We start from the raw sequence: 57,671 nt of genomic DNA on the forward strand, positions 1-57,671 counted from the left end.
CAAGCTCGAAGGCAAGGTGCTGGCCAGCCCCGCCGACATCGTGCAGGCCATCCCCAACACCTTCCTGCTGGTCCTGGCCTCGCTCTCGCTGATCGTGCTGACCGTCGCGGTCAACCTGATGGCGAACTTCGTCGCCCCGGTCTACACCCTGGTCAACCTCTTCCCGCAGAGGCTCGACTTCCGCAAGGCGGGCGTGCTCAGCGCCGTACTCGGCCTGGTCATCCTCCCCTGGAACCTCTACAACAGCCCGGCCGTCGTCGAGTACTTCCTCGGCGGGCTCGGCGCGCTGCTCGGCCCGGTCTTCGGCATCGTGATGGCCGACTACTGGCTGGTCCGCCGCACCCGGGTCAACGTCCCGCACCTCTACACCGAGGACCCGCAGGCCGGCTACGCCTACCGGGGCGGCGTCAACCCGCGCGCCGTGCTCGCGCTGGTGCCGACCGCGGCCGTCGCGGTGGTGGTCGCCTTCGTGCCGTACTTCTCGGCGATCTCCGGCTTCTCGTGGTTCATCGGCACCCTGCTCGCCGGCCTGCTGTACGTCGCCCTGACCGGCCGGGGACGGGGCGCGCCGGTGGCCGAGGACGTCGACGGGGAGGCCATCGCCGTACCCAGCGTGTGACCCGCCCGCTCCTCCGCCTCCCCTCTCCACCTCGTAAGGACCCCTCATGCGTCTGCTGGTCGTCAACGTCAACACCACCGAGTCGATGACGAAGAGCATCGGAGAGCAGGCGGCGGCCGTCGCCTCCCCGGGAACCGAGATCGTGCCGCTCACCCCCGCCTTCGGAGCCGAGTCCGTCGAGGGCAACTACGAGAGCCACCTGGCCGCCATCGCCGTGATGGAGACCGTCCGCGCCCACTCCGGCGACTTCGACGCGGTGATCCAGGCCGGGTACGGCGAGCACGGGCGCGAGGGGCTCCAGGAGCTCCTGGACGTCCCCGTCGTGGACATCACCGAGGCCGCGGCCTCCACCGCCCAGTACCTGGGCCGCAGCTATTCGGTCGTCACCACGCTCGACCGGGCCGTCCCCCTGATCGAGGACCGCCTCGCCCTGGCCGGCCTCTCCGCCCGCTGCGCTTCGGTCCGCGCCGCCGGAATGGCGGTCCTGGACCTCGAACGCGATCCCGAGGCGGCTGTCGAGGCGATCGTCGACGAGGCGGTGAAGGCGGTCACCGTCGACCGCGCTGAGGTCATCTGCCTCGGCTGCGGAGGCATGTCCGGCCTCACCGAACGCGTGGTGGCCCGCACCGGGGTCCCCGTGGTGGACGGGGTCACGGCGGCGGTGGCGGTCGCTGAGTCGCTGGTCCGGCTCGGCCTGCGGACATCGAAGGTACGGACGTACGCCACCCCCCGCGCCAAGCACTTCCGGGCCTGGCCGCCGGTCCTCGCCACCCCGTAGTCCGCGGGCTCCCCGAGCCGCCTCGCCACCGAGTGGTCCGCGGGCGCTGCGACGCGCCTCACCACCGCGTAGTCCGCCGGGTCCCGACGCGCCTAGCCACCCCGTAACCCGCCGGACCCCGACGCGGCCGGGCCCCACCCACCATCCCGGCACACCCTCCACCCCCAACACTCCACGCTGGACAAACGACGCCTCCCGCCCCGGCCCCTACGGTGGAACCGAAGACCCACACCCGTACACCCCACCTCGGAAGGGCCGGAACCCACCTATGACTTCCACCCACGCTTTCTGGCTCGCCGGCCGCCAGGCCACCGGCGACGACACCTTCGACGTCACCTCGCCGTGGGACGGCCGCCTCGTCGGCCAGGTCAGCGTGCCGACCGACGCCCAGGTCGAAGAGGCCGTGGCCGCCGCGTACGCCGTGAAGGACGAGTTCGCGGCGACCCCCGCGCACGCCCGCGCCACCGCGCTGAACCACGTCGCCGACCGCCTCGTGGAGCGCACCGAGGAGATCGCCCAGCTGATCTCCGCCGAGAACGGCAAGCCCATCAAGTGGGCGCGCGGCGAGCTCGGCCGTGCGATCTCCGTGTTCCGGTTCGCGGCCGAGGAGGCGCGTCGCTTCAACGGCGGCGAGGCCCAGCGCCTCGACACCGACGCCGGCGGTGTCGGCCGCCTGGCCCTGACCCGCCGCTTCAACCGCGGTGTGGTCCTCGGCATCGCGCCGTTCAACTTCCCGCTGAACCTCTGCGCCCACAAGGTCGCCCCGGCGATCGCCGTCGGTGCGCCGATCATCCTCAAGCCGGCCCCGGCCACCCCGCTCTCCGGGCTGATCCTGGGCGAGCTGCTCGCCGAGACCGACCTCCCGGCCGGTTCGTGGTCCGTGCTGCCGGTGGCCAACGAGAAGATGCCCGCGCTGGTCCAGGACGAGCGGCTGCCGGTCATCTCCTTCACCGGCTCCGACAAGGTCGGTTACGCGATCATGGACTCGGTGCCGCGCAAGCACTGCACCCTGGAGCTGGGCGGCAACGGTGCGGCCGTCGTCCTCCCCGACTTCTCCTCCGAGAAGGACCTGGACTGGGCCGCGACCCGCATCGCCACCTTCTCCAACTACCAGGGCGGCCAGTCCTGCATCTCGGTGCAGCGGGTCATCGCCGACGCGTCGGTCTACGACCGGCTCGTCCCGAAGATCGTCGCGGCAGTCGAGGCGCAGGTGACCGGCGACCCGTCCGACGCCACCACCGACGTCGGCCCGCTGGTCAGCGAGGACGCCGCCAAGCGCGTCGAGTCCTGGGTCGACGAGGCCGTCAAGGGCGGCGCCCAGCTGCTCACCGGCGGCAAGCGCGACGGGGCCGCCTACGCCCCCACGGTTCTCGCCGACCTGCCCGCCGACACCACCCTCTCCTGCGAGGAGGTCTTCGGGCCGGTCCTCTCGATCCAGAAGGTGGAGGGGGAGGCGGAGGCCTTCGCCGCCGTCAACTCCTCCAAGTACGGACTCCAGGCGGGCCTGTTCACCCACGACATCCAGGCGGCCTTCCGCGGCCACCGCGCCCTGGAGGTCGGCGGCGTGATCGTCGGCGACGTCCCGTCCTACCGCGCCGACCAGATGCCTTACGGCGGAGTGAAGCAGTCCGGCGTCGGCCGCGAGGGCGTCCGTTACGCCATGGACGACTACACGTACGAGCGGGTCATGGTCCTCACCGGCATCGACCTGTAACCACCTGCGGCAACCACCCGTCCGAGGGGAGGCCAGTAGGCTCGTCGTCATCATGACGATCAGCTCACCGGCCTCCCCTCCGGCGTCCCCGAACCCCGCCCCGACCCCGCTGGGCGCCAAGGCCGACAAGGACACCGTGCGCCGGCACAACCTCAGCCTGGTGCTGCGGGCCGTGCACGACGAGGGGGAGATCACCCGGGCCCAGGTCGCCGCCCGTGTCGGGCTGACCAGGGCGGCGGTTTCGTCACTGGTGGAGCAACTGCTGGAGGGCGGGTTCCTGGCCGAGTCCGGCAAGACCTTCAGCGGACAGGCCGGGCGTCCCGGAACCGTCCTCAAGGTGGCCCGTACCGGGGCCGCCGGGCTCGGCATCGAGATCAACATCGACTACGTCACCGTGTGCGTCGTCGACCTCGGCGGCACCGACCGGGTCCGGCTCACCGAGCACCTGGACAATCGCGGCACCCCGCCCGCCGACGTCTTCCGCCGGGTGGCCCGGATCGCGGTGCGCGCCGTCGAATCGGCCGCCGAGCAGCAACTCCAGCTGGTGGGGGTCCAGTTGGGGCTGCCGGGCCTGGTCTCCGGCGGCACCGTACGGCAGGCGCCCAACCTGGGGTGGAGCCGGGTTGCCGTCGAAGGGCTCTTCGCGCAGGCACTCGCCGCACTGCTCCCCGGCCGTCCGGCGCTCCCCGTCAGTGCCGACAACGAGGCCAACCTCGCCGCACTCGCCGAGCTGTGGTTCGGCGCCGACCGGACCGTCAGGTCGTTCCTCCACCTCAGCGGTGAGGTGGGCATCGGCGGTGCGCTGGTCATCGACGGCCAACTGCTGCGCGGTGCACACGGGTTCGCGGGGGAGATCGGGCATGTGGTGGCACAGGCGGACGGCCCGCTGTGCCGGTGCGGGGCGCGCGGCTGCCTGGAGCAGTACGCCGGTCAGCCCGCCCTGCTCCGCAGCGCGGGAATCGACGAGAACGCCGGAGTCCCCGGTGTCGCCGACCTGGAGCGGCGGGCCGAGGCGGGGGACCGGGCCGCGCTCGGGGCGCTGCGCACGGCGGGCGAGAAGCTGGGGCTCGTGCTGTCCGGGGCGGTGAACCTGATCGACCCCGAGGCCGTCGTGCTCGGCGGGATCTACCGCGGGCTCGCCCGCTGGCTGATGCCGGTGATCGAGGCCGAGCTGGACGAGCGGGTGGTCTCCGGGCTCTGGCCCGCCGGCTCGCGACGGCTGCGGCCCTCATCGCTGTCGGGAGACGCGGCACGGGGGGCGGCCGCCCTGGTCGTACGCGATGTGCTGGCAGACCCGGCCGCTTACGCGCAAAGGCTCAGCTCACGGCAGGGGTAGGGGCCCGTGTCCGTTCCCCGCGCCCCTGAACGGCCCCGAAGGGGGCAGTTCAGGGGCGCGGGGAACCGCGCGACCGGCCACGACGAAACAGCACCCCGCGACCGACCTGCTCTCGCCCCCGCCTACCGCACGGCGAGCAGGTGCTCCATCGCCAGCTGATCCAGCCGCTCGAAGGCCATCGAGCGCTCCGCCGCCGCCGTCACGTCGAAGTCCTCGAACGCGCTGCGGTCGCCCAGCAGCCCGGCAAGACCGTCGGGTGCCGTCGGCTGCGCCAGTTCGTCCAGCCGTGAGTCCAGCAGCGCCTGCCGCACCTTCGGGTCGGCCCGGAAAGCGGCCGCCCGCTCCTTGAGGATCAGGTAGTTGCGCATGCACCCGGCCGCCGACTCCCACACCCCGTCGAACCCGTCGGTCCGCACCGGCTTGAAGTCGAAGTGCCGCGGCCCCTCGTATCCGGCCGTCTCCAGCAGGTCCACCAGCCAGAACGCCTGCCGCAGATCGCCCGCGCCGAACCGGAAGTCCTGGTCGTACTTGATGCCGGTCTGGCCGTTGAGGTCGATGTGGAAGAGCTTGCCCGCCCACAGCGCCTGCGCGATGCCGTGCGGGAAGTTCAGCCCGGCCATCTGCTCGTGCCCGGTCTCCGGGTTCACGCCCACCAGTTCGGGCCGCTCCAGCCGCTCGATGAACGCCAGCGCATGGCCGATCGTCGGCAGCAGGATGTCGCCGCGGGGCTCGTTCGGCTTCGGCTCGATGGCGAAGCGCAGGTCGTAGCCCTGCTCGACGACATAGTCCCCGAGCAGGTCGAAGGCCTCCTTCATCCGGTCCAGTGCGACGCGCACGTCCTTGGCGCCGCCGGACTCGGCACCCTCCCGGCCGCCCCAGGCGACATAGGTGGTGGCGCCCAGCTCCACCGCCAGGTCGATGTTGCGAATCGTCTTGCGGAGTGCGAACCGCCGTACGTCGCGGTCGTTCGCCGTGAAGCCGCCGTCCTTGAAGACGGGGTGGGTGAAGAGGTTGGTCGTCGCCATCGGCACCTTCATGCCGGTCGCGTCCAGCGCCTGCCGGAACCGCTTGACGAGGGCGTCCCGCTCGGAGTCGTCCGCCCCGAACGGAATCAGGTCGTCATCGTGGAAGGTCACCCCGTGCGCCCCCAGATCCGCGAGCCGGCGCACCGACTCCACCGGGTCCAGCGCGGGCCGGGTGGCGTCCCCGAAGGGGTCACGGCCCTGCCAGCCCACGGTCCACAGACCGAAGGTGAACTTGTCCTCGGGGGTGGGGGAGTAGCGATCCGTCATGGTCGGCACCTCATTGTCCGTCGGGTTCGCGCGGGCTTCGCGCTGCTGGTCAGCGGTATTTGTTTGATGGCATGGCAAATACTGTACGACGTTACCCGACTTGGCCAGCCCCTCAGTGAAACGCGGTGAATCCGCGGGCATTGAGCCGTCCTGCGGCCGGTGGGCCCCGAGTGGCCGGTGACCGAACGGCTCCGGCCCCTTCGCATTTGTTCTGTGTACGATCAAACCCGCCCTGCGGCCCGCCGCCCCCTGCTCCCGAGAGGCCCACCGCGATGCCCCTCCCCGTCGCCCAGCCGCACACCCCCGTAGTTCTCGGTGTGGACAGCTCCACCCAGTCCACCAAGGTGGCGGTGGTCGACCGGGAGGCCGGCCGGATCCTCGGCACCGGCCGCGCCCCGCACACCGTCACCGGTGAGTCGGGCGCCCGCGAGAGCGACCCCGAACGGTGGTGGCAGGCGCTGACCGCGGCCGTCGCCGAAGGTCTCGCGGAGTCGGGGGTACGCCCCACCGCCGTCACCGGCATCGCGGTCGCCGGCCAGCAGCACGGCCTCGTCGCCCTCGGCGCGAACGGCCGCCCGCTGCGCCCCGCCATCCTCTGGAACGACACCCGCTCCGCCCCGCAGGCCGCCGCCCTCACCGAGGAACAGGGCGCCAACTGGTGGCTGGAGCGCACCGGTTCGGTGCCCGTCGCCTCGCTCACCGCCACCACCTGGCAGTGGCTCCGCGAGCACGAACCCCGCACCGTCGCCGCCACCACCGCGCTCCGCCTCCCGCACGACCACCTCACCGCACGCCTCTCCGGCGTCGCCGCCACCGACCCCGGTGACGCCTCGGGCACCGGCTGGTTCCACACCGGCACCGGCGCCTACGACCCCGAGATCCTCCAACTCCTCGGCATCGACCGCGACCTGCTCCCCGAGGTCGCCCCCACCGGCGCCACCCGCATCGGCACCCTCACCCCCGAAGCCGCCACCGCCCTCGGCCTCCCCGCCGGCATCCCGGTGGCCGCCGGCACCGGCGACAACATGGCCGCCGCCATCGGCCTGGGCCTGGGCAGGGCCGGCCTCCTCGACCACCCCGTGCTCTCCCTCGGCACCTCCGGCACCGTCTTCGCCGCCACCCGCTCCCGCCCCACCAGCCCCGGCGTCAACGGCTTCGCCGCCGCCGACGGCAGCTACCTCCCCCTCGGCTGCACCCTCAACTGCACCCTCGCCGTGGACAAGGTGGCAGCTCTCCTGCGCCTCGACCGCGAGGACGCCACCCCCGGCGGCCGCGCCGTCCTCCTCCCGTACCTCGACGGCGAACGCACCCCCGACCTGCCGCACGCCTCCGGCCTCCTGACCGGCCTGCGACATGCCACCACCCCTCAGCAACTCCTCGGCGCCGCCTACGAAGGCGCCGCCTTCACCGTCCTGAACGCCCTGGACGAACTCGTCACCGCCTGCGGCGAGGACCCCACCGACGCCGCCGTCGCGGCCCGGCCCCTCCGCCTCATCGGCGGCGGCGCCCAGGGCCGCACCTGGGTGGACACGGTCCGCCGCCTCTCCGGCCGCCCCGTCGTCCTGCCCGCCGCCACCGAACTCGTCGCCCTCGGTGCGGCCGCCCTCGCGGCGGGAGCGGCCACCGGCGCCGACCCGGTCGAGATCGCCACCTCCTGGAAGTCCGGCAGCGACATCGAACTCCCGCCGCTGGAAAGGGACATGGGGACCTGGGCGCGCATCGACGGCGTACTCCAGCAGGCGTCCCCCGGCTGGGCCGCCCAGGCGTCCCCCGGCTGGGCCGCCCAGGCGTCCCCCGGCTGGGCGGCCGGTGGTCCCGCCTGACGCCGCCCTGCTTGTTCGGGAGGGGGCGGCGGAGGTCCGGTGACGAGAGGTCTGGTGGCGATGGGAGGAATGGGGTACATACGATCGGGTAGCACCGGTCGGTAGCCGTAACGGATGATCACGGCCGATTCGCGGTCGTACGTCGACGTAAGGCACTGCCCGGCCCCTTGATCCCGACTCGCGGCGAGGTGAGCCTCATGTCCGCACCACACGCCCACAATCAGCCCGGCCCGCAGCATTCCGGCCCGCAGCAGCCCGGGGCCGGCCGGCCCAAGGTCACCGAGCGCGAGGCCCGCCGGGTCGCCGAGGACGCGCGCGAGCAGGACTGGCGCAAGCCCAGCTTCGCCAAGGAACTCTTCCTCGGCCGCTTCCGCCTGGACCTCATCCACCCGCACCCGATGCCCCCGGCCGAGGACGCCGAACGCGGCGAGGCGTTCCTCGCCAAGCTGCGCGCCTTCTGCGAGAGCGAGATCGACAGCGCGCGGATCGAACGGGAGGCCCGCATCCCGGACGAGACGATCAACGGGCTCAAGCAACTCGGCGCGCTCGGGATGAAGATCGACCGGAAGTACGGCGGCCTGGGTCTCACCCAGGTCTACTACAACAAAGCGCTCGCGCTGGTCGGTTCCGCCAGCCCCGCCATCGGCGCACTGCTCTCCGCCCACCAGTCCATCGGCGTACCCCAGCCGCTGAAGCTCTTCGGCACCCAGGAGCAGCGGGACGCCTTCCTGCCGCGCCTCGCCCGCACCGACATCTCCGCCTTCCTGCTCACCGAACCGGACGTCGGCTCCGACCCGGCGCGGCTGGCCACCACCGCCATTGCGGACGGCGAGGGCTCGTACCTGCTGGACGGGGTGAAGCTCTGGACGACCAACGGCGTCGTCGCCGATCTGCTGGTGGTGATGGCCCGCGTCCCCAGGACCGACAGCAGCAAGGGCGGCATCACCGCCTTCGTCGTCGAGGCCGACTCCCCGGGCGTCACCGTCGAGAACCGCAACGTCTTCATGGGGCTGCGCGGCCTGGAGAACGGCGTCACCCGCTTCCACCAGGTCAGGGTCCCGGTCGCGAACCGCATCGGCCCCGAGGGCGCGGGTCTCAAGATCGCGCTCACCACCCTCAATACCGGCCGTCTCTCACTGCCCGCCAACTGCGTCGGGGCGGGCAAGTGGTGTCTGAAGATCGCCCGCGAGTGGTCCTCGGTCCGCGAGCAGTGGGGCAAGCCGGTCGCGAACCACGAGGCCGTCGGCGCCAAGATCTCCTTCATCGCCGCCACCACCTTCGCCCTGGAGGCGGTCCTCGACCTGTCCTCGCAGATGGCCGACGAGGACCGCAACGACATCCGCATCGAGGCGGCCCTCGCCAAGCTGTACGGCTCGGAGATGGCCTGGCTGATGGCCGACGAACTGGTCCAGATCCGGGGCGGACGGGGCTTCGAGACCGCCGCGTCGCTCGCCGCGCGCGGCGAACGGGCCGTTCCCGCCGAGCAGGTCCTGCGAGATCTGCGCATCAACCGGATCTTCGAGGGCTCGACGGAGATCATGCATCTGCTGATCGCACGCGAGGCGGTCGACGCGCATCTGAAGGTGGCGGGGGACCTCATCGACCCCGACAAGACCCTCTCCGACAAGGCGAAGGCGGGCGCGCAGGCCGCCGGCTTCTACGCCCGCTGGCTGCCCAAGCTGGTCACCGGTTCCGGTCAACTCCCGCGCACCTTCGGCGATTTCCACCCGGACGGCCACCCCGACCTGTCCGGCCACCTCCGCTACGTCGAGCGCACCTCCCGCAAACTGGCGCGCTCCACCTTCTACGCGATGTCCCGCTGGCAGGGCCGCATGGAGACCAAACAGGGCTTCCTCGGGCGGATCGTCGACATCGGCGCGGAGCTCTTCGCGATGAGTGCCGCCTGTGTACGGGCGGAACTCCTGCGCACCACCGAGGAGTACGGCCGCGAGGCCTACCAGCTCGCCGACATCTTCTGCCGCCAGTCCCGCATCCGCACCGAAGAACTCCTCGACCGGCTCTGGACCAACACCGACGACCTCGACCGCACCGTGGTCCAGGGAGTCCTGAGCGGCACCTACACCTGGCTGGAGGAAGGAATCGTCGACCCCAGCGGCGACGGCCCCTGGATCGCCGACGCGACCCCGGGACCTGCGAAGAACGACAACGTGCACCGCCCCATCCGCTGAATCCAACCAACCGGAATGGATGACACCGCCTCTTCCCGTGCCCGACGATGTGCAGATGAACCAGGGTTACGGGAAGAACGCGGCGGTACGGACGAGGCGCATACGAGCCGCACTGGGAGCAGCGGCGGGGGCGGTCAGCTGCGCGGCGGCACTGGCGGGCTGCGCCGGACCCGACACCCCGGCCCGCGCCCGGCCCGCCGCCGCCCCGCCCAAGCCCTTGGCCCAGACCGCCCTCAACGCCCGTGCCTTCGCCGTCGGGGAGCGGGTCGGCCCGTACCGTACGGCCGAATTCACCGTCTCCGGCGGCCCGATGAGCGACGACTACACCGCCGAGCCCGCCCTCTGCCAGCCGCTCGTCGGCCTCAGATCCGCCGAGGGCGGCCCGCTCGCCCAGGTGCACCGGAGACTGGGCGACCCTGCCAGGCCGAAGGGCGCCGATGTCGCCGTCCAGCTCCGTTCGTACGGAGAGGGGCGTGCGGCCGGGGTGATGCGGGCGCTGCGGGTGGCGGGGGAGAAGTGCAAGGGGGGCTTCACCGAGAAGCGGGGCACTGTTCGGGCCACGTACCTGGGCGTGGAGAAGGTCCCCGCCCCGGCCGGCGTCGGGGACGAGGCGCAGGCGTTCCGGCTGGTGGTGCGGGAGGTGAAGGGCGGGGCGAAGGAGGTCGAGTACCTGACCGTGGTGCGGGCCGGGGCGACCACGCTCTCCTTCCGGGCCGAGGCGCTGGACGCGGCGGACCTCGGCGGCGTACCGAAGGAAATCGTTGACGCGCAGTGGGAGAAGTGGGGAAAGAAATGACACCCCAAGAGCCCCACCGACATCAATAAGTATCTCCGGCTGTAAATGACCCCACCCGCCCTGACGCTCCTTGCGGCGGCGAAACTTCGCGCCGACAATGAGCAATCCGGTGTGCGGCAGGTGGGGGACACGTGATGCCAAAGCTCGGTCTGGGGAAAGTCACCAACAGGATAATGCGCGCCGGTGAGGGCCGGATGCTGCGCAAACTGGAGGGAATTTCCCGCCAGGTCGCGATGATCGAGGAGGACTACGCCGAGCTGTCGGACACGGAACTCCAGGAGCTGACGGCAGAGTTCAAGGAACGCCACGCGAACGGTGAATCCCTGGACGATCTCCTCCCCGAAGCCTTCGCCACCATGCGGGAAGCCGCCCGGCGCGTCCTGGGAATGCGCCACTTCGACGTACAGATCATGGGAGGGGCGGCACTTCACCTCCAGTGCATCGCCGAAATGCGGACCGGCGAGGGAAAGACCCTGGTCGCCACCCTCCCGCTCTACCTCAACGCCCTTTCCGGCGAGGGCGCCCACCTGGTCACCGTCAACGACTACCTCGCCGAGCGCGACGCCGCCTGGATGGGCAGGGCGTACCGCTTCCTGGGACTCACCGTCGGCGTGATCAAGTCCGAGATGACTCCCGCCGACCGCCGCGCCGCCTACGCCTGCGACATCACCTACGGCACCAACACCGAATTCGGCTTCGACTACCTCCGCGACAACATGGCCTGGTCGCACGGTGAACTCGTCCAGCGCGGCCACCATTTCGCCGTCGTCGACGAAGCGGACTCCATCCTCATCGACGAGGCCCGCACCCCGCTCATCATTTCCGGCCCCGCCGACCAGCCCACCCACTGGTACGGCGCCTTCGTGCGGTTCGTCGAGAAGATGGAGGGCGTGCTGATCCAGGAGGAGCGTTACGTCACCCAGGCGGAAAAGGACGAACTCGCCGGAATCCGGACCGCCTACCACTACGAGTACGACCCCAAGAAACGCACCGTCGCCATTCTCGACCGAGGAATCGAACTCCTGGAGGACCAGCTGGGTATCGACAATTTCTACGACTCCGTACACACCCCCCTCATAGGCCACCTCAACAACGCGATAAAAGCGAAGGAACTCTTCCGCAAGGACAAGGACTATGTCGTCCTGGACGGCGAAGTCCTCATCGTCGACGAACACACCGGCCGGCTGCTCCCGGGACGCCGCTACAACGAAGGACTCCACCAGGCCATCGAGGCCAGGGAACACGTCGAGATCAAGGACGAGAACCAGACCCTCGCCACCGTCACCCTGCAGAACTTCTTCCGCCTCTACGGCAAGGGCCTGTCCGGAATGACCGGCACCGCCATGACCGAGGCCGCCGAGTTCCACCAGATCTACAAGCTCCAGGTCGTGCCCATCCCCACCAACCGGCCGATGATCCGCCGCGACGAGGCGGACCTCATCTACCGCACCGAGGACGCCAAGTACGCCGCCGTCGTCGACGACATCGCCGAACGGCACGACACCGGCCAGCCCGTCCTGGTCGGCACCGTCTCCGTCGAGAAGTCCGAGTACCTCTCCGCCCTGCTGCGCCACCGGGGGATCCCGCACGAGGTCCTCAACGCCCGCAACCACCAGCGCGAGGCCGAGATCGTTGCCCGGGCCGGCCGCCCCGGAGCGGTCACCGTCGCCACCAACATGGCGGGCCGGGGCACCGACATCATGCTGGGCGGCAGCCCGGAACCCGCCGACGCCCCGGAACCCGCCGACGCCCCGGAACCGGCCGTTGCCCCGGAACCGGTCGTCGGCGCCGGACCGGAAGGAAGCCGCCCGAGCCTGCGCAAAGAGCCAGAGCCAGAGCCAGAGCCAGAGCCCGAGCCAGAGCCCGACCGCACCGCCGCCCACGACGAGGTCAAGGCTCTCGGCGGCCTCTACGTCCTGGGCACCGAACGCCACGAGTCCCGCCGCATCGACAACCAGCTCCGCGGCCGCTCGGGCCGCCAGGGCGACCCCGGCCTCTCCCGCTTCTACCTCTCCCTCGAAGACAGCCTGATGCGCCTCTTCCGCGCCCAGGCCGTCGACCGGGTGATGACCATGGCCAACCTCCCCGACGCCGTACCCATCGAGAACAAGCTGGTCACCCGCGCCGTCGCGTCCGCCCAGTCGCAGATCGAGCGGCAGAACTTCGAGGCCCGCAAGGACCTCCTGAAGTACGACGAGGTCATGGACCGCCAGCGCAAGCTCGTCTACGGAGAGCGCCGCCGGGTCCTGGACGGCGAGGACCTCACCGGCCAGATCGGCCACTTCATGGACGACACCGTCGACGCCTACGTCCGCGCCGAGACCGCCGAGGGTTTCGCCGAGGAGTGGAACCTCGACCGGCTCTGGCGGGCACTGCGCGACCTCTACCCCCTCACCCTCACCGTCGAGGAGATGCGCGAGCACCCCGACCTCACCCCGGACGTCCTCCACGAAGCCGTACGCGCGGACATGCACGCGCGGTACGAGGAGCGCGAGGCCGGGCTGGGAGCCGAGGTGACGCGCGAGCTGGAACGGCGGGTCCTGCTCGCCGTGCTCGACCGCAAGTGGCGCGAACACCTCTACGAAATGGACTACCTGAGGGACGGCATCGGCCTGCGCTACATGCTCGGCCGGGAGCCCGTCTTCGAGTACCAGCGCGAGGGCTTCGAACTGTTCACCGCCATGATGGAAGCCATCAAGGAGGAGACCGTCGGCTATCTCTTCAACCTCAAGGTCGAAACCGAACAGGGCGCCGCCGACCTGGCCCCCCGCCAGGACGACGGGCTCCTCTTCACCGCCCCCAGCATGGACACCGAGGACGGCGTGGTGACCCACGACGGCCCCGACCACACCCCGAAGGACCCCGACCACACCCCGAAGAGCCCGGGCCGCAAGCCGGACCGCCCGCCCGGGCGCCGTAAGAAATGACCAAGGCACCGTAAGGAAAGACCCAAGAGAGCCGATCCCGGGGCCCGATGCGGGGGCGCGCTGTCCACAGTGCCTCCCGCCCGGGACACAATGGGGGGATGACCGACAGCCCCGCCCCGCTCGCCGATCCGCACCTCCGCTACGGAGCCGCCACCGAGGGGCCGCGCGACCTCGTCGTCCTCGGCTCCACCGGATCCATCGGCACCCAGGCCATCGACCTGGTCCTGCGCAACCCCGACCGCTTCCGGATCACCGCGCTCTCCGCCGCCGGCTCCCAGGTCGAGCTGCTCGCCGACCAGGCGCACCAGCTTCGGGTACGTCAGGTGGCGGTGGCCCGCGAGGAGGCGGCCGGCGCACTGCGCGAGGCACTGAGGACGCGGTACGGCAGCGAGCCGCTCCCCGAGATCCTGGCAGGCCCCGAGGCCGCCACCCACCTCGCCGCCTCCGACTGCCACACGGTCCTCAACGGCATCACGGGCTCCATCGGTCTCGCCCCCACCCTCGCCGCCCTCGAAGCGGGCCGCACCCTGGCCCTCGCCAACAAGGAGTCGCTGATCGTCGGCGGCCCCCTGGTGAAGGCCCTCGCGAAGCCCGGCCAGATCATCCCGGTCGACTCCGAGCACGCGGCGCTCTTCCAGGCCCTGGCGAGCGGCAAGCGCAGCGACGTACGCAAGCTGGTCGTCACCGCCTCCGGCGGGCCCTTCCGCGGACGCACCAAGGCGGAGCTGGCCGGGGTCACCCGCGAGGACGCGCTCGCCCACCCCACCTGGGCGATGGGCCCGGTCATCACCGTCAACTCGGCCACCCTGGTCAACAAGGGCCTGGAGGTGATCGAGGCGCACCTCCTCTACGACATCCCCTTCGACCGCATCGAGGTCGTCGTCCACCCTCAGTCCTACGTCCACTCGATGGTGGAGTTCACCGACGGCTCCACCCTCGCCCAGGCCACCCCGCCCGACATGGGCGGCCCGATCGCCATCGGCATCGGCTGGCCGGAGCGGGTCCCGGACGCGGCCCCGGCATTCGACTGGACCAAGGCGTCCACCTGGGAGTTCTTCCCGCTGGACACCGAGGCGTTCCCGGCCGTGGGACTCGCCCGTCAGGTCGGGGAGCTCGCGGGCACGGCCCCGGCGGTGTTCAATGCCGCGAACGAGGAATGCGTCGACGCGTTCCTCGCGGGACGGCTGCCCTTCACAGGAATCGTGGATACGGTCGCCGAGGTCGTGGCCGAACACGGAACCCCCAGCCGGGGAACTTCCCTCACGGTCACGGACGTCCTGGAAGCAGAGAAGTGGGCGCGCACCCGCGCCCGCGAACTGGCGACGAAGAACGTATCGGCGGCGAACGTGACGGCAACAGCGGAGGCCCGCGCATGAGCGACATCCTCTTGATGGTCCTCGGGATAGTGATCTTCGCAGTCGGGCTGCTCGTCTCGATCGCCCTTCACGAACTCGGTCACCTGTCCTTCGCCAAGCTCTTCGGCATCCGGGTGCCCCAGTACATGGTCGGCTTCGGCCCCACCATCTGGTCCAAGCGCAAGGGTGACACCGAGTACGGCATCAAGGGCATCCCGCTCGGCGGCTACATCCGCATGATCGGCATGTTCCCGCCCGGCGCCGACGGCCGCGTCGAGGCCCGCTCCACCTCGCCCTGGCGCGGCATGATCGAGGACGCCCGCTCGGCGGCGTACGAGGAACTGCAGCCCGGCGACGAGAAGCGGATGTTCTACACCCGCAAGCCGTGGAAGCGCGTCGTGGTGATGTTCGCCGGACCGTTCATGAACCTGATCATCGCGGTGGTGATGTTCCTCGGCGTCTTCACCTTCATCGGTCTCAACAAGGCCACCACCACCGTCGAATCGGTGGTCCCCTGTGTGATCTCGCAGAGCGAGAACCGCGAGGCCTGCAAGCCGACCGACCCCGCCTCGCCCGCCAAGGCCGCCGGCCTCCAGAAGGGCGACAAGGTGGTCGCCTTCCAGGGGCAGCCGGTTGCCACCTGGGCCGAACTCTCCGACCGGATCCGCGCGGCCCGCGGCGAAGTGAAGATCACCGTCGACCGCGGCGGCGAGCAGCAGGTCCTCACCACCACGGTGCGGACCAACCTGGTCGCCAAGCGGGACGCCGACGGGAACCCGGTCAAGGACGAGTACGTCCAGGCCGGCTACCTCGGCTTCGGGCCCGCGTCCGCCACCACACCGCTCACCCTCTCGGAGTCCGTCGACCAGATGGGCACCATGATCCAGTCGGGTGTGGACTCGCTGATCGCACTGCCCTCCAAGGTCCCCGACCTGTGGAACGCCGCGTTCAACGGCGAGGAGCGCAAGGCGGACTCCCCGATGGGCGTCGTCGGCGCGGCCAGGGTCAGCGGCGAGATCCTCGGCCTGGGGCTGCCGCTGGAGAACACCGTGGCGATGGTGCTCTTCCTGATCGCCGGCTTCAACCTCTCGCTGTTCCTGTTCAACATGCTGCCGCTGCTCCCGCTCGACGGCGGGCACATCGCGGGAGCGCTCTGGGAGTCGCTGCGGCGGGGTCTCGCCAAGCTCTTCAGGAAGCCCGACCCCGGCCCCTTCGACGTGGCCAAGCTGATGCCGGTCGCCTACGTGGTGGCAGGTCTCTTCATCTGCTTCACGGTGCTGGTGCTGATCGCGGACGTGGTCAACCCCGTCCGTATCTCCTGACCCCGACGGGGTCTCCCGGCACCCCCGTAACGCTCCATTGAGTGGATTTGTCGACGTGGTGTACTCCGGTCATTCCAGGTGACGTACGCTCGAATACCTGAAGACCGGAGCCCGCCGATCGGTCACCGGGACCTAGATCCACACTTGGGGTTGCACAGCAGATGACTGCAATTTCTCTCGGAATGCCCGCTGTTCCGACGAAGCTCGCCGACCGGAGGATCAGCCGCAAGATCCAGGTCGGCACCGTAGCCGTCGGCGGGGACGCACCCGTATCGGTGCAGTCGATGACGACCACCCGTACGTCCGACATCGGCGCCACGCTCCAGCAGATCGCGGAACTCACCGCGTCCGGCTGTCAGATCGTCCGCGTCGCCTGCCCCACCCAGGACGACGCCGACGCGCTCGCGACCATCGCGAAGAAGTCGCAGATCCCGGTGATCGCCGATATCCACTTCCAGCCGAAGTACGTCTTCGCCGCGATCGACGCGGGCTGCGCGGCGGTCCGCGTCAACCCGGGCAACATCAAGCAGTTCGACGACAAGGTGAAGGAGATCGCGCACGCGGCGCGCGACTCCGGCACCCCGATCCGCATCGGCGTCAACGCGGGCTCGCTGGACGCCCGCCTGCTCAAGAAGTACGGCAAGGCCACCCCCGAGGCACTCGTCGAGTCCGCCCTCTGGGAAGCCTCCCTCTTCGAGGAGCACGGCTTCGGCGACATCAAGATCTCGGTCAAGCACAACGACCCGGTCGTGATGGTCAACGCCTACCGCCAGCTCGCCGCCCAGTGCGACTACCCGCTGCACCTCGGTGTCACCGAGGCCGGCCCCGCCTTCCAGGGCACCATCAAGTCCGCCGTCGCCTTCGGCGCACTGCTCTCCGAGGGCATCGGCGACACCATCCGCGTCTCTCTGTCGGCCCCGCCGGTGGAGGAGATCAAGGTCGGCATCCAGATCCTGGAGTCCCTCAACCTCAAGCCGCGCCGCCTGGAGATCGTCTCCTGCCCGTCCTGCGGCCGCGCCCAGGTCGACGTCTACAAGCTCGCGGAAGAAGTCACCGCCGGCCTCGAAGGCATGGAGGTCCCGCTCCGCGTCGCCGTCATGGGCTGCGTCGTCAACGGCCCCGGCGAGGCCCGCGAGGCCGACCTCGGCGTCGCCTCCGGCAACGGCAAGGGCCAGATCTTCGTCAAGGGCGAGGTCATCAAGACCGTCCCCGAGTCGAAGATCGTCGAGACCCTGATCGAAGAGGCCATGAAGATCGCCGAACAAATGGAGAAGGACGGCGTCGCCTCCGGCGAACCGACGGTAGCCATCGGAAAGTAGCCCGAACGCCCCACTCCATCTCCCCCCTGGAAGGGGAGGGTCGGCCCTCGGCTGCTCCCTCCCCCTCCAGGGGCGCGAGGAATTGCGCGAGCACCACAACACTCCCGCACGCCCCCCAGCCCTGCGGCCAGTGGTCCAGGGAAGGGGCGGGGAGGGGCCCCCGCAGCGGGGCGGACGGCCCCCGGGCCCGCCCCGGGCGCCCACCCCACCGCGCCGGACGCCCCTCCCCACGCCTCCATGAACCCACCCCCCACCACGCCTTTTCGGTCCGGGTGGGTGCTTTCGAACCCGCCGGGTAGAGTGCGGAGATCAGCGAACCGTCCCGGTGAGGCCTCCACGTGTTGACGACGACCACCACCCGCGTCCTCGCACCCGGCGAACTCGGCGAGGCTCTCGCCCTGCTGGAGAGCGAGCCCGTCAACAACGCCTTCGTGACCTCCCGCGTCCAGGTCGCCGGCCTCGACCCCTGGCGTCTCGGCGGCGAGATGTGGGGCTGGTACGAGGGTGGAAAGCTCCGCAGCCTCTGCTATTCAGGCGCCAACCTGGTCCCCATCTGCGCCACCCCCGAAGCCGTCCGCGCCTTCGCCGAACGGGCCCGCCGCACCGGCCGCCGCTGCTCCTCCATCGTCGGGCCCCTGGAACCCACCTCCCAGCTGTGGAGCCTCCTCGAACCCAGCTGGGGCCCCGCCCGCGAGGTCCGCTCCCAACAGCCCCTGATGGTCACCGAGCAGATGCCGGACGACATCACCCCCGACCCGCTCGTCCGGCGTATCCGCAAGGACGAAATGGAAACGATCATGCCCGCCTGCGTGGCCATGTTCACCGAGGAGGTCGGGGTCTCCCCGACGGCGGGCGACGGCGGGCTGCTCTACCAGGCGAGGGTGGCCGAACTCGTCGGCGCGGGACGCTCGTTCGCCCGTATCGAGGACGGCAAGGTCGTCTTCAAGGCGGAGATCGGCGCCGCCACCCCCGCCGCCTGCCAGATCCAGGGCGTCTGGGTCGCCCCGGAACACCGCGGCCGCGGACTCTCCGTCACCGGCATGGCCGCCGTCCTGCGGTACGCCCTCGCCGACGTCGCTCCGGTCGTCAGCCTGTACGTGAACGACTTCAACGCCCCTGCCAGGGCGTCCTACCGGCGGGTCGGCTTCCGCGAGGTGGGGGCCTTCACGAGCGTCCTCTTCTGAAGCGCTGCGGCCGTTTCCGGAGCGTCCGGTTCCCGAGTGCCGACCGCGGATTCCGGAGCGTCCGGTTCCCGAGTGCCGACCGCCGTTTCCGGAGCGTCCGGTTCTAGATCCTTCCCGCCTGCCGCGGTGCGCGGGAGACGGCTAGGGTTCGCCCATGACGCCCCTGACGGACGACGCCGTGACCATCGGCCCCCTCGACCTCGCCGCGCGCGTGGACGAGGCACTCGCCGTACAGGCCCTCGCCTTCGGCCTCGGTGCGGACGAGGTGGGGGTACGCCGTCACATCGTGCTCCGGCACATGACCAACCCGGGCGCCCGCGCGCTGGGGGCCACCACCCCCGAAGGGCGCCTCGTCGGCTTCGTCTACGGCCAGCCCAACGACCGCGCCCACTGGTGGTCCACCGTCGTCGAGCCGTACCTCCGCCCCACCGGCCTGGACCCCTGGCTCGACCACTCCTTCGTGATCACCGAACTCCACGTCCACCCGGACTTCCAGGCCCGCGGCATCGGCCGCACCCTGATCACCACCCTCACGGACAGCGCGAGCCAGCCCCGCTCGATCCTCTCCGCCATCGACATCGAGAGCCCGGCCCGCGCCCTCTACCGCTCGCTCGGCTACACCGACCTCGCCCGTCAGGTCCTCTTCCCGAGCGCCCCGCGCCCGTACGCCGTCATGGGCGCACCTCTCCCACTCCTGCGTCCACCCGCGCCCTAACCGATTTCCACCCGCCCCCACCCCCCGGCTAACCTCCTGACATCACCCTTCCGAGCAGGAGTTCACCATGGCCCAGGTCCAACGCATGTCCCGTTTGATGGTCAAGACATTGCGTGACGACCCGGCGGACGCCGAGACCCTCAGCCACAAGCTGCTGGTCCGCGCCGGCTACGTCCGTCGCAACGCCGCCGGGATCTGGACCTGGCTGCCGCTGGGCAAGAAGGTCCTGGACAACATCTCCCGTGTCGTACGCGAGGAAATGGACGCCATCGGCGCCCAGGAGGTCCTCCTCCCCGCCCTCCTGCCCAAGGAGGCGTACGAGGCGTCCGGGCGCTGGGAGGAGTACGGCGACCTGCTCTTCCGCCTCAAGGACCGCAAGGGTGCCGACTACCTCCTGGGCCCCACCCACGAGGAGATCTTCACCCAGACGGTCAAGGACCAGTGCACGTCCTACAAGGACCTGCCGGTGATGCTCTACCAGATCCAGACCAAGTACCGCGACGAGGCCCGCCCCCGCTCCGGCGTGCTGCGCGGCCGCGAGTTCCAGATGAAGGACTCGTACTCCTTCGACACCACGGACGAGGGCCTCGCCGAGTCGTACCGCCTGCACCGCGAGGCGTACATCAAGATCTTCAACCGTCTCGGCCTGGACCACCGCATCGTCTCCGCCGTCTCCGGCGCCATGGGCGGCTCCGCCTCCGAGGAGTTCCTGGCCCCGGCCGCCGCCGGTGAGGACACCTTCGCCGACTGCCCGAACTGCGACTACGCCGCGAACACCGAGGCCGTCACCTTCGAACTGAAGACCGTCGACGGCTCCGCGCACCCGGCCGCCGAGGACATCGCCACCCCCGACACCCCCACCATCGAGACCCTCGCCGCCCAGCTCGGCGTCGCGGCCTCCGCCACCCTCAAGAACCTCCTGGTCAAGGTCGACGGCGAGATCGTCGCCGTCGGCGTCCCCGGCGACCGTGAGGTCGACCTCGGCAAGCTGGGCGAGCACCTCGCCCCCGCCGTCGTCGAGCTGGTCACCGCCGAGGACTTCGAGGGCCGCGACGATCTCGTACGCGGCTACGTCGGCCCGCAGGGCCTCGCCAAGGTCCGCTACATCGCCGACCCCCGCGTCGCCCCCGGCACCTCCTGGATCACCGGCGCCAACAAGCCCGACACCCACGCCAAGAACGTCGTCGCGGGCCGCGACTTCGAGGTCGACGACTACCTCGACGTCGTCGTGGTCAACGAGGGCGACCCGTGCCCCAAGTGCGGCACCGGCCTCAAGCTGGACCGCGCCATCGAGATCGGCCACATCTTCCAGCTCGGCCGCAAGTACGCCGACACCTTCTCGCTGGACGTGCTCGGCCAGCAGGGCAAGCCGGTCCGCGTGACCATGGGCTCCTACGGCATCGGCGTCTCCCGCGCGGTCGCCGCCCTCGCCGAGCAGTCCGCCGACGACAAGGGCCTGTGCTGGACGCCCGAGATCGCCCCGGCCGACGTCCACGTCGTCGCGGCGGGCAAGGCGCTCCAGACCGAACTGGCCGTCGACGTCGCCGAGAAGCTGGGCCAGGCCGGCCTGCGCGTGCTGGTGGACGAGCGTCCCGGCGTCTCGCCCGGCGTGAAGTTCACCGACTCCGAGCTCATCGGCTGCCCGAAGATCCTGGTCGCCGGCCGCCGCGCCGCCGACGGCGTCCTGGAGCTCAAGGACCGCCGCACCGGCGAGCGCGAGGAGCTGACGGTCGACGAGGCGATCGCCCGCCTGACCGCCTGATCCGCCCTTTTCGCACGCAGCGGGGGGGGGGGGGGGGGGGGGGGGGGGGGGGGGGGGGGGGGGGGGGGGGGGGGGGGGGGGGGGCGGGGGGGGGGGGGGGGGGGGGGGGGGGGGGGACGCGCGCCCGCCCCCCCCCCCCCCCCCCCCCCCCCCCCCCCCCGCCCCCCCCCCCCCCCCCCCCCCCCCCCGCCCCCCCCCCCCCCCCCCCCCCCGCCGCGTGGCTTCGGAAACCTGATAGGCCCTGGTAGTGCGGTGGCGGGCCACTGTGCCCGGCCCGCGGGCGCTACAGCCAGCTCGCGAACTCCAGCAGCATCTCGCCGTCCTGCCGGCGTCCCGCCGCCATCGCCCGCACCCCCGACTCGACCGCCCGGAACAGCGTCCAGCCGTGCAGCCGCTCCCGGTCCACATCCAGGGAGTCGGCCAGCCGGTTGATCCGGCGACGGGTCGCGGGGGAGCCGGCGGCGGTGGCGATCTGGTCGTCGATCCGGTCCCGGACCAGCCGGGCCAGGTCGTACGCCCGCTCGCCGACGAGCGGGTCCGGGCCGACCGCCAGCCACGGCGTCCGGTCGCCGGCGAGTACCTTGCCCTGCCGGAAGTTGCCGTGCAGCAACAGGAGTTCGGGGGAGTCGGCGATCAGCCGCTCACGCGCGGCCAGGGCCGCCCCGACCAGCGCGGAGTACTCCTCCGGTGCCTTCCGCAGGGGTACGGTCTGCCGCTCCGTACGCTCCTCGACCGACTCGAACGGGTGGTCGTCGGCGGGCTCCACCCACAGCTTCCGTACGACACCGGCCGCCTCAAGCAGCGCCTTCGCCTCCGGCAAGGAGCGCAGCGACACCTCGCAGTGCAGCCGCTCCAGGAACAGCACCCCGGCATCGGCGGCGGGATCGTCCGCGAGCAGCACCGCACCCCACCCGTTCCAGTGCGCGAGCGCCGCCCGCTCCCGTTCCGGGGACGCGGCCTCGGGGGCGAACTTCAGTGCCCCCTGGCTGCCGTCCTGGCGTCGTACCAGCGCCACCAGCGAGCTCCGGCCGCCCGGCGCCTGCACCCGCTCACAGGTCAACTCCCGCTCGGCGAGGGCCTTCTGGGCGAGCTGCGGGAGTCGTCCGAGCCAGGCGTCGGCGGACTGTTCCCCGTACGCCTCGCCCAGCGCCCTGACGAGGCGCTGTGGCGGTTCGAAAGCCATGGGTGGGGTGTTCTCCTTCGATTCGGAGGGCTCACACGCCTTCGCGTACCGAAGTGGTCAGTTCGGCGAGCCCAGGAAAGGCTACGCTGCTGCCCCGCCAGCGGACCGCCCGCACCGCCGCCTCGCGCAGCGCCACGGCCGCCTGGCGCCGCAACGGGCCATCGGCGGCCCGCACCAGATCCGAGTACACCCCGGCCACCCGGTCCTCCAGCACGGCAGCCAGCCTCACCGCGGCAGCGGCGTCCGGCACCGGGAACGGCAGCGCGTACGCCGCCTCCGCCGCCACCGGCTTCCCGCCCAGCTCGCGCACCGTCCTGGCCAGCGTGTCCCGGCGTTCCCGGTGGGCGGCGTACGCCTCCCTGGCCTCGGTCCTGCGCGGCTCCGCGACCCGGCCGCCCACCACTCCGTACCCGTAGACGGCAGCGTGTTCGGCGGCGAGTGCGGCCTGCACGGTTTCCACGTTCACTTCTTCGCCCCGTCGATCAGCAGATGCACGTGCCCCGCGCCCGCGGCGGCCACCGAAGCCAGCAGCCGGGCCAGCTCGGGGGTGGCGTCGGTCAGCGCGGCCAGGTGCGCGTCGGAGGTCCGCTGCTCGGCGGCGGCCAGGTCCTTGAGCGCGGTCCTCGCATCGGCGGCGACCGTCACCGGCGCGGTCCCGGCGCTCGCACGGCCCTGCCCCCGCAGCGCCTTCGCCTGCTGGGCCACCTCGTCGCGCAGCGGCTTCAGCTGCTTCGCCTCGGCGGGGTGCCGCTTCAGCAGGGCGTCGTAGTGGGCGAGCAGGTCCAGGCTCGTACGAGTGGAGGTCTCGCGGAGGCGGACCGCTGCCTTCCGTACGGCCGAGTCCCTCTGCGTACCGCCGGAACCGGGCGTACCGGAACCGTCCGAGCAGCCGGCCAGCAGGCCCGCGGCAGCGGCCCCGCTCCAGGCCAGCGCACGTCTGCGAGTGGTGGGCGTGCGCAACTGTCCGTCTCCCTATGTCCCCGGTTGATCACCGCAGGCGAGCGTACCTGCGCTGTCCACCCGACGGACGGCAACACCCCTCCGGACCGGATACCCTTTGACCTGACACACGACGAAACAGACAACAGCACACGCGGCCGAGGAGTCACCCGGATGAGCACCACCCAGAGCGACAGGCTGCGCGAACTGCTGGAACCGCTGGTCGCCGCCAAGGGCCTGGATCTTGAGGAAATCGAGATCTCCAAGGCAGGCAGGCGCCGGATGCTGAGGATCGTCGTGGACTCCGAGGACGGCGTGGAGCTCGACGTGTGTGCCGAGATCAGCCGCATCGTCTCCGACAAGCTCGACGAGAGCGACGCGATGGGCGACGAGGAGTACGTCCTGGAGGTCAGCTCCCCCGGCGCGGACCGCCCGCTCACCGAGCACCGCCACTACGTACGGGCCACCGGCCGCCTCGCCAAGCTCCAGCTGAACGACGGCGCCGAGCTCGTCGCCCGCATCCTCGTCGTGGACGAGGACGGTCTCGACCTCGAAGTGCCGGGCGTGAAGGGGCGCAAGCCCACCGCCCGCCGGGTGGAGTTCGCCGACATCGCCAAGGCCCGTGTCGAGGTCGAGTTCAACCGCAAGAACGACAAGAACGACCAGAGCGACAAGCTCGACGAGAACGACAACGACGTGAAGGAAGAGGAGGCGTAGCCGTGGACATCGACATGAGCGCCCTGCGGGGTCTGGTACGGGAGAAGGAGATCTCCTTCGAGGTACTGGTCGAGGCGATCGAGCAGGCCCTCCTCATCGCCTACCACCGCACCGACGGCAGCTTCCGCCGTGCCCGCGTGAAGCTGGACCGCGAGAGCGGCCAGATCCGGGTGTGGGCCACGGAGGACCCCAAGGACCTCGAAGAGGGCCAGGAGCCCAAGGAGTTCGACGACACCCCGGACGACTTCGGCCGGATCGCCGCCAGCACCGCCAAGCAGGTCATCCTGCAGCGGCTGCGCGACGCCGAGGACGACCAGACCTTCGGCGAGTACGCCGGCATCGAGGGCGATGTCGTCGTCGGCCTGGTCCAGCAGGGCAAGGACCCCAAGAACGTCCTGGTCGACATCGGCAAGCTGGAGGCCATCCTGCCGGTGCAGGAGCAGGTCCCCGGCGAGGAGTACACGCACGGCCTGCGCCTGCGCTGCTTCGTCGTACGGGTCGCCAAGGGCGTCCGCGGTCCGTCCGTGACGCTGTCGCGCACGCACCCCAACCTGGTCAAGAAGCTGTTCGCGCTGGAGGTCCCGGAGATCGCCGACGGCTCGGTGGTCATCGAGGCCATCGCCCGCGAGGCCGGTCACCGCACCAAGATCGCGGTCCGCTCGACCCGCTCTGGCATCAACCCCAAGGGCGCCTGCATCGGCCCGATGGGCAGCCGTGTGCGCAATGTCATGGCCGAACTGCACGGCGAGAAGATCGACATCGTCGACTGGTCCGACGACCCGGCCGAGATGGTCGCCAACGCGCTCTCCCCGGCCCGCGTCTCCAAGGTCGAGGTGGTCGACATGTCGACCCGCTCCGCCCGGGTGACCGTGCCGGACTACCAGCTCTCGCTCGCCATCGGCAAGGAGGGGCAGAACGCCCGCCTGGCCGCCCGTCTGACGGGCTGGCGCATCGACATCCGCCCGGACACCGAGGAGCTCGGTGAGGGCGAAGAGGTCGGCGAGTACCGGCGCGACGTCCGTGACGTACGGGATGAGCGTGACGACCGCGGCTGAGTGAGCCGCGAGCGACGATGAGGCCCGGGTGAGACCCGGGCCACATCGGTTTTTGGACCAACAGGTTTTCGATTCTTGCCCCAAAGGGGTGAGGTCGGTGCGGGGAGGTAGACTTAGTCGTGTCTGGCCAAACGCAAACCGGCGCATGCCCTGAGCGAACCTGTGTGGGTTGCCGGGAGCGAGCGGCCAAGAGCGATCTGCTGCGCATCGTGATGATCGAGGGTGAGTGTGTCCCTGATCCTCGCGGTACGCTGCCCGGCCGGGGTGCTTACGTTCACCCCGCCTCTGCCTGTTACGACCTGGCGGTCCGCCGCCGGGCGTTCCCCCGGGCCTTTCGGGGCCAGGGACAGCTCGATACCGCGCCACTGGAGAAATACGTGGCGCGGTGCGCCGAGCAGGCGACACCGTAAGACGCACCAAACGAACGGCACGGGTCCCCGTGCGGTCAGGTACCTCGCGAGTTGGAAGTAGGTCGAGATTGCGATGAGCACTCGATGAGTACGCGATGAGTACGCCCATGAAGTAGCGACGGTCCGGCGTTCAACCCGGACCTAAAAGGAGCGAAGTGGCTAAGGTCCGGGTATACGAACTCGCCAAGGAGTTCGGTGTTGAGAGCAAGGTCGTCATGGCCAAGCTCCAAGAACTTGGTGAATTCGTCCGTTCGGCGTCCTCGACGATCGAGGCGCCGGTTGTACGCAAGTTGACTGACGCACTGCAGGGTCCCGGCGGCAACGCCGGCAAGTCCGCAGCAAAGCCCGGCGCGCCCCGCAAGGCGACGCCTGCCAAGCCCGCGGCCCCGTCCGCGGCAACCCCGGCGGCCCCCCGCCCGGGTGCCCCCAAGCCCGGTGCACCGGCCCCCAAGCCGGCCGCCGCCGAGGCCCCCAAGAGCGAGCCCACGGCCCCCGCCGCGACCCCGGCTGCCGCCGGCCCGCGTCCGGGTCCCAAGCCCGTCACCAAGCCTGCCCCGGTCACCCCGGTGCCGCAGGCCGAGTTCTCGGCGCCCGCGCCGGCCCAGCCCGCTGCCCCGGCAGCGCCGCAGGCCGCGCGTCCCGCCGGTGCCACCCCCGGTCCGCGTCCGGCCCGTCCGGCCCCGGCCCAGCGCGACAGCGCCCCCCGCGAGGGCGGCCAGCGCGACAACCGCGGCGAGCGTGGCGGCGACCGCCCCGCACGCCCCGCCGGCCAGGGCGCCCCGCGTCCCGGCGGTGCCCGTCCCTCGGGTCCCCGCCCCGGCAACAACCCCTTCACCTCTGGCGGCTCCACCGGCATGGCGCGTCCGCAGACGCCCCGTCCGGGTGGCGCTCCCCGTCCCGGCGGCGCCGGTGCCCCCGGTGGCGCCCCGCGTCCGCAGGGCGGCCCCGGCGGCGCTCCGCGTCCGCAGGGTGGCCAGGGCGGCGCAGGCCGTCCGAGCCCCGGTGGCATGCCCCGCCCGCAGGGCGGCGCTCCGCGTCCGGGTGGTGCCCCTTCCGGTAACCGCCCGAACCCGGGCATGATGCCGCAGCGTCCGGCTGCCGGTCCCCGTCCTGGTGGCGGTCCCGGCGGCGGCGGCCGTGGTCCCGGTGGCGGCGCAGGCCGTCCCGGTGGCGGTGGCGGCGGTCGTCCCGGTGGCGGCGGCGGCTTCGCCGGTCGCCCGGGTGGCGGCGGCGGTGGCTTCGCTGGCCGTCCGGCCGGTCCCGGTGGCGGTGGCGGCGGCTTCGCCGGTCGTCCCGGTGGCGGCGGCGGTGGACGTCCCGGCTTCGCCGGCCGTCCCGGTGGCCCCAACGCACGTGGTGGCACGCAGGGCGCCTTCGGCCGTCCCGGCGGTCCCGCGCGTCGTGGTCGCAAGTCGAAGCGTCAGAGGCGCCAGGAGTACGAGGCCATGCAGGCCCCGTCCGTGGGCGGCGTGATGCTGCCTCGCGGCAACGGACAGACCGTCCGCCTGTCGCGCGGTGCCTCGCTCACCGACTTCGCCGAGAAGATCAACGCCAACCCGGCGTCGCTCGTCGGCGTGATGATGAACCTCGGCGAGATGGTCACTGCCACGCAGTCCGTCTCCGACGAGACGCTCAAGCTGCTCGCCGACGAGATGAACTTCATCCTCGAAATCGTCAGCCCGGAGGAGGAGGACCGCGAGCTTCTCGAGTCCTTCGACATCGAGTTCGGCGAGGACGAGGGCGGCGAGGACATGCTCGTGTCCCGTCCGCCGGTCGTGACCGTCATGGGTCACGTCGACCACGGTAAGACCCGCCTTCTGGACGCGATCCGCAAGACGAACGTCGTTGCGGGCGAGGCCGGTGGCATCACGCAGCACATCGGTGCGTACCAGGTCGCCACCGAGGTCAACGGTGAAGAGCGCGCCATCACCTTCATCGACACCCCCGGTCACGAGGCGTTCACCGCCATGCGTGCCCGTGGTGCGAAGTCCACCGACATCGCGATCCTCGTGGTCGCGGCCAACGACGGTGTGATGCCGCAGACGATCGAGGCGCTCAACCACGCCAAGGCCGCCGGTGTCCCGATCGTCGTCGCGGTCAACAAGATCGACGTCGAGGGTGCCGACCCGACCAAGGTGCGCGGTCAGCTCACCGAGTTCGGTCTGGTGGCGGAGGAGTACGGCGGCGACACCATGTTCGTCGACATCTCGGCCCGTCAGAGCCTCAACATCGAGGCCCTGCTGGAAGCGGTCATCCTGACCGCCGACGCTTCGCTCGACCTCCGGGCGAACGCCGAGATGGACGCGCAGGGTATTGCCATCGAGGCCCACCTCGACAAGGGCCGTGGTGCTGTCGCCACCGTCCTCGTCCAGCGCGGTACCCTCCGCGTCGGCGACACGATGGTCGCGGGCGACGCCTACGGCCGCGTGCGCGCCATGCTCGACGACAACGGCAACAACGTGCAGGAAGCGGGTCCCTCGACCCCCGTCCTGGTGCTGGGTCTCACCAACGTCCCCGGCGCCGGCGACAACTTCCTCGTCGTCGAGGAGGACCGCACGGCTCGTCAGATCGCCGAGAAGCGTGCCGCTCGTGAGCGGAACGCGGCGTTCGCCCGCCGTGGCGTCCGGTTCTCCCTGGAGAACCTGGACGAGGCCCTCAAGGCCGGTCTGGTGCAGGACCTCAACATCATCATCAAGGGTGACGCGTCCGGTTCGGTCGAGGCCCTCGAAGCCTCGCTGCTGGCGCTCGACGTCTCCGACGAGGTCGACATCCGCGTCCTGCACCGTGGTGTGGGTGCGGTCACCGAGTCCGACATCGACCTGGCGACGGGTTCCGACGCCATCGTCATCGGATTCAACGTCCGTGCGGCCGGCCGTGCACAGCAGATGGCCGAGCGCGAGGGCGTCGACGTCCGCTACTACTCGGTGATCTACCAGGCCATCGAGGAGATCGAAGCAGCGCTCAAGGGCATGCTCAAGCCGGAGTACGAGGAGGTCGAGCTCGGTACCGCGGAGATCCGCGAGATCTTCCGCTCGTCCAAGCTCGGCAACATCGCGGGTGTTCTCATCCGCTCCGGCGAGGTCAAGCGCAACACCAAGGCGCGCCTCGTCCGCGACGGCAAGGTCATCGCCGAGGACCTCAACATCCAGGGTCTGCGCCGCTTCAAGGACGACGTCACCGAGATCCGCGAAGGGTTCGAGGGCGGTATCAACCTCGGCAACTTCAACGACATCAAGATCGACGACGTCATCGCGACGTACGAGATGCGGGAGAAGCCGCGCGGCTGATAGCCACGCAGCAGGCACCGTAGGCATCAGTCGGGGCCGCTCGGCGGAGATTATTTCCGTCGAGCGGCCCCGGCCGTTGCGTGTACGGTTCTGGTGTCCCTGCCAAGCAGTGGCAGCGGCACATGAACCCGAACCGGCGGGACATCCGGACACACATGTATGTGGGGACTCTGTCCTTCGACCTCCTGCTCGGCGACGTACGGTCGCTGAAGGAGAAACGCTCCATCGTCCGGCCGATCGTCGCCGAACTGCACCGCAAGTTCGCGGTCAGCGTGGCGGAGGTGGGAGATCAGGACCTCCACCGCAGGGCCGAGATCGGCGTCGCGGTGGTGGCGGGTGACACGGGGCACCTCACAGACGTACTGGACCGGTGCGAGCGCATGGTGGCCGCCCGGCCCGAGGTGGAGTTGCTGTCGGTACGGCGGCGGCTGCACAGTGACGAAGACTGAGCAAGAACACACAAGGAGAAGGACCAGTGGCCGACAACGCTCGGGCGAAGAAGCTGGCGGACCTCATTCAGCAGGTCGTCGCCGAGAAGCTCCTGCGCGGGGTCAAGGACCCGCGTCTGGGGACGCACGTGACGATCACGGACACCCGCGTCACCGGTGACCTGCGGGAGGCCACGGTCTTCTACACGGTGTACGGCGACGACGAGGACCGGGCCAGCGCGGCGGCGGGGCTGCAGAGCGCCAAGGGCGTCCTGCGCTCGGCGGTCGGGCAGGCGGCGGGCACCAAGTTCACGCCGACCCTGACGTTCGTCGCGGACGCCCTCCCGGAGAACGCCAAGACGATCGAGAGCCTGCTCGACAAGGCGCGGGCCTCCGACGCCAAGGTGCGCGAGGTGTCCTCGGACGCCAAGTTCGCCGGTGACGCCGACCCGTACAAGAAGCCCGGTGACGACGACGAGGACGACGCCGCCGTATGAGCACAGCAGTAACGAAGACGCCGGACGGTCTTGTCATTGTCGACAAGCCGTCCGGCTTCACTTCGCACGACGTCGTCGCCAAGATGCGCGGGATCGCCAGGACCCGCCGCGTCGGCCACGCCGGCACGCTCGACCCGATGGCGACGGGCGTCCTCGTCCTCGGCGTGGAGAAGGCCACCAAGCTGCTCGGCCACCTCGCGCTCACCGAGAAGGAGTACCTGGGCACCATCCGGCTCGGTCAGGACACCCTCACGGACGATGCCGAGGGCGACATCATCAGCTCCACCGACGCCTCCGCGGTCACGCGCGAGGGCATCGACGCGGGTGTCGCCGAACTGTCCGGCGCGATCATGCAGGTGCCGTCCAAGGTCAGCGCCATCAAGATCGACGGCAAGCGCTCGTACAAGCGGGCCCGCGAGGGCGAGGACTTCGAGATCCCCGCCCGGCCGGTGACCGTCTCCAGCTTCCAGGTGTACGACGTCAGGCCCGCCGTCGCGGAGAACGGCACGCCCGTCGTCGACCTGGTGGTCTCGGTGGTCTGCTCGTCCGGTACGTACATCCGCGCCCTCGCCCGTGACCTGGGCGCCGGGCTCGGCGTCGGCGGCCATCTGACCGCCCTGCGCCGCACCCGGGTCGGTCCCTACGGCCTGGACGCGGCCAAGACGCTGGACGCGCACCAGGAGGAGCTGACCGTCATGCCCATCGCGGACGCGGCGGCCGCCGCCTTCCCGCGCTGGGACGTGGACGAGAAGCGCGCCGCCCTGATCATGAACGGCGTGCGGATCGACATGCCCGCGTACGAGCGCAGCCCGGTCGCGGTCTACGGGCCCGACGGGAAGTTCCTCGCCCTCGTCGAGGACCAGCGGGGCAAGGCCAAGAGCCTGGCCGTCTTCGGCTGACGCGTGCCGTGCCGGGCGTACGTCGCTGACGCGTGCCGCGCCGGTGTACGGCACCGGGCGAAACCGTGGAGTGGGCAGCAGACGCGCTGCCCGCTCCACGATCCCCTCCCGCCCCCCGTGCTTTCTCCCCCGACCAAGGGTCTGTCCGTTCCGGCCGGTTGATTCACCCCTTCGGGCGGGCGCTCGGAGTGAATGCGGGGAGCATCGGGGGGCGCGTTCGTCAGGCGTCCTTCTCGTGCTGATCATCCTCTGCCTACCGTCGTGGGCAGGGGGTGTTCCTTTATGGCGGCCAACGACGGGGCCCGGCCGGTTCCGGCGGCGATGCTGGTACGGATCTGCGACCTGGCGGGCAGGCCGCGCGGCACCGGCTTCGTCGCCGACGACCTGGGCACGGTGGTCACCGGCCACGAGGTGGTCGACGGGCTCACCCGGCTCGTCCTGCACGCCCCCGGCGACCGCACCTGCCTCGCCGAGGCCGGCGCCATCGTCCCGCTGCCCGAGCACGGCCTCGCCCTGGTCCGCACCGAGGGCCTCGACGTCCGCCCGCTGCCGGTGACCGGACGCGGCAGGATCCCGCTCGGGACGTACGTGCGACTGGTCGCCGGGGGCTGGCGCGAGGCACGGGTGCTCGGGGCGGCCCCGGTGACGTACACCGCCACCGACCGCTTCCATCTCCTGGACTCCGCAATGGAGTTGGCGATGGGCACGGCGGGGAGCGACGCGCTGCGGCTGGGCGGGGAGGCGGCCGGGGGGCCGGTGCTGGACGCGGTGACGGGGGCCGTTCTCGCCGTCGTCGGTACCTCCCTGCACCCTCAGGTTCCGCACTGCGGCGCAGCGGGGGAGGCTCCGTTCGCGCACAGCGCGGCGGGATTCGCCGTGCCCCTTCCCGGCGCCGACGCCGGGCCGCTCGGTGAGCTGCTGCGGCGCAATGCCGCCACCGTGCCCGCGTACGGCGAGGACCTGAATCTGGCCGGTGCCCTGCAGCTGACCGCCACCTCCGTCGGCTCGGTGGGCGGGGCCGCCGGGTGGCAGGAACCGGTCGAACGGGCCTGCTTGCAAAGGGAGTTCGAGGACTTCACGACCGGCTCGGCCCATGTGCTGGGCCTGGTGGGCCCGCCGGGGACGGGGCGTACCACCGAACTCCGCGCGCTGGCCGCCCGCCGTGCCCGCGGGACCCACCCCGCGCCCACCGTCTGGCTGCGCGGCGCCGATCTGCGCGACCGCGACGACTCGGTGGCCGACGCGCTGGCCCGCACTCTCGCGCAGGCCGGACGGATCGTCGCCGCCTCCGGGACGCCCGGCGACATGACTGCCGCCACACCCGGGCGCGTGGCCCGGCTGGCCCGGGACGCCGGACGGCCGCTGCTGGTGCTGCTCGACGGACCTGAGGAGATGCCGCCGGTGCTCGCGCACCGGCTGGCCGAGTGGACGGCGGGCACCGCGGACTGGCTGCGCGAACGCGGGGCGCGACTGGTGGTGGCGTGCAGGCCGGAGCACTGGGAGCAGGCGGGCGCGCTGTATCCGCCACAGGCCCTGCACCCGGTACCGGCCGAGCGGCTCCCGCCGGCGGTCCTGGTGGGCGACCTGGACGCGAGGGAGGCGGTCCTCGCCCGGGAGCGGTACGGCGTCGAGAGCGGCGCCCTCGGTGAGAGCGATGCCCGGCACCCGCTGACCCTGCGGCTCCTCGCGGAGGTACGGGCGGCCCTGCCGGACGGCGCGACGGCACCCGGCTGCCCGACCCGGGAGGAGGTCTTCGAGGCGCATCTGGGGCTGATGTGTCTGCGGATCGCGGTACGGGTGGCGGCGGCGCGGCGTCCCGCGCCGCGGGGGAGTGCGGTGCGGCGGCTGGCGGCGGAGGCCTCGGGGCGGGTGCACGAGGCGGCGCGGCGCTGTCTGGGGCCGGGGCAGGGGGAGTTGGAGCGCGCGGCGTTCGAGGAGATCTTCCCGTGGCGCACCGGGTGGGCGTCGGCGGTACTCACCGAGGGGCTGCTGGTGCCGGCCGGCGGCGGCTACCGCTTCGCGCACGAGGAGGTCGCCGACTGGATGCAGGGGGCGCACCTGGATCTGGTGGAGGCGGTACGGGACCTGGTGCACCGGACCGGCGAGCGGAAACTGCCCGTGCCCCGGCACCGGATCGGGCCCGTCATCGAGGCGATGCTGTTGCTTGAGCGGCACCACGGCCCGGCCGAACTCGCCGTACGGATGCGGGAGTTGATCGGCGCCCTGGACGTCTCGGAGGGGGTGGACGCGCAGTGGTGGGGGTCTCGGCTGCTCGCCGGGACCCTGCTGCGGGTGCGCGACGTGGGGGCGTATCGCGACGTGCTGCGCGAGCTTGCCCGGACCGTCACCGCGCGGTCGTTGCGCGAGGGCGGGCCCCGGGGGCTGGGCGGGCTGGGCTTCTTCGGGCCGTGGTTCTGGGAGCGGGTGGGGGTCGACCAGGCCGAACGGCTGGATCTGCTGCGGGTGTTGGTGCCGGCGGACGGGGCGCCGGAGGCACGGTCGGCCAGGGAGGGCGGGGTGCCGGATCACGCGCGGCAGGCCCGGGGAGGCGGGATTTCCGACCAGGTGCGGCAGGCCGGGAGCGGCGGGTTGTCCCGGAGCGGCGGGTTGGCGGGGCAGGTGCAGTCGGCCAGGTACCTCGATGCGGTGGCGCGGGCGCTGGTGGCGGAGGTGCGGCGTACTCAGGTGCTGCTGTGCGGGTGGTTCGGGGACGGGCGGGAGCTGCCGGGCAGGGCCGGGGTGACGGTGGCGGAGGTGGCGCAGGCGCTGCTGCACACCCATCGGGCGCCGGCCGTCGACGATCTGGTGGAGACCCTGGTGGAGGCCGCCCATCCGCGCGCGGACGAACTGCTGCGGGTGCTGTGCGCCGACGAGCCGTCCGCCCTGTGCCGGGCCGTCGACCGGTGGGCGCACGACGAGCGGGCGGAGCGACGGGTGGCCGCCGCCTCCTACGCGTCCGTGGTCGCACCGCACGTGGCGGGGGGCGCCGACCGGGAGCTGCTGCGGTTCGCGGGGCTCGCGCTGCTGGCCAGGCCGGGTGACCTGAGCCTGCACGGGGCGGCGCTGGCGCTGCTGGTACGGGATCCGGTGTCCCGGTCGCGGTTCCTGCCGCGCGCGGTGGCCGCCTTCGTGGTCGGCGAACCCAGGGTGCCCGCGGACGCGTTGGCCGCGGCCCTGGAGACGCACCCGGAACCGGTGCTGGCGGCGCTGCGCAGTGGGCTGCACGCGGTGGGGGACGGGTCAGGGGGGCGGGCTCAGGAGGTGCTCCTGGCCCTGGCGGCCGTGGACGATGCCGTGCCGGCCAGGCAGGCCGCCGGGCTGGTCGCCGAGTACCTCGCGCGCCGCCCCGAGGGCGCGGTGCACGCCGCTGCCTTCGTCGAGCGGCGGCTGGAGAGCGGGCCGGGAGCGCGGGCGGTGCTGGTGCCGCTGGTCAGCGGGATGCTGCGGGGGAGTCCGTCCGAGGTGCGCTGCGCACTGGCAGCCGTGCTCGCCGCGCCGGGAACGCCGGTGTCCGGGCCCTTGCGGGCCGAACTTCTCGACGTACTCCTGGAGTACGAGGAGTACCCGCGCGAGGACCCGGCGCACGGCCTTTCCCCCGGTCTCTCGCTCGGCCTTGCACCCGGACCCTCCCCCGGCCCTTCGCCCGGCCGTGACTTCTCGGTGCTCGACGCCGTGCTGCGGGCGGCGGTGCACGGATCCGGCGGGTGCGCGGCGCGGCGGACCCAGGACCTGGTGCGACGCGTCGGGGACCTGCTGGTGCGTGCGCCCGAGGGGGCGGCCTGCTTCGACCGGCGGCTGGTCGCGCTGGCGCGGGAGGTGCCCGGTTTCGCCGGGCAGCTCGCCCAGTGGCTGGCCACCGCGCCGGAGGACTGGGCGTCGGTGGTCGGGCCGAGCTCCCGGCGGATGGTGCAGACACTGGCCGAAGCAGCGGTGCCGCACCCCCGGGACGGGGGCACCGATGCGGGGCGGCGGGCGTGGGCATGGCAGTCTTAGACCTGCGTAGAGCAGGCTTCGGGGTTCGTCCGAACCCCTGGGGCAGCCAACATCACGTACCAGAGACGTACAAGGAGCGGTCACAGTGCAGCGCTGGCGCGGCTTGGAGGACATCCCCCAGGACTGGGGGCGCAGCGTCGTCACCATCGGCTCCTACGACGGCGTGCACCGTGGGCACCAGCTGATCATCGGGCGGACCGTGGAACGCGCCCGCGAGCTGGGCGTGCAGTCGGTCGTGGTGACCTTCGACCCGCACCCGAGCGAGGTCGTGCGGCCGGGCAGCCACCCGCCGCTGCTCGCCCCGCACCACCGGCGTGCCGAGCTGTGTGCGGAGCTGGGGGTCGACGCGGTGCTGATCCTTCCGTTCACCACCGAGTTCTCGAAGCTCTCGCCCGCGGAGTTCGTGGTGAAGGTGGTCGTGGACAAGCTGCACGCCCAGCTGGTGGTGGAGGGACCGAACTTCAGGTTCGGGCACAAGGCGGCCGGGAACGTGAAGTTCCTGGCGGAGCTGGGACCGACGTACGACTACGACGTCGAGGTCATCGACCTGTACGTCAGCGGGACCGCGGGCGGCGGCGAGCCGTTCTCGTCGACGCTGACGCGGCGCCTGGTCGCCGAGGGGGACGTGGCGGGAGCCGCGGAGATCCTGGGGCGGCCGCACCGGGTCGAGGGTGTGGTCGTACGGGGTGAGCAGCGGGGGCGTGAGCTGGGGTATCCGACGGCGAACGTCGAGACCTTGCCGCATACGGCGATTCCGGCGGACGGGGTGTATGCCGGGTGGCTGACCGCGGACGGGGAACGGATGCCGGCGGCGATCTCGGTGGGGACCAATCCGCAGTTCGAGGGGAAGAAGCGGACGGTCGAGGCGTATGCCATTGACCGGGTGGGGCTGGATTTGTATGGGCTGCATGTAGCGGTGGACTTTTTGGCGTACGTCCGGGGGATGGCCAAGTTCGAGTCGATCGACGCGTTGCTTGAGGCCATTGGGGATGACGTGAAGCAGGCGCGGGCGATGACGGGGGATGCGGACGGGGTGTAGGCGGTAGGGGTACGGGACCGGGGTGGGCCGGGGCAGGGGGGGGCGACTCCGCCGGGGGCCGCCCCCTTGCCCGCCCGTTCCGCCCCCCGGGGGGCGGCCCCGCCGCCCAAGCGGGCTGACGGGGGTGGGGTCAGTCTGTGTGGACCTTCAGGGCGGTGCGGAGGGCGGATTCCAGGGCGCCCTCGATCCAGGCGGGTTTGATCGACGTGTGGCAGCCGGCGAAGTGGAGCGGGCCTTCGGTGGACGGGATGTCCGGGAAGAGTTCCGTGTGCTGGCCGGGGAGCAGGACCGAGGCCTCGCCGTAGGCGTACGGATCGCGCATCCAGGACTGGGTCTTGCCGACGCCGGTGTAGAAGACCTCGACGCGCTGGCCGTAGACGTCCTGGACGCCGCCCAGCGCACGCGGATAGCGCTCGTCGTCGTCGAAGGAGTCCCACTTCAGCGCGTCGTCGGCCCAGCTGTAGGAGGCGAGCAGCACACCGCCCCTGCTGCCGGGGACCGGGTAGGACGGCTCGAACATGAAGCGGTTCGGGTTGTCGGTGGTGGAGCCGCCCCCGATGACGGTGGCAGCCTCCGGCTGCTTCGCCTCGGCGACCCGGTGCGCGGCGTAGTGGCTGCGCTGGCTGGGGCTGATGTGGCCCTTGGGAACCGAGGGGTGGGCGCCCAGCAAGGTGCCGTCGGCGGGGGCCCGGCCGCTGCGGTAGGCCTCGTACAGGCCGGGACGTACCGCGTTCAGCTCGCGCTTCCAGTCGGCCTCGGTGAACTCCCACCAACGGCGCGAGAATTCGAGCAGCACCTTGGTCGCCGAGTCGTAGTGCACCTCGGTGATCGCCCGCCGCTTCCCGTACGAGAGCGCGGGCGAGAAGGTGACGTGGCGCAGCCCGCTGAACGGCACCGTGAGGATCACCTCGTCGCCGTTGAACGTCTCCCGCACCACCTCCGCACCGTCCTTGCCCTCCGAGACGGTGTGCACGGCGACCCCGCGCGGCCCGTGCTCGACGCGCACCGCACGCCGGTCCAGCCGTACGGCGTCCTTCACCCGCACGTACAGCGCGTCCACGAACGTCGCGGTGCCGCCCGGCAGTTCGAAGAACTTGGTGTCCGGGCTGATCAGCGCGGAGGACAGGAAGCTGTGCAGGAAGGCGAGGTGGAGCCGGGAAGTCATGTTCTCGACCGTGCCGATCAGGTCGATCGTCGCGTCGTCGAGCTGCGCCACCTCTCTCAGATAGCGGTACATCGACCAGTGCCCGTACTTCCGCAGCACCGTCGCCCAGCCCTCCACCAGCTCCTCGCCGCTCCTGCCGTCGATCAGGGCGCGGGCCGGTGCGAGGGCGGAGCGGACGATGTCGGCGGCCGGGACGTCCTCGTACCGGGCCGGGACGCCGAAGGTCCGGTTGATGGTGCGGGGGTTCTTCCGGTAGTCGGCGCGGCGCATCCGGACGCCGTTCACCAGGATCCAGGTGCGCAGCGCGGGTTTGCCGGAGGCGTCGACATCGGTGAGGTGGAAGGGGCGGCGCTTGAGGCCCAGCGAGTCCAGGAGGCCGGTGACCAGGGGGTGGCTGTCCGGGATGCGCATGGCGCCGGCCTCGGCGTACTGCTGAGGGTCGGCGAACGGCTGCTTCGCCTGCTCGTGGCCGCCGGTGCGGAAGGTCTTGACGCGGCCGCCGACCCGGTTGCCGTTGGCCTCGATCACGGTGACCTGGTGTCCGGCCTGGCGCAGCAGGTGGGCGGCGACCATGCCGGCCGGGCCGGCGCCGACGATCAGGACCTTCTTGGGGGCGCGGCGGCTGCGCGGCAGACCGTCGCCGAGCAGGATCCGGGTGTAGCCCGGGACGAGGGGCTGGTTGTCCTCGTCGAGTACGAGAATGGCGCGGGCCACGGCGAGGGCCGCGTCGCGCGGGGCGGTGGGGGCGGCCGGTGCCACGGGTGCGGCAGGGCTGGCAGCGGCGGCAGTCGCGGGGGAGGCGAGTCCGCCGACCAGGCCGGTGGTGAGGGCTGCCGCGCCGGTCGAGGCGATGACCGTACGACGGGTCGGACGGGACGACGGGCTCGCTGAAGTGCGGGACGGTTCCTGGATGTTCATGCGCGTTCCTGAGTGCTCATGCGGTTCACACTCCGGTCCGTCGGCCCGCCGGATGCGGCGAACACCACGAACCTGTGCCGATTCACCCGTTCTGAGTAATATGGCCAAAATCGTTCCACATGCGGAATGTCCGCTCCTGCGGCATCGTAAGTGCGGAAATGTCCCCCTGGACCCTCTGAAAGGCGGAATCCATGACTGACGGCGAAAGCACGTTCGACAAGCTCAAGGGCAAGGCCAAGGAGCTCGGTGGCAAGGTCACCGGCGACGACCGGCAGCAGGCCGAGGGCAAGACCGACCAGCTCAAGGCGAAGGCCGACGAGATGGGCGACAAGGCCAAGGACACCATGGGCGGCATCAAGGACTCCCTGACCGGCAAGAAGGACGACAACGCCTGACGGGCGACCTCGTCCAGCTGGTGACCTCGTACGTCGGGCGGCTTCGTCCGGCTGAGGTTGTCGGGCCCCGGTGCGCTGGTGGGCGCACCGGGGCCCTCCGCTATGCCGTCCGCTTCCCCGCCGCCCGCCGGTGCGCCCAGTGGCAGGCGACCTGGGCCCTTTCGTCTCCGGCGTCGAGCACCGGCAGCTGCTCGGTGCGGCACTTCTCCGCGACCCCCGCCGCCCGAGCCTCGCCCGAGGCCAGGATCTGACAGCGGGCGTGGAACCGGCAGCCGGACGGGATCCGGGACGGGTCCGGGGGTTCGCCGGTGAGCACCACCGCTTCCCCCTCCGCCTCCGGCAGCACCGACAACAGGGCCTGGGTGTACGGGTGCTGGGGCGACGTCAGTACCTGCTCGACCGGCCCCGACTCGACGATCCGGCCCAGATACATCACCGCCACCCGGTCCGCGATGTTCCAGGCGAGCCCGAGGTCATGGGTGACGACCAGGGCGGAGAGCCCCAGTTCGTCCCGCAGTCGCAGCAGCAGCGCCAGGATCTCGCCGCGCACCGAGGCGTCCAGGGAGGCCACCGGCTCGTCCGCCACGATGAGTTCGGGGCCGAGCACCAGGGCGCCCGCGATGACCACGCGCTGGCGCTGGCCTCCCGACAGCTCGTGCGGATAGCGCAGGAAGAAACGCTCCGGTGGGCGCAGCCCGGCCCGCGAGAGGGCGTCGGCGACGGCGGCGCGCTCGTCGCCCCGGTAGCCGTGGATCCGCAGTCCCTCGGCGACCGCGTCGTACACGGTGTGGCGGGGGTTGAGCGAGCCGCTCGGGTCCTGGAGGACCAGCTGCACGCGCTTGCGGTACGCCTTGAGGGCCTGCGGCCGGTAGTCGAGGGGCGTCTCGGCGAAGGCCACCTCGCCGGAGGTGGGCCGCACCAGACCGAGCAGGGCGCGGGCGAGCGTGGTCTTCCCGCACCCGGACTCGCCCACCAGGGCGACGATCTCACCGGGAGCGAGCGCCAGGTCGACCCCGTCCACCGCACGGGCGGGTGGAGCGCCGCGCCTCCCGGGGAAGGTGACGTGCAGACCGGTGGCGGAGAGGAGCGGTGTGACGGGCGGGGCAGGCGTGCTGCTGGTCATGGGGCTTCCCTGAGGGGTCGAGAGGGGAGGGCGCGCCTTGCGGCAGGACACACCCCGGGGGCACGCGTCCGGGTCCGCTCAGGAGCCGGCTCCCGGTGGCCTCTGCGCCGACACCGCCCCCACGTGTACGCAGGCCGCCCGGTGCCCCGCCCCCACCTGCCGGAGCAGCTGGTCCTGCGTACCGCAGGATGCGAGAGCGACCGGGCAGCGGGGGTGGAACGTACAGCCGTCGGGCAGCCGCGCCGGGTCCGGCGGGTCCCCGGGGAGGCCGCCCGGGGCGCGCCGGGAGGCCGGGTCGCCGATGCGCGGGAAGGCGGCCGACAGGGCGCGGCCGTAAGGGTGCTGGGCCCGCAGATACACCTCCTGGGCGGGCCCCTCCTCGACCACCCGCCCCGCGTACATCACCGCGAGCCGGTCGCAGGTGTCGGCGAGGACGGCCAGGTCGTGGCTGATCATGAGCAGAGAGATGTTCTGGTCGGCGACCAACTGCTCGATCAGGCGCAGGATCTGGGCCTGGATCATCACATCGAGTGCGGTCGTCGGTTCGTCGGCGACGATCAGGTGCGGGTCGCAGGCGAGCGCCATGGCGATCATGACGCGCTGGCGCTGGCCGCCGGACAGCTCGTGCGGGTAGGCATCCGCGCGGGAGGTCGGGAGGCCGACCTGTCCGAGGAGGGCGGCGGTGCGCTCGCGGGCCGTCTGCGGGGTGGCCAGGCCGTGGATCAGGAGGGGTTCGGCGATCTGGTCGCCGATGCGGTGCACCGCGTTGAGGGAGTGCATCGCGCCCTGGAAGACGATGGACGCGCCCGCCCAGCGGACCGCCCGCAGCCGCCCCCACTTCATGGTGAGGACGTCCTCGCCCTCCAGCAGGATCTCGCCGGTGATGCGGGCCGACGCGGGCAGCAGTCGCAGCAGCGCCAGCGCGAGGGTGGACTTGCCGCAGCCGGACTCGCCCGCGACGCCGAGCTTCTGCCCGGCGGCCAGGGTGAGGTCCACACCGCGTACGGCGTGCACGTCCTTGCCGTACGTCACCGACAGGTTCCGCAGTTCGAGGAGCGGCGCGGCCGTCGGTTCCACGGGTGATGTGGGGCTCAACGCGCCACCCCCAGCTTCGGGTTGAGTACGGACTCGATGGCCCGGCCGCACAGCGTGAAGGCCAGCGCGACAACGGCGATGGCGAGGCCGGGCGGCGCCAGGTACCACCAGTGGCCGGAGGACACCGCGCCCGCCTCGCGCGCCTCCTGGAGCATGCCGCCCCAGGAGACGACGTTCGGGTCGCCGAGGCCGAGGAAGGCGAGCGTGGCCTCGGTCAGGATGGCGCTGGAGATGAGGAGGGTGGTCTGGGCTAGGACCAGCGGCATGACGTTGGGCAGGACGTGGCGGGCCATGATGTGGCCGTGACCGCCACCGAGTGCCTGCGCGCGTTCGATGTACGGGCGTGACTCGACGGCCAGTGTCTGGGCCCGTACGAGACGGGCGGTCGTCGGCCAGGACGTGATGCCGATGGCGAGCACCACCGTCCAGATGCTCGGCGACATCACCGTGGCCAGCACGATCGCCAGCACCAGTGCGGGCATCACCAGGAACCAGTCGGTGACCCGCATCGTGACCGTGGCGAACCATCCGCCGAAGTGTCCGGCCAGGATCCCCACCAGCGTACCGATGGCCACCGACAACGCCGCCGCCAGCAGCCCCACGGCCAGTGAGACCCGGGATCCCCAGAGCAGCAGCCCCAGCAGATCACGGCCCAACTGGTCGGTCCCCAGCGGGAACGCGGCACTCGGCGATTCGAGCGCCTTGCCCGAAGCGTTGGTCACGCTCTGAACGTCGCTACCGACGATCAGCGGCGCCGCCAGCGCCAGCGCCGCGATCAGCATCAGTCCGGCGAGCCCGGCCAGCCCCGCCCGGTGCGCGCGGTACTGCCGCCAGAACCGGGCGGCGGACTTGCGGCGCCTGGTCCGGGCGAGGGAACGCGCCGTGGCGGGCTTCTTCCGCTGCCCCTCGGGAGCGCCGGAAGGGGCGCCGGCCGGGGACGGATCCTGCGGCGTCACGGATTCGGTCGTCATCGGCCCACCCGGGGGTCGAGCAGCGGATACAGCAGGTCGGCAAGGAGGTTCATCAGGATCATCGCGCCCGCGAACACCACGAACAGCCCCTGGATCAGCGGCAGATCGGGCACCTTCAGCGCCTGGTAGAAGAGACCGCCGAGCCCCGGCCAGGAGAACACCGTCTCCACCAGGATCGATCCGGCCGCCACGTGCCCCAGATTGATGAAGATCATGGTGACGGTGGGCAGCAGCGCGTTGGGTACCGCGTGCTTGCGGCGCACCAGCGCGTCCCGCAGCCCCTTCGCCCGCGCCGTCGTCAGGTAGTCGCTGCCCATCTCGTCCAGCAGCGAGGACCGCATCACCAGCAGGGTCTGCGCATAGCCGACGATCACCAGCGTCGCGACGGGCAGCACCATGTGATGCGCGACGTCCAGGACATGGGCGAAGCCCGTCTCGTTGCCGGACTCCATCCCACCGGTCGGGAACATCCCCAGCCCCACCGACAGCGCGATGATCAGCAGCAGCCCCAGCCAGAACGCCGGAACCGACCAGAGGGTCAGCGCCACCCCGGTGTTGAGCCTGTCCCCGAGCCGCCCGTGACCCCACGCGGAGCGGGTGCCCAGCCACAGCCCGAGCGCCGAGTAGATGAGCACGGCCACCCCGGTCAGCAGCAGCGTCGCCGGGAACTTCTCCGCGATCAACTCGCCGACCGGCGAACGGAATTGGTACGACAGGCCCAGATCGCCGGTCAGCGCCCTCCCGCAGTACTCGGTGAACTGCTGCCACACCGGAGAATCGAGCCCGAACTCCCGGCGCAGCGAGTCCATTTGCTCCGCCGACACCGCGCGCCCGTGCGTCATCTCGCGGATCGGGTCGCCCGGGATGATCCGGAACAGGAAGAAGCTGGTGACGAGTACGGCGAAGAGGGAGACGGCGGCGCCGCCCAGCTTTCCCGCGACGTACAGCAGATAGGTCAGCCTGGGGCCTGCGCTGCGGGAGAGCCCGGAGGACGGCCCGGATTTCACCGGGCCGCCGTCCGGCTCCCGCACCGCGGCGGGGGTGCTTGCGGTGCTCATGGGGTGCCTGTGGTCCTCATGGGGTGCCTGTGATCCTCTGTGGGTACTTCCGTGATCCCTTGCGGGCTGTTCGCGGATCCCTTGCGGGCTACTCGCGGTCCTCGGCGGTGGTGCCGCGCCGCCTGACCGCCACGACGACGATCCCCGCGACCAGCAGTACCGCGATGCCGGAGATGATCCAGACGGTGGGCGACGTGCCGCTGTCGCTGCCGGAACCGCCCTTGTCGCCGCTGTCACCGGCCACGGGTTCGGCCGACCACCAGCTCCAGTAGCCGTCCTGGCCCCAGATGTTGCCGCCGCCCTCCGGCATGGTCATGATCGACTTGATCTTGTCGCTGCGGTAGGCCTCGACCGCGTTCGGGTAGAGCATCACGTTCATGTAGCCGGACTCGTAGAGCCGTGCCTGCATCTGCTTGACGAGGTCGGCGCGCTTGGTCTTGTCGTACTCCACGACCTGCTTGTCGTAGAGGTCGTCGAACTTCTTGTCGCAGATGAAGTTGTCGGTCTGGCCCGGCTTGTCGGCGGAGGACGGCAGCACGGCACAGGTGTGGATGGACAGGACGTAGTCCGGGTCCGGGTTGACCGAGTAGCCGTCGAAGGCGAGGTCGTAGTTGCCCGCCTGCCAGGGGTCGGTGACGTTGTCGAGGCATTCGAGCTTCAGCCCGACGCCGAGCGGCCCCCACCACTCCTCCAGGTACTTGCCGATGGCCTTCTCGTTGGGGTCGGTGGCGTGGCACAGCATGCGGAAGTCCAGCGGCTTGCCGTCCTTGCCGACCCGCTTGCCCGCCGCGTTCTTCTTGTAGCCCGCGTCCTGAAGGGTCTGGGCGGCGCGCGCCGGGTCGTAGGCGATGGCCTCCCCGGCGCCCGGCTTCCAGTGGTAGTCGGCGAACCGGGGCGGGATGTAGCCCTCTCCCTCGACGGCGTGCCCCTGGTAGACCTTCTCGACGATCGTCCTGCGGTCCACGGCCTGGAACAGCGCCTTGCGGACGGCCGGGTCGAGCAGCGCCGGGTGGCCGTTGCCGAACTTCTTGCCGGTCTTGTCCTGGGCGCCCGGGTTGGTGGCCAGCGAGAGGAAGCGGCGGCCCGGTGCGTCGTTGACCTTGATGTTGGACTCGGACTTCAGCGACGCGGCCTGGGCGGGCGTCAGCTTCTCGACGAAGTCGACCTCACCGGTGCGCAGCGCCGCGACCGCCGCGTCATTGTCCTTGTAGTACTTCAGCGTGAGGTTCTCGAACTTCGGGGCGCCCCGCCAGAAGGTCTTGTTGGCCTTCAGCTTCACGTACTGGTCGGTCTTGTAGTCCGTGATGACGTACGGCCCGTTGCCGACGATCGGGAAGGTCTTGTCGTTGGTGAACTTGGAGAAGTCGGTGACCTTCTCCCAGACGTGCTTGGGCACGATCGGCACATCGAGCGCCGTCATCGTCGCCTGCGGCTTCTTCAGCTCGACGACCAGGGTCTCCGGGTCCGGGGCCGTGACCTTCTTGAAGTTGGCGGTGAAGCTGCCGTTGGCGGTGGCGGCCCCCTCGTCCGTCATCATCTTGTTGAAGGTCCAGGAGGCGTCCTCGGCGGTCGTCGGCCGCCCGTCCGACCACTTGGAATCCTTGCGGATCTTGTATGTCCAAGTGAGCTTGTCCGGCGAGGACTTCCACTCGGTGGCCAGCGCCGGGACGGTGTGCGCGTCCTTGACGTCGTAGTTCGTCAGAAAGTCGTAGGTCAGGCGCATCACCGTGGTGCTGACCAGGCGACTGGCGAGGAACGGGCTCAGCGAGTCCATGCTCTGCGAGACGGCGACGTTGAGGGTCTGCTCGTCGGCCTCGGCCCGGGTCTTCACTTCGGTCCGGGACTCTGCCCGGGGCTGGGCCTGGCTCTGCGGGGCCGCGCCGGTGGCCAGCAGGGCGAAGGCGGCGGCGCCGGTCGCCAGCAGGCGGCGGGTGCGGGCGGGCCGGGAGGGGGAGTCGTACGGCGGAGCCTGGGTGGTGGTGCCCTGTGTGTCCATGGACGGAGACCTCGCGTCGTCACTTGCGCGTCACTTGCTGGGACTTGCCTGTACGTGCTGCTGCTCTTGCCGTGGCCGTTGCTGCGGGTGCTGCGGCTGGACCCTGTTTGCCCATCCATGCCCTGTCGGCGGGTGGATCATGGGTCGGCCGAGGGGTGTGGCGAAGGTCTACCAGCGGTCTTCGGGACGTGTCAACGGCATGTCAACTGCCGTGTGGGCTGCGGGAATGCGCGATACGGGACGTGCGGGACGTACGGCACGAGCCGTTGCGGACGTCCCGGCGGACAAGCGGAAGGCCCGCACCCGGTCGTCCTGCGACCGTGATGCGGGCCCTCATTGGTCTATACCCCTGAAGCCCTACTGCTGAGGGGCTGGCGGCGCCTGCGGAGGCTGCTGCCGGGGCCACCCGGGAGGGGCGGGGTTCTCGGGGGAGTGGGGCTGGTGGGGGTGACCGGGCCGGCCGGACTGATCGGGCTGACCCGGCTGACCCGGCTGACCCGGCTGACCGGGTTGGCCGACCGGCTGCCCGGGGAATTCGCCTCCGGGCTGTCCCGGCTGGCCGGGCAGCGGCATGGGCTGGTGGCCGGCGGAGTGGGGCTGGACCGGTGGGAGTTGGGCCGGCGGGAGTTGGCCCGGGGCGCCGTGGGAGGGCTGGGGCTGGGGGGCGGGCAGTTGTCCCTGAGGTGCGGGCTGACCGTGCGGTGCCGGGGCCTGCTGCCAGGCGCCGGGGGACTGGGGCTGCTGGGGGTGCGGGTGTTGGTGCTGGTACGGCTGGGGGGCGCCACCGACGGGCTGCTGGCCCGCGGCGTACTGGCCCGGCTGCTGCCCCTGCTCGGGGGAGTGCGGCTGGCCGGGCACCCCGGGCTGCTGCTGCCCCGGCTGCTGCTGCCACTGCTGGCCCGGCTGCTGGGGGGCGTACGGCTGCTGCTGGTACTGACCCGGCACCTGCCCCTGCCCCTGCTGCCCCGGCATCGGCGGTGCCAGGTGCGGCGGCGGGTTGCCGTCCGCCGTCCACAGCCCCTGCGCCTGCTGCGCCCGTACGAAGTCCTCCGCGACCAGCGACGACAGGTGGAAGTAAGCCTCCCGCGTCTTGGGCCGCATCATGTCGAGGTCGACCTCCGCGCCCGCCGACAGGTGCTCGTCGAACGGCACGACCACCACGCCCCGGCAACGCGTCTCGAAGTGCTGCACGATGTCGTCGACCTTGACCATCTTCCCGGTCTCGCGCACCCCGGAGATCACCGTCAGCGAACGCTGCACCAAGTCCGAGTACCCATGTGCGGAGAGCCAGTCCAGCGTCGTCGACGCACTGCTCGCACCGTCCACCGACGGCGTCGAGATGATGATCAACTGGTCGGCCAGGTCCAGGACTCCACGCATCGCGCTGTAGAGCAGACCCGTGCCCGAGTCGGTCAGGATGATCGGGTACTGCTTGCCGAGCACGTCGATCGCGCGCCGGTAGTCCTCGTCGTTGAACGCCGTGGAGACCGCCGGGTCGACGTCATTGGCGATGATCTCCAGACCGGACGGCGCCTGCGAGGTGAACCGCCGGATGTCCATGTAGGAGTTGAGGTACGGGATCGCCTGGACCAGGTCTCGGATGGTGGCCCCGGTCTCGCGCCGTACGCGGCGGCCGAGCGTACCGGCGTCCGGGTTGGCGTCGATGGCCAGGATCTTGTCCTGCCGCTCGGTGGCGAGGGTCGCGCCGAGCGCGGTGGTCGTCGTGGTCTTGCCGACGCCGCCCTTCAGCGAGATCACCGCGATGCGGTAGCAGGACAGCACCGGGGTGCGGATGAGTTCGAGCTTGCGCAGCCGCTCGGCCTCCTCCTTCTTCCCGCCGAACTTGAAGCGCGACCCGGCAGACGGGTTCCGGCTGCTCTTCGGCTTCTGCTTGTTGTTGCGCAGCAGCCGCTCGGAGGACAGCTCGACGGCGGCGGTGTACCCGAGGGGAGCCCCCGGATTCGACGCCTGCCGCTGGTCGTGCGCCACGGGCGAAGGCCAGCCGGCTCCGGTGCGCGGGTCGACCGGAGCGGCGGGCGCGGCCGGCGCGACAGCTTCGGGCTGCTGCTGCGCGTGGTGGGGCTGGGGCTGGGGCTGCGCGGCGTGCGGGGGCTGTGGGTGCTGTTGCTGCGGGGGTACGGGGGCCTGGTGCGGCAGCGGTTGCGGCGCGGCCTGGGCCGCATCCACCTGCGCGGGCAGCCCCGGCGTCGCGGGCTGCGGGAAGCCGTAACCCTGCTGCGGTACGGGGGTTCCGGCCTCCGGCGGTACGGGTGCGGAACCGGCGAGCGGCGCCTGGGCGTTGCCGGGCGCGGACGGCTGCGGGAAGCCGTAACCCTGCTGAGGTGCCGCCGGGCCGGGAGTACCGGCTTCCGGCAGCGCGAGCGCCGAACCCGGCTGCGGCGGCTCGGGATTGACCGGAGCGGGGGGTTGCGGAAATCCGGGCTGGGGAGCGCCGGGGGCCTGCGGTGCGCCAGGTGTCAGCGGTGCACCGGGGGCCTGCGGTGCTGCGGGCGGCTGCGGGAATCCGTATCCGTCCTGGGGCGCACCGGCGAACGGCGGCTGAGGTGCCGGGGGCTGGGGCTGCGCGCCGAACGGTGGCTGCGGTGCGCCGGGCGCTCCGGGCTGCGGGGGCTGTACGGCGTCGGGGGCCACGGGGGCTCCCGGTGCGGCGGGCGGCGGCGGGAACCCACCGTGCGGGGCCGGTGCGGGGGCCGCCGGGCCGCCGGGCTGCGGGAATCCGTATCCGTCCTGCTGGCCACCCGGGGCACCAGGGGTGCCGGGCGTCGCGGGTGGCTGCGGGAATCCGTATCCGTCCTGCTGCACGGGGGCGGGGGCGCTCGGGGCCGGCGGCTGCGACAGGTCGTAACCCCCCTGCGGTGCGGGGGAGGCGGTGCCCTGCGGCGGGGGGAACCCGTATCCGCCGGACTGTTCCTGCCGCGGGAATCCGGGGGAGCCCTGTGCCTGCTGCCCGGAGGTCTCGCTCGACGGGGCGGGGGTCGGCCAGGCCGACGGCGTTCCGGGCGGCGTGGGCCACTGGGAGGCGGTGGAGGGGGCCGCGGGCCGGAACGCCGGCGGCAGCGGCGGCAGGCTGCCCTGCGGCGGCGCCGGGGGAGTCCAGACCGGGGCCGCCGGAGCTCCGCCGGGCGGAGTGTCCTGCGGTTCACCGGCGGGATACGCGGCGGAGGCGTCCTGCGGGGAGTCCTGGACGGCGCTCGGGATGGCGTCCGAGGGGATCGCGTCGTTGATGTCGTCGTCGGAGGCGGTGACGCCGTGGGCGGGGCTGTCGGTGATGACGCCCTGCGAGCCGGAGCCGGAGCCGGAGCCTGAGCCGGAGTCGTCCGGGACGGAGTCGTTGGGCGTGAGGTCGTCCGCAGCGTCGGTGCCCGACAGTTCGGCGTCCGGGGCGTCGGTGTTTGGGGTGCCGGTGTCCGAGGCGTCCGCCGTGAGGTCGTACGGAGAGAAGGAGCTCGGGATCGAGTCGCTCGGCTCCTCCTCGTCCGAGACGTCGCCCGTCAGTGAACCGGCGTCGGAGTCGTCGACTGCCGAGGTGTCAACTGCCCTGCCCACAAAGTCACTTGAGGTGTCCAGAGCTGCCGCATCCGCCTCCTCGGTGGAGTCCGAACCGGCGTCGGTGTCGGTGTCGGTGCCGTCCAGGTCCCGCGTCGGATCCAGCGGCCGGTCGTCGGCGGAGGCATAGCTGTGCCGGTCGCCGCCCGCGTCCGGGGTGTCGGACACCTCGGCATCCAGGTCCGCAGCTGCGGCGAAGCCGGGGTCGGCCTCGGCCTGGTCCCCGGACGTACCGAAGCCATCACCGGAATCAGAACCGGAACCCTCCCGGGAGTCCGAACCGGAATCAGAACCGGAACCCTCCGCAGAGTCAGAACCGGAACCCGTCTCCGGGCCGCCGCCGACCTTCCCGGCCGCCTCCAGCTCCGCGAACTCCCGCTTGAGCGCGGCGGGCGAGAACCGCATGGTGGCCCCGCTCTCCAGGTCCCCGGCCCCGAACGCCTCCGGCTCGCCGTTCGCGGCGCCACCGTTCCGCGCACCCGAGGGCCCCGCGGAAGCGGAGTCACCGAAGTCGCCGGAACCGGCGGCGTCACCGGACTCGCCGTGACCCGCAGCGCCGGCGCCCGCGGCGTCCGTGCCCGAAGCACCCGCGTTCTGCGTGTACCAAGCGGGCGGCGTGTAGTCGATGGTGAACTCGCCCGTACGGTCGGCCTCCGGGTCGGGCGTCTCGTCTACGGGCAGGTTCCAGCCCTCGCGGATCTCGTCCCGCTCGCTGTTCACAATGCCTCCTGCTGTGGTCGAGCACCCTGGTGCCGTGCGTGGTGGGTGGGGTGACCGCTTCCGTCGTCCGATCCGCTCGGCACTTCCCCGTACTTCCCCGTTGGTGAATGTCGCTGTGTGAATGTCGCTGTGTGAGGTCGCTCTGTGGATGTCACGTGCGCATGCCACTGTTCTGCGTGCGGCTCCGGCCGCCGCAGGCCGCACCCGTGCGGTCAGCCTAGTCGTCAGGACTGCCCCTCCGGCAGGCCCGGCCAACCGCCGAACCGCGCCCCGGACGCCACTTGTTGCCCACAAGTGACAGACCGGCACCCCTGCGTGACGACCAAACCCGTCAGAACCAGGCATCTCTGTACGGAAAGTGGCCTGCCAGGACCTTGCCGCGCACGCTTTCCAACAATCGGATGTCGACGCCTGTGGTGTGCGTCATGGCCACCCACACCTGCCCGCCCGGCCTCCCCGGCACGACGGAGCGGCCGCCGGAGCACCTCGCCCCCACGACCGCTCACCCCCACGACCCCGTACCGCCGACTCCGTACCGCCGGTTCGGATCACCGACCCCGTACCGCCGACTCCGTACCGCCGGTTCGGATCACCGACTCCGTAGCGTCGGCTACGTGAGGTCGAACTCCCCGTCGCGGGCGCCCAGAACGAACGCCGTCCACTCCGCCTCGGTGTACCGCAGTACCGTCGCGGGGTCCGCCGACGACCGCATCGCCACCGCACCCTCGGGCAGATAGGCGATCTCCACCCGCTCCTCGGCGTCCTCGGTGCCCGGCGCGCCGAGCCACTCCGCATCCGAGATGTCGAGGGCGTAGAGCGCGTCCTTCTCCTGCTGAGTTCCCATTCCGCCTGTCCCCTTCGTTGTGCGTCCGACACAACATCCGTTCTCACGAACGCCGTTGCCCATGCCATCGTGCCCGATGGGTGCGAAGGGGGTTGCGTCATCGGCGGGATCGTGCTGCCACTCCCCCCACTCCATTCCGCTGCCCGCTGCTCCCTTCCCCTTCAATCCATCCGACGAGCCACTCCCAGCGCCGCCCCCTCCACCCCACTGGGCTCGGCCGTCACCCACTCGCGCTCCCGCCCCGCACACCACAGCGTCACCCCGTCGCCGAGTTCCGGAAGTGCCGCCGACTCCTCCTCCGTCAGTCGCAGCAGCCGCCCGATCTGCCCCGCCTCCTCGGGCGCGACCCGCTGCACACCGACCAGCCCGGCCTCCCGTACCAACCGGGGCGCCACCGCGCTCACATACGGCAGCAACGTCAGCACCACCTGCCAGGGCGCCGGCACCACCCGCCCACGCGGCGGCCGCATCCCACAGTCCCGCACCACCAGCACGGGCCGCCCCTCGGCCGCTCCGAGCGGGGGCACCCGCCCCACCTCGAACAGCTCCACCCCGCCCACCTCCGCCCATGCCTGGGGCCGCCCCGTCTCGACGGCAACCCGGGTCCCCGCCCCGGCCCCGACCGCCCGCATCGCCAGCAGCTGAGCCGTCCACAGCCCACCGATCAGCAGCACGTCGTACGGCTCGGGCCGGTGCACCCCCAGCACCAGCGGCCGCCCCTGGGCGTTCACCCCAACGGGCACCCCGTCACCCCCGACCGGCACCGCCGCAAACTCCACGGCCCCGCCCCGTTCCACGGCCCCGCCCCGTCCCGATCTCCGCCGTACCCTCACCGCGCCACACCTCCCAGCGGCACCGTGGCGAGCACCGCCGAGCGCCGTGCGCCGTCAACCCGTACGAGACCGATCCGTGCAGCCCGCGCCGCTTGCTGCAACTCCCCTCGTACTAAGTCGAGTTCGCTGGCGTCCCGTGCGGAAACCCGAAGGTGCCCGGTCGTATCCGCCGATGCCCCCCAGGGCCCACGCCGCACAGTCAGCCCGAGAGTGGCCGTCCTTCCGGGCAGCGCGGTGAGCAGGGCGGCCGCACGGTCGGGCGTGCCTTTCACCGTGTACACGACATGCGCCGATCCGCAGCAAGCCGCGCTGGACACCGCCGAGTTGAGGCCCTCCTGATCCAGCACCTCGGCCCGCAACCCCGCCCCCGTGATCCTGCTCGCCACATGGGAGGCGGCCCGGACCAGGCACCGCTGCGCCCCGCCGAGCCCGCCCCCGCGCACCGTCACCGCTTCCGGGCAGAGCGCAGGCTCCAGCCGCAACGCCACCCAGGTCAGCCGCACCGCCGGGAACCCCGCCGGGCCGTCGCCCCGAACCTGCTGAACACACTGCGCCGACGCCAGTGCGACCCCGTCGACCTCCAGCACGTCCGCGAGCAAGGACAGGGGCAACGGCCGCACCCCACCCGCTGGTTGAAGCCCCGTTCCACTCTCGGACGACACTCGCACCACCGCCGTCAGGAATGTCCCGTCCCCGGCCATTCCGACGATCCGGCGCCCCCGGTCCTCGTACGGAAACGTGGGCAGAACCGGGACCCCGAGCGCACCCGGGGCGGAATCCCGCCGAGGCGCCCCGGGGCGCAAACCGAACATCGGCACCCTCACTACCGCTCGCCTCCCGCGACCGTAACCACCGCTGACGTGCGGGAGTTGACCGTGCGTTCACCCTATCCGAGCTGTGAGTGACGAGAGTTGCGGAGAGTGGCAGCGGCCCGATGGCATCACGACGAGACGAACTCAACGCATACGCCTACGCGAAGCGGAGGCTGGTCGCACAGTTCCTGAGGCCCAGTCCGACCGGCTCGGAGGAGGGTGCCCCGCGCCCGTTGCGGGCGGTGCTGCCAGGGGTATTGGTGGGGGCAGTGGTGCTGGCGGGGTTCGGGGTGTGGGGGATGTTCGATCCGGCGGCTCCACGGAACTGGCGCAAGCCGTACGAGAACATCATCGTGGCGAGGGAGTCGACCACCCGGTACGTGGTGTTGACGACGAACGGCAAGCACAAGCTCCACCCGGTGCTGAACATGGCTTCCGCGAGGCTGCTGGTCGACGGGGGTGACAAGAAGGTCGTCAAGGTGAACGACGAGATCCTCGACCGCAGCGGACTTGAGCGCGGTGCCACCGTCGGCATTCCGTACGCACCGGACCGGGTGCCCGAGCGCGGCGAGGTCGGCAGCCGGAAGCTGTGGGCGGCCTGCACCCGGGCCCAGGAGAGCGGCGGGAGGCCCAGGACGACGATGTTCGTGCTGGCGGAGCGGGAGCGGGACGAGGTCGAGAACGGTCACCGGCTGCGGGGCGGGCAACTCCTGTACGTGGCGACCGAGGACGGCCGCTACGTGGTGGACGCGACGGGGACGGCGTACCCGATCGGCACTGAGGACGAGGTGCTGCTCAACCAGGTGGTGGGGGCGCGGCGGGTGCCGCAGCGGGTGCCGAAGGAGTGGCTGAGGACACTGCACAGGGGGAGCGAGATCGTGGTTCCTGACGTGCCGGGAGCCGGCAGGCCCAGCCGGGTGCCCGGCCTCAGGGGGCACGCCCGCACAGTGGGCCGGGTGCTGGCCACGGGCAGGGGCGGCAGTGCCCCGCACTACGTGGTGCTGGCGGGCCGGGTCGTGCCCGTCTCCCCGTTCGTTGCGTATCTCCTGCTCAACAGCAAGAAGTTGGAGCACCTCGGACAGGGCGGCTCCGCCGAGCAGGTCAGCCGGTTCTTCGCGGTGGGTGCCGACTTCGCCCCGTACGAGAAGAGCTGGCCGAGGTACGCGCCCCAGCCCGTCGCCCCGGCCCGCACCACCCTCTGCACCGTCCTCCGCTCCGTCGACGGCACCCACGGCACCATCGCCCTCAGCACCTGGGCCGCCCCCGACTTCCCCCGCCCGCTGCCCACCGGCACCGCCTCCGCCTATGTCACCCCCGGCTCGGGCCAGTACTTCCGCCAGATCTCCGGCACCAGGACGGACACCGGCCCGTACTTCCTGCTCACCGACACCGGACTGCGCCACTCCCTCCAGGTCGGCGGGTTCGCACTGGCCACGGACGCGAAGCCCGGCGGCGGTCCGGACCTGACCAGCGAGAAGGTGCCCAAGGGCGGGCGGGCGCCTCTCAAGACGGCCCAGGAACTCCTCGGCTACGAGGGCGTGAAGGCCGCCCCGGTCCCCGCCGTGTGGTCCTCACTGCTGCCGACCGGGCCGCGCCTGTCCACCGGCGGCGCCGTCCAGATGCAGGGCTCGTGACGGGGGTGGCGGGCGGTCCGGCGACGTATCGATGCGGTCCGCGCCGTGTCCGCACGGTTCTCGTGCGCGGTGCGGCGACCCTGGTGCTCGCCTCGGTCTGCCCGGCCGCCCAGGCCACGGAACCGGTGGACGTGGGCTCTTGCCATCCGGGGAAACCGTACGCGGGCCGCCCCTGGCCGCTCCAGCGGGTGCTGCTGGACGAGGTGTGGAAGGAGACGCGGGGGGCGGGGATCAAGGTGGCGGTCATCGATACGGGGGTGGATGCCCGGCATCCGCAGCTCAGGGGGGCGGTTGCGGGCGGGACCAACGTACTGCCCGCCAAGCTGAAGGGCGGCGCCGAGCGCGGCGCCGCCGACGGCACCACCGACGCCGTGGGGCACGGCACCAAGGTCGCCGGGATCATCGCGGCCCGGCCGCACCCCGACACGGGGTTCGTGGGGCTCGCGCCCGAAGTGACGATCATCCCCATCGACCAGAACGACGTGCAGGGCAACGGCACTCCGACGAATCTGATCGAGGCGATCGAGTACGCCATCCGCGCCGGGGCCAAGGTCATCAACATCTCCCAGGACACAGCTTCGTCGCAGCCGCCTCCTGGGCAACTTGTCACGACGGTGAAGAAGGCGCTCGCCCAGGACATCGTGGTCGTCGCCTCCGCAGGCAACGACGGCGCCGACGGCACCCTCGCCCCCACCTACCCCGCCGCCATCGACGGCGTGCTGGCCGTCGCCGCCTCCGACCGCAACAACGAACGCGCCTACTTCTCCCAACCCGGCGACTTCGTCGGCATCGCGGCACCCGGCGCCGACATCGTCTCCACCGTCCCCGGCGGCGGCCACTGCACCGACAGCGGTACGAGCTTCGCCGCGCCGTACGTCGCCGGAGTCGCCGCCCTCCTCCAGGCGAAGCACGGCCACCACTGGAGCGGGCAGCAGATCGTCTCCCACCTCCAGCAGACCGCCGAACGCTCCACCCCCGGCGCCGACCCCAATGTCGGCTGGGGCGTGGTCGACCCCCTGCGGGCCCTGACCGACGACACCCGCCCCGCCGCCCGCCCCGTCGCCCAGCAGGCCCCGGCCGCCGGCCCGGCTCCCGACCCCACGTCCGCCCGTACCGGCGAAACCGCCCACGAACGGGCCGCACGCCTCGCGACGTACATCCTCATCGGCAGCGCCGCAGCCGTCGCCGTGCTCACCGGGGCGGCGGTCGCGGTGCGCGACGCGAGGCGGCGCGGGCGGTGGCCGGTGGGGGAGCGCCGGACCTGACGCCACCCGTCGAACGAGTGTCGGGGGCCCCGCCCCCGAAAGCCGCAACCCCGGGCAACCACCGCGACTGACCAGCGACTTGTCCCCGTGACGCACCCCCGCCCAATGGCACGCTCAAGTGATCAGCGGCAAGTAGGACGACAACAGAACCGAAAGGAGCGCCGTGCCCGACGGAGGCGGCCGGACCGGCAGCAGCGACCTCGAACGCGGAGTGGGTGCACTGAAACAGTTCCGCGCCCGGGTGCACGCGATGCTGGCCGAGTTCGAGAACAGCGACGCCGGCAGCAGAAAGGTGGCGTCCCACACCCTCTCCCGTGCGCACTTCGCCGCTCCGGGCATCCCCTTCCCGGAGGCCGACGACCTGCACACGCAGTACCGCAGAGTGCACAAGGGACTCATCGACCTCTCCCGTTCACTCTCGGAACAGATCGAGTGCCTGGACATCGCGGTGCACGGCGCTCAGATCGGCTTCGACAACCTGGAGGAAGACCTCCGCCGCCGCTTCTGGGCGATCCGCTCCGAATCCCCGTCAGGGGGCACCGGCGCGTGACCTCCCACTTCGAGTCGCACCGGCTCAACACCATGATCGACCTGGTGGAGGCCGGAAACCCACAGGCCCTGGAGGAGACCGGCCGGTCGCTCATGAGCGTACGGACCGCCTTCTTCGTCGCTGCGAAGGAACTGCGGGACCACCTCGCCGGGGCGAACTGGAAGGGTGAATCCGCCACCGAGTTCCGCAGGTTCGGCGCACGTCTGGCAGACCACGCGGACGAGCTGGGCGAGTACGCGCGCAGAGTCGGCACCGAACTCCAGGAGGCGGGCGCGGGCCTCACCGCCGTACGCAACTCCCTCCCGCCCAGGGACGCCTCACCCGCCACTCCCTCGGAACCGCACCGCCAGGAAGCCGTCAACCAGCTCAACCGGCTGGCCTCCTACTACACCGTCTCCGCAGGACACCTGGCCGGCACGCCCGCCCCGGTGTTCGACGAGGAACTGGCGGCGGACGTCCCGAGACCGAGGGACGCGGGCGGGGTTACGGGAGGTGGCGGGGCCGGGGGAGCGGGTGCACCGGGGGTGCGCTCGGGAGGGGGCACGCAGCAGTCGCTGTCGCCGTCGCAGGCGATGGGGGAGGGGGCCGGGGTCGAGGGGGTCGTGTACGACGCGTCCCGGGGGATGGTGGCGGGACCCGCAGCCGCCGGGACGCTCGCGCCCGTTTCGACGTACCCGGCCGACCCGACTGACTCGACGCACCCGACCTCCTTCATCGACATCGACCCCACGTCCCCTTCACATCCCGGCGCCTCGACCTCAATGGAACTCAGCAGTGTTACGCCGTCCCAGGCGTCCGGCGCACCGTCGTCCGTCCCCCAGCCGGCCACCCCACAGGCCCAGCCCCTCACGCCGACGGCCGCCCCCGCCCCACTCGCCGGGATCGCGGGAGGCATCCCCCTTCCCCCGCCCCTCACCGGCACGTCCGGGATTCCCGCCCAGAGCCCCACTTCCGGCGCCCTGCCTGCCAGGTCCATGTCCGCTGCCGGCCGCCCGGTATTCCCCACCAGCCCCTACGGCGTGAGCGGCGGCACTCCCACCCGCCCGGCCACGGCATCCACCCCGGGCGCTTTCACCCGTGGCGGCGCCGGGCTCGTCCGCCCGGGCGTACCTCCTCTGTCACCCCCACCCGGCACACCCCAGCGCAACACCCCCCGGCGGAACGCCCCGCAGTCCGCCTCCCCCCTGACGGAGGACGCGGAGACCTGGACGTCCGCCCAGGGCCCCGCCGCCCCACCCGTCATCAACCACTCACATTGAGGAGGCCCCACCCATGGCAGTGCAGAAGGTCAACGGAGTAGCCCTCGCGAAGCTCCAGTTGGAACTCACGAACAACTTCCAGAACGTCAAGGGCCAGCTTTCCCGCCTCCACGCCACCATCGACAACCTCGAAGGCCAGTGGAAGGGCATCGGCGCCGGCGCGTTCAACGCCAAGCAGGCGCAGATCAACCAGAACATGGTCCGCATCGGCAACCTGCTCCTGAAGTTCCAGGAAGCCATCGAGGCGGCCCGCACGATCTCCGGCAACACGGAGGACGAGGTACGCGCGGCCATGCGAGGAATCGACGTCACCCCCGGCTACGCGGGCGGCCCGTCCCCGTCCCCCACCGCCCCCACCTCAAGCTTCAGCAGCTACTGACAGGAGCCCACTCCCTCATGACGCACAACGACGGCACCATGCTGGTCACCTACGCCGCCCTGGACAACGCCGCCCGCACCATCAAGAGCCAGGCGGACGGCCTCGACCAGAGCCTGCGCGCCATCAAGGACAAGATCGCCACCATCTCCGAACTGTGGGCCGGCGACGCCCGAGACGCCTACAACATGGCCCAGACCCAGTGGGACCGCGAGGCCCAGGCCATCCACACCTCCCTGATCCAGATCTCCCGAGCGGTGGAACAGGCAGCCCCGGCCTACCAGGCAGGCGACAAGCGAGCGGCCCAGGGCTTCATGTAGGCCCCGAAGCCCGGAGCGCCCTCAACCTGGACGGTTGGGGGCGCTCGGCGTTGCTGTGCTGGTGGTCAGTTGCACTCACCCGACGCGGAGACGGCTTTGGCGTAGCCGGTGACCAGATTTTTCATCGCGGATTCGCTGGGGGGAGCAGGGTCAGCCGAATACACGGTGACGAATAGCTTTCCGTTCTCGCGTTTCCATGTCGTGTCCGGATGGTGGCATTGGACTCGGATGACGCCACCTCGCTCTGCATAGGTGTACGAACCGTCTCCTGAAAGGTGATCGCTCAAACGGACACCCAGTGGAGCTGAAGCCACTCTGGCCATGTTGTAGTCCCTGGGGTACCACTCGTTGATCACGGACAGGACTCTCTTCCCGTCTACGCGAATTCGGCAGAACGAGTAATTGCCCGAGCGGTCACCGAAATCATCCAGTTCCTGAGAGACGGTCTTTCCGGGGGCGAGGAACGGATCGATTAATGCACCAGGAACCTCTGTGCCGCACAGTGTTTTCGGAATTGAGTATGTTCTCGTCTCCTGTGTCCAGCACGAAGTGAGGAGAAGTCCCGTTATTACGAGGGTGGCGACACGCTTCCAGGGATTCGATGCGGTTGATGGTGGCTTGCTCGTCCTAGCGGTGGACATCAGTCTCAAGGTCCCTTGCCATTCGTGCAGCGTTGGATGAGGCGTCGGAGTATCCGCTCTGCGTTGAATTTCGTGCCAAGACGTACATGGCGCTAGGGGTCGAAACGTCGTATTTCCTGGCCACAATTTCTGCGCAATCTGCACTTGCCTTACTGCTGGTCGCTTTCTGCACTTCCCAGATGTCACCGACCCGTGAGAATGCCTCCTTTGTCTTTTCGGCCTCGGACTGTTGCGAGATGTACTCAATGATGACGCTGGTCGTCGTGGTCGCGGCGCCACCTGCCAACGCACCAAGTACGGGTGTTCCGACGAAGCTGACCCCCACACCGATTCCTGTTCCGATCATTCCGGCATAGTTGGTCTTGTTCTGATTCAATTCGTTCGTAATGAACTCCCGCGAGACCGTCGCATTGATGCCCTCCCAATTGGCCCGCTCGGCCCGCGCCCGCATCCCGGTGCGCGCCTCGCGCTCGATGGACTGCAAATGGGTGATGACCCGGGACCAGTCCTGCACCGCCACGTCCAGCGAAGCGAAATTCCCCTGCCGCAAA

Annotated in this window: 46 protein-coding genes (2 of these 46 running past the window's edge); 30 read left to right on the plus strand and 16 right to left on the minus strand. The window is 71.2% G+C overall.

Annotated elements, in window-relative coordinates:
• The 4 genes from ACIA73_RS21995 to ACIA73_RS22010 form a co-directional block, all read left to right on the plus strand.
• Positions 1-619: the 3' end of an NCS1 family nucleobase:cation symporter-1 gene (locus ACIA73_RS21995; protein WP_399440384.1), read on the plus strand. Its footprint begins 881 nt before the window's first position; the window shows 619 of its 1,500 coding nt (coding positions 882-1,500); the start codon falls outside the window, past its left edge; it ends in the stop codon at positions 617-619.
• A gap of 46 nt (positions 620-665) precedes the next feature.
• Positions 666-1,397, plus strand: coding sequence for an aspartate/glutamate racemase family protein (locus ACIA73_RS22000; RefSeq protein WP_399440311.1), 732 nt, complete (start codon positions 666-668; stop codon positions 1,395-1,397).
• Between the two features lie 268 nt (positions 1,398-1,665).
• Positions 1,666-3,111 (plus strand): aldehyde dehydrogenase family protein, encoded by a 1,446-nt coding sequence (locus ACIA73_RS22005; protein WP_399440312.1) that lies wholly within the window; start codon positions 1,666-1,668, stop codon positions 3,109-3,111.
• Between the two features lie 52 nt (positions 3,112-3,163).
• Positions 3,164-4,447: an ROK family protein gene (locus ACIA73_RS22010; protein ID WP_399440313.1), complete on the plus strand. Its 1,284-nt coding sequence runs from the start codon at positions 3,164-3,166 to the stop codon at positions 4,445-4,447.
• 122 nt (positions 4,448-4,569) lie between these two features.
• Here ACIA73_RS22010 and xylA read toward each other — a convergent pair whose 3' ends face one another.
• Positions 4,570-5,739 (minus strand): xylose isomerase, encoded by a 1,170-nt coding sequence (xylA, locus tag ACIA73_RS22015; protein ID WP_399440314.1) that lies wholly within the window; start codon positions 5,737-5,739, stop codon positions 4,570-4,572.
• Between the two features lie 272 nt (positions 5,740-6,011).
• Here xylA and xylB point away from each other — a divergent pair, with 272 nt between their 5' ends.
• From xylB to ACIA73_RS22065, 10 genes are all read left to right on the plus strand, one after another.
• Positions 6,012-7,562 carry a xylulokinase gene (gene xylB, locus ACIA73_RS22020; protein WP_399440315.1) on the plus strand — a complete coding sequence of 517 codons (1,551 nt, stop codon included), beginning with the start codon at positions 6,012-6,014 and terminating at the stop codon, positions 7,560-7,562.
• A gap of 197 nt (positions 7,563-7,759) precedes the next feature.
• The gene (locus ACIA73_RS22025; protein ID WP_399440316.1) at positions 7,760-9,751 is read left to right on the plus strand and encodes an acyl-CoA dehydrogenase family protein; all 1,992 of its coding nucleotides are present in this window, start codon (positions 7,760-7,762) and stop codon (positions 9,749-9,751) included.
• Between the two features lie 37 nt (positions 9,752-9,788).
• Complete coding sequence (locus tag ACIA73_RS22030; protein ID WP_399440317.1) at positions 9,789-10,547, plus strand: hypothetical protein; 759 nt, start codon at positions 9,789-9,791, stop codon at positions 10,545-10,547.
• A 134-nt stretch (positions 10,548-10,681) separates the two neighbouring features.
• Positions 10,682-13,474 (plus strand): preprotein translocase subunit SecA, encoded by a 2,793-nt coding sequence (gene secA / locus ACIA73_RS22035; protein WP_399440318.1) that lies wholly within the window; start codon positions 10,682-10,684, stop codon positions 13,472-13,474.
• Between the two features lie 98 nt (positions 13,475-13,572).
• Complete coding sequence (gene dxr / locus ACIA73_RS22040; protein WP_399440320.1) at positions 13,573-14,850, plus strand: 1-deoxy-D-xylulose-5-phosphate reductoisomerase; 1,278 nt, start codon at positions 13,573-13,575, stop codon at positions 14,848-14,850.
• Positions 14,847-16,151, plus strand: coding sequence for a M50 family metallopeptidase (locus ACIA73_RS22045; protein ID WP_399440321.1), 1,305 nt, complete (start codon positions 14,847-14,849; stop codon positions 16,149-16,151). Before dxr ends, ACIA73_RS22045 begins: the two co-directional genes overlap by 4 nt.
• Positions 16,152-16,312: 161 nt before the next feature.
• Positions 16,313-17,470: a flavodoxin-dependent (E)-4-hydroxy-3-methylbut-2-enyl-diphosphate synthase gene (ispG, locus tag ACIA73_RS22050; protein ID WP_399440322.1), complete on the plus strand. Its 1,158-nt coding sequence runs from the start codon at positions 16,313-16,315 to the stop codon at positions 17,468-17,470.
• A gap of 338 nt (positions 17,471-17,808) precedes the next feature.
• The gene (locus ACIA73_RS22055; RefSeq protein WP_399440323.1) at positions 17,809-18,654 is read left to right on the plus strand and encodes a GNAT family N-acetyltransferase; all 846 of its coding nucleotides are present in this window, start codon (positions 17,809-17,811) and stop codon (positions 18,652-18,654) included.
• Positions 18,655-18,808: 154 nt separating this feature from the next.
• Positions 18,809-19,369, plus strand: a complete 561-nt coding sequence (locus ACIA73_RS22060; RefSeq protein WP_399440324.1) for a GNAT family N-acetyltransferase — start codon at positions 18,809-18,811, stop codon at positions 19,367-19,369.
• Positions 19,370-19,436: 67 nt separating this feature from the next.
• Positions 19,437-21,131, plus strand: coding sequence for a proline--tRNA ligase (locus ACIA73_RS22065; RefSeq protein ID WP_399440325.1), 1,695 nt, complete (start codon positions 19,437-19,439; stop codon positions 21,129-21,131).
• A 283-nt stretch (positions 21,132-21,414) separates the two neighbouring features.
• Here ACIA73_RS22065 and ACIA73_RS22070 read toward each other — a convergent pair whose 3' ends face one another.
• Genes ACIA73_RS22070 through ACIA73_RS22080 form a run of 3 tightly spaced genes read right to left on the minus strand, consistent with a single transcriptional unit; the run spans position 21,415 to position 23,274 of the window.
• Positions 21,415-22,314, minus strand: coding sequence for an aminoglycoside phosphotransferase family protein (locus ACIA73_RS22070; protein WP_399440326.1), 900 nt, complete (start codon positions 22,312-22,314; stop codon positions 21,415-21,417).
• Positions 22,315-22,345: 31 nt separating this feature from the next.
• Positions 22,346-22,774 carry a ferritin-like domain-containing protein gene (locus tag ACIA73_RS22075; protein ID WP_399440327.1) on the minus strand — a complete coding sequence of 143 codons (429 nt, stop codon included), beginning with the start codon at positions 22,772-22,774 and terminating at the stop codon, positions 22,346-22,348.
• A 2-nt stretch (positions 22,775-22,776) separates the two neighbouring features.
• A complete protein-coding gene (locus ACIA73_RS22080) occupies positions 22,777-23,274 on the minus strand; it encodes a hypothetical protein (protein ID WP_399440328.1) in 498 nt (165 codons plus the stop codon).
• Positions 23,275-23,427: 153 nt separating this feature from the next.
• On the opposite strand from ACIA73_RS22080, the gene rimP reads away from it, so the two are divergent.
• From rimP to ACIA73_RS22125, 9 genes are all read left to right on the plus strand, one after another.
• The gene (gene rimP / locus ACIA73_RS22085; protein WP_399440329.1) at positions 23,428-23,970 is read left to right on the plus strand and encodes a ribosome maturation factor RimP; all 543 of its coding nucleotides are present in this window, start codon (positions 23,428-23,430) and stop codon (positions 23,968-23,970) included.
• 2 nt (positions 23,971-23,972) lie between these two features.
• On the plus strand, positions 23,973-25,025 hold the full coding sequence (gene nusA / locus ACIA73_RS22090; RefSeq protein ID WP_399440330.1) for a transcription termination factor NusA: 1,053 nt from the start codon (positions 23,973-23,975) through the stop codon (positions 25,023-25,025).
• A gap of 119 nt (positions 25,026-25,144) precedes the next feature.
• On the plus strand, positions 25,145-25,435 hold the full coding sequence (locus tag ACIA73_RS22095) for a YlxR family protein (RefSeq protein ID WP_399440331.1): 291 nt from the start codon (positions 25,145-25,147) through the stop codon (positions 25,433-25,435).
• Positions 25,436-25,590: 155 nt separating this feature from the next.
• Positions 25,591-28,722, plus strand: a complete 3,132-nt coding sequence (infB, locus tag ACIA73_RS22100) for a translation initiation factor IF-2 (RefSeq protein ID WP_399440332.1) — start codon at positions 25,591-25,593, stop codon at positions 28,720-28,722.
• Positions 28,723-28,877: 155 nt separating this feature from the next.
• A complete protein-coding gene (locus tag ACIA73_RS22105) occupies positions 28,878-29,171 on the plus strand; it encodes a DUF503 domain-containing protein (protein WP_399440385.1) in 294 nt (97 codons plus the stop codon).
• Between the two features lie 26 nt (positions 29,172-29,197).
• A complete protein-coding gene (gene rbfA / locus ACIA73_RS22110) occupies positions 29,198-29,647 on the plus strand; it encodes a 30S ribosome-binding factor RbfA (protein ID WP_399440333.1) in 450 nt (149 codons plus the stop codon).
• Positions 29,644-30,546 (plus strand): tRNA pseudouridine(55) synthase TruB, encoded by a 903-nt coding sequence (gene truB, locus ACIA73_RS22115; protein ID WP_399440334.1) that lies wholly within the window; start codon positions 29,644-29,646, stop codon positions 30,544-30,546. The genes rbfA and truB overlap by 4 nt, the downstream gene beginning before the upstream one ends.
• Positions 30,547-30,828: 282 nt before the next feature.
• A complete protein-coding gene (locus ACIA73_RS22120; protein WP_399440335.1) occupies positions 30,829-34,539 on the plus strand; it encodes a serine protease in 3,711 nt (1,236 codons plus the stop codon).
• An 85-nt stretch (positions 34,540-34,624) separates the two neighbouring features.
• On the plus strand, positions 34,625-35,578 hold the full coding sequence (locus ACIA73_RS22125; protein WP_399440336.1) for a bifunctional riboflavin kinase/FAD synthetase: 954 nt from the start codon (positions 34,625-34,627) through the stop codon (positions 35,576-35,578).
• Between the two features lie 130 nt (positions 35,579-35,708).
• Here the strand turns inward: ACIA73_RS22125 and ACIA73_RS22130 are convergent, their stop codons facing one another.
• Positions 35,709-37,661, minus strand: coding sequence for a flavin monoamine oxidase family protein (locus tag ACIA73_RS22130; RefSeq protein ID WP_399440337.1), 1,953 nt, complete (start codon positions 37,659-37,661; stop codon positions 35,709-35,711).
• Between the two features lie 191 nt (positions 37,662-37,852).
• Between ACIA73_RS22130 and ACIA73_RS22135 the strand changes: the two genes are divergently transcribed.
• On the plus strand, positions 37,853-38,056 hold the full coding sequence (locus tag ACIA73_RS22135) for a CsbD family protein (protein ID WP_399440338.1): 204 nt from the start codon (positions 37,853-37,855) through the stop codon (positions 38,054-38,056).
• Between the two features lie 100 nt (positions 38,057-38,156).
• Here the strand turns inward: ACIA73_RS22135 and ACIA73_RS22140 are convergent, their stop codons facing one another.
• The 9 genes from ACIA73_RS22140 to ACIA73_RS22180 all read right to left on the minus strand — a co-directional run bounded on the left by ACIA73_RS22140 (position 38,157) and on the right by ACIA73_RS22180 (position 50,874).
• Positions 38,157-39,179: an oligopeptide/dipeptide ABC transporter ATP-binding protein gene (locus ACIA73_RS22140; RefSeq protein WP_399440339.1), complete on the minus strand. Its 1,023-nt coding sequence runs from the start codon at positions 39,177-39,179 to the stop codon at positions 38,157-38,159.
• 78 nt (positions 39,180-39,257) lie between these two features.
• Positions 39,258-40,274 (minus strand): ABC transporter ATP-binding protein, encoded by a 1,017-nt coding sequence (locus tag ACIA73_RS22145; RefSeq protein WP_399440340.1) that lies wholly within the window; start codon positions 40,272-40,274, stop codon positions 39,258-39,260.
• Positions 40,271-41,245 (minus strand): ABC transporter permease, encoded by a 975-nt coding sequence (locus ACIA73_RS22150; protein WP_399440341.1) that lies wholly within the window; start codon positions 41,243-41,245, stop codon positions 40,271-40,273. The genes ACIA73_RS22145 and ACIA73_RS22150 overlap by 4 nt, the downstream gene beginning before the upstream one ends.
• A complete protein-coding gene (locus tag ACIA73_RS22155; RefSeq protein ID WP_399440342.1) occupies positions 41,242-42,303 on the minus strand; it encodes an ABC transporter permease in 1,062 nt (353 codons plus the stop codon). The genes ACIA73_RS22150 and ACIA73_RS22155 overlap by 4 nt, the downstream gene beginning before the upstream one ends.
• 88 nt (positions 42,304-42,391) lie before the next feature.
• Positions 42,392-44,299, minus strand: coding sequence for an ABC transporter substrate-binding protein (locus ACIA73_RS22160; protein WP_399440343.1), 1,908 nt, complete (start codon positions 44,297-44,299; stop codon positions 42,392-42,394).
• 357 nt (positions 44,300-44,656) lie between these two features.
• Positions 44,657-48,586: an SCO5717 family growth-regulating ATPase gene (locus ACIA73_RS22165; RefSeq protein WP_399440344.1), complete on the minus strand. Its 3,930-nt coding sequence runs from the start codon at positions 48,584-48,586 to the stop codon at positions 44,657-44,659.
• 610 nt (positions 48,587-49,196) lie between these two features.
• On the minus strand, positions 49,197-49,430 hold the full coding sequence (locus tag ACIA73_RS22170; RefSeq protein ID WP_399440345.1) for a DUF397 domain-containing protein: 234 nt from the start codon (positions 49,428-49,430) through the stop codon (positions 49,197-49,199).
• Between the two features lie 161 nt (positions 49,431-49,591).
• Positions 49,592-50,173, minus strand: coding sequence for a hypothetical protein (locus ACIA73_RS22175; protein WP_399440346.1), 582 nt, complete (start codon positions 50,171-50,173; stop codon positions 49,592-49,594).
• A gap of 86 nt (positions 50,174-50,259) precedes the next feature.
• Positions 50,260-50,874, minus strand: a complete 615-nt coding sequence (locus ACIA73_RS22180; protein WP_399440347.1) for a type VII secretion protein EccE — start codon at positions 50,872-50,874, stop codon at positions 50,260-50,262.
• 323 nt (positions 50,875-51,197) lie between these two features.
• On the opposite strand from ACIA73_RS22180, the gene eccB reads away from it, so the two are divergent.
• The 6 genes from eccB to ACIA73_RS22210 all read left to right on the plus strand — a co-directional run bounded on the left by eccB (position 51,198) and on the right by ACIA73_RS22210 (position 56,479).
• Positions 51,198-52,709, plus strand: coding sequence for a type VII secretion protein EccB (gene eccB, locus ACIA73_RS22185; RefSeq protein WP_399440348.1), 1,512 nt, complete (start codon positions 51,198-51,200; stop codon positions 52,707-52,709).
• Between the two features lie 62 nt (positions 52,710-52,771).
• A complete protein-coding gene (gene mycP / locus ACIA73_RS22190; protein ID WP_399440349.1) occupies positions 52,772-53,974 on the plus strand; it encodes a type VII secretion-associated serine protease mycosin in 1,203 nt (400 codons plus the stop codon).
• Positions 53,975-54,137: 163 nt separating this feature from the next.
• Positions 54,138-54,524, plus strand: a complete 387-nt coding sequence (locus ACIA73_RS22195) for a hypothetical protein (protein WP_399440350.1) — start codon at positions 54,138-54,140, stop codon at positions 54,522-54,524.
• On the plus strand, positions 54,521-55,783 hold the full coding sequence (locus ACIA73_RS22200; protein ID WP_399440351.1) for a hypothetical protein: 1,263 nt from the start codon (positions 54,521-54,523) through the stop codon (positions 55,781-55,783). Before ACIA73_RS22195 ends, ACIA73_RS22200 begins: the two co-directional genes overlap by 4 nt.
• A gap of 13 nt (positions 55,784-55,796) precedes the next feature.
• Positions 55,797-56,162 carry a WXG100 family type VII secretion target gene (locus ACIA73_RS22205; protein WP_399440352.1) on the plus strand — a complete coding sequence of 122 codons (366 nt, stop codon included), beginning with the start codon at positions 55,797-55,799 and terminating at the stop codon, positions 56,160-56,162.
• A 17-nt stretch (positions 56,163-56,179) separates the two neighbouring features.
• Positions 56,180-56,479, plus strand: coding sequence for a WXG100 family type VII secretion target (locus ACIA73_RS22210; RefSeq protein WP_399440353.1), 300 nt, complete (start codon positions 56,180-56,182; stop codon positions 56,477-56,479).
• A gap of 65 nt (positions 56,480-56,544) precedes the next feature.
• Here the strand turns inward: ACIA73_RS22210 and ACIA73_RS22215 are convergent, their stop codons facing one another.
• Positions 56,545-57,120, minus strand: coding sequence for a hypothetical protein (locus ACIA73_RS22215; RefSeq protein WP_399440354.1), 576 nt, complete (start codon positions 57,118-57,120; stop codon positions 56,545-56,547).
• Positions 57,107-57,671, minus strand: the 3' portion of a protein-coding gene (locus tag ACIA73_RS22220; RefSeq protein WP_399440355.1) for a hypothetical protein. The gene runs 14 nt beyond the window's last position; only the last 565 of its 579 coding nucleotides appear in the window; its start codon lies beyond the right edge, outside the window — the gene reads right to left on this strand; its stop codon occupies positions 57,107-57,109. The genes ACIA73_RS22215 and ACIA73_RS22220 overlap by 14 nt, the downstream gene beginning before the upstream one ends.

This window comes from Streptomyces sp. NPDC051561 (genome assembly GCF_044454195.1).
Taxonomy (GTDB): domain Bacteria; phylum Actinomycetota; class Actinomycetes; order Streptomycetales; family Streptomycetaceae; genus Streptomyces.

Bases quoted from the DNA above. Each gene is read 5' to 3' on its own strand.
- ACIA73_RS22000 (WP_399440311.1), top strand. From the start codon at position 666: ATGCGTCTGCTGGTCGTCAACGTCAACACCACCGAGTCGATGACGAAG.
- ACIA73_RS22005 (WP_399440312.1), top strand. From the start codon at position 1,666: ATGACTTCCACCCACGCTTTCTGGCTCGCCGGCCGCCAGGCCACCGGC.
- ACIA73_RS22010 (WP_399440313.1), top strand. From the start codon at position 3,164: ATGACGATCAGCTCACCGGCCTCCCCTCCGGCGTCCCCGAACCCCGCC.
- xylA (WP_399440314.1), bottom strand. From the start codon at position 5,739: ATGACGGATCGCTACTCCCCCACCCCCGAGGACAAGTTCACCTTCGGT.
- xylB (WP_399440315.1), top strand. From the start codon at position 6,012: ATGCCCCTCCCCGTCGCCCAGCCGCACACCCCCGTAGTTCTCGGTGTG.
- ACIA73_RS22025 (WP_399440316.1), top strand. From the start codon at position 7,760: ATGTCCGCACCACACGCCCACAATCAGCCCGGCCCGCAGCATTCCGGC.
- secA (WP_399440318.1), top strand. From the start codon at position 10,682: ATGCCAAAGCTCGGTCTGGGGAAAGTCACCAACAGGATAATGCGCGCC.
- dxr (WP_399440320.1), top strand. From the start codon at position 13,573: ATGACCGACAGCCCCGCCCCGCTCGCCGATCCGCACCTCCGCTACGGA.
- ACIA73_RS22045 (WP_399440321.1), top strand. From the start codon at position 14,847: ATGAGCGACATCCTCTTGATGGTCCTCGGGATAGTGATCTTCGCAGTC.
- ispG (WP_399440322.1), top strand. From the start codon at position 16,313: ATGACTGCAATTTCTCTCGGAATGCCCGCTGTTCCGACGAAGCTCGCC.
- ACIA73_RS22060 (WP_399440324.1), top strand. From the start codon at position 18,809: ATGACGCCCCTGACGGACGACGCCGTGACCATCGGCCCCCTCGACCTC.
- ACIA73_RS22065 (WP_399440325.1), top strand. From the start codon at position 19,437: ATGGCCCAGGTCCAACGCATGTCCCGTTTGATGGTCAAGACATTGCGT.
- ACIA73_RS22070 (WP_399440326.1), bottom strand. From the start codon at position 22,314: ATGGCTTTCGAACCGCCACAGCGCCTCGTCAGGGCGCTGGGCGAGGCG.
- rimP (WP_399440329.1), top strand. From the start codon at position 23,428: ATGAGCACCACCCAGAGCGACAGGCTGCGCGAACTGCTGGAACCGCTG.
- ACIA73_RS22105 (WP_399440385.1), top strand. From the start codon at position 28,878: ATGTATGTGGGGACTCTGTCCTTCGACCTCCTGCTCGGCGACGTACGG.
- truB (WP_399440334.1), top strand. From the start codon at position 29,644: ATGAGCACAGCAGTAACGAAGACGCCGGACGGTCTTGTCATTGTCGAC.
- ACIA73_RS22120 (WP_399440335.1), top strand. From the start codon at position 30,829: ATGGCGGCCAACGACGGGGCCCGGCCGGTTCCGGCGGCGATGCTGGTA.
- ACIA73_RS22130 (WP_399440337.1), bottom strand. From the start codon at position 37,661: ATGAACATCCAGGAACCGTCCCGCACTTCAGCGAGCCCGTCGTCCCGT.
- ACIA73_RS22135 (WP_399440338.1), top strand. From the start codon at position 37,853: ATGACTGACGGCGAAAGCACGTTCGACAAGCTCAAGGGCAAGGCCAAG.
- ACIA73_RS22140 (WP_399440339.1), bottom strand. From the start codon at position 39,179: ATGACCAGCAGCACGCCTGCCCCGCCCGTCACACCGCTCCTCTCCGCC.
- ACIA73_RS22150 (WP_399440341.1), bottom strand. From the start codon at position 41,245: ATGACGACCGAATCCGTGACGCCGCAGGATCCGTCCCCGGCCGGCGCC.
- ACIA73_RS22155 (WP_399440342.1), bottom strand. From the start codon at position 42,303: ATGAGCACCGCAAGCACCCCCGCCGCGGTGCGGGAGCCGGACGGCGGC.
- ACIA73_RS22160 (WP_399440343.1), bottom strand. From the start codon at position 44,299: ATGGACACACAGGGCACCACCACCCAGGCTCCGCCGTACGACTCCCCC.
- ACIA73_RS22170 (WP_399440345.1), bottom strand. From the start codon at position 49,430: ATGGGAACTCAGCAGGAGAAGGACGCGCTCTACGCCCTCGACATCTCG.
- eccB (WP_399440348.1), top strand. From the start codon at position 51,198: ATGGCATCACGACGAGACGAACTCAACGCATACGCCTACGCGAAGCGG.
- ACIA73_RS22205 (WP_399440352.1), top strand. From the start codon at position 55,797: ATGGCAGTGCAGAAGGTCAACGGAGTAGCCCTCGCGAAGCTCCAGTTG.
- ACIA73_RS22210 (WP_399440353.1), top strand. From the start codon at position 56,180: ATGACGCACAACGACGGCACCATGCTGGTCACCTACGCCGCCCTGGAC.
- ACIA73_RS22215 (WP_399440354.1), bottom strand. From the start codon at position 57,120: ATGTCCACCGCTAGGACGAGCAAGCCACCATCAACCGCATCGAATCCC.